Annotated in this window: 47 protein-coding genes, 2 tRNA genes and 3 rRNA genes (2 of these 52 running past the window's edge); 13 read left to right on the top strand and 39 right to left on the bottom strand. The window is 57.4% G+C overall.

Annotated features, from left to right (window positions below; all coding sequences use genetic code 11):
• From POR16_RS14710 to POR16_RS14655, 12 genes are all read right to left on the bottom strand, one after another.
• Positions 1 to 927, bottom strand: partial view of a polysaccharide biosynthesis/export family protein gene (locus POR16_RS14710; RefSeq protein ID WP_005890574.1) — the 5' portion only. It extends 162 nt beyond the left edge of the window; 927 of the gene's 1089 nt are visible here — the first part of the coding sequence; it begins with the start codon at positions 925 to 927; its stop codon lies beyond the left edge, outside the window.
• A 77-nt stretch (positions 928 to 1004) separates the two neighbouring features.
• Complete coding sequence (locus POR16_RS14705; protein ID WP_005890575.1) at positions 1005 to 2414, bottom strand: undecaprenyl-phosphate glucose phosphotransferase; 1410 nt, start codon at positions 2412 to 2414, stop codon at positions 1005 to 1007.
• Positions 2415 to 2425: 11 nt separating this feature from the next.
• Positions 2426 to 3652 (bottom strand): glycosyltransferase family 4 protein, encoded by a 1227-nt coding sequence (locus POR16_RS14700; protein WP_005890577.1) that lies wholly within the window; start codon positions 3650 to 3652, stop codon positions 2426 to 2428.
• Between the two features lie 70 nt (positions 3653 to 3722).
• Positions 3723 to 4838 carry a glycosyltransferase family 4 protein gene (locus POR16_RS14695; RefSeq protein ID WP_005890579.1) on the bottom strand — a complete coding sequence of 372 codons (1116 nt, stop codon included), beginning with the start codon at positions 4836 to 4838 and terminating at the stop codon, positions 3723 to 3725.
• A 95-nt stretch (positions 4839 to 4933) separates the two neighbouring features.
• Positions 4934 to 6157, bottom strand: coding sequence for a glycosyltransferase family 4 protein (locus POR16_RS14690; RefSeq protein WP_005890581.1), 1224 nt, complete (start codon positions 6155 to 6157; stop codon positions 4934 to 4936).
• On the bottom strand, positions 6154 to 7143 hold the full coding sequence (locus POR16_RS14685; protein ID WP_005890583.1) for a glycosyltransferase: 990 nt from the start codon (positions 7141 to 7143) through the stop codon (positions 6154 to 6156). Before POR16_RS14685 ends, POR16_RS14690 begins: the two co-directional genes overlap by 4 nt.
• A gap of 70 nt (positions 7144 to 7213) precedes the next feature.
• Positions 7214 to 7714: a transcription/translation regulatory transformer protein RfaH gene (rfaH, locus tag POR16_RS14680; RefSeq protein WP_005890586.1), complete on the bottom strand. Its 501-nt coding sequence runs from the start codon at positions 7712 to 7714 to the stop codon at positions 7214 to 7216.
• Positions 7715 to 7764: 50 nt separating this feature from the next.
• Positions 7765 to 9981 carry a polysaccharide biosynthesis tyrosine autokinase gene (locus POR16_RS14675; protein ID WP_005890588.1) on the bottom strand — a complete coding sequence of 739 codons (2217 nt, stop codon included), beginning with the start codon at positions 9979 to 9981 and terminating at the stop codon, positions 7765 to 7767.
• Positions 9982 to 10440: a low molecular weight protein-tyrosine-phosphatase gene (locus POR16_RS14670; RefSeq protein ID WP_005890590.1), complete on the bottom strand. Its 459-nt coding sequence runs from the start codon at positions 10438 to 10440 to the stop codon at positions 9982 to 9984.
• Positions 10430 to 11356, bottom strand: coding sequence for a glycosyltransferase family 2 protein (locus POR16_RS14665; protein ID WP_005890592.1), 927 nt, complete (start codon positions 11354 to 11356; stop codon positions 10430 to 10432). The genes POR16_RS14670 and POR16_RS14665 overlap by 11 nt, the downstream gene beginning before the upstream one ends.
• 3 nt (positions 11357 to 11359) lie before the next feature.
• Entirely contained in the window at positions 11360 to 12889 is a 1530-nt protein-coding gene (locus POR16_RS14660) for a lipopolysaccharide biosynthesis protein (protein WP_005890594.1), read from the bottom strand.
• Between the two features lie 2 nt (positions 12890 to 12891).
• Positions 12892 to 14013 carry a DegT/DnrJ/EryC1/StrS family aminotransferase gene (locus tag POR16_RS14655; RefSeq protein WP_005890595.1) on the bottom strand — a complete coding sequence of 374 codons (1122 nt, stop codon included), beginning with the start codon at positions 14011 to 14013 and terminating at the stop codon, positions 12892 to 12894.
• A gap of 726 nt (positions 14014 to 14739) precedes the next feature.
• Here POR16_RS14655 and POR16_RS14650 point away from each other — a divergent pair.
• Positions 14740 to 16548 carry an aminopeptidase P family protein gene (locus POR16_RS14650; protein WP_005890596.1) on the top strand — a complete coding sequence of 603 codons (1809 nt, stop codon included), beginning with the start codon at positions 14740 to 14742 and terminating at the stop codon, positions 16546 to 16548.
• A 24-nt stretch (positions 16549 to 16572) separates the two neighbouring features.
• Here POR16_RS14650 and POR16_RS14645 read toward each other — a convergent pair whose 3' ends face one another.
• Positions 16573 to 16887 (bottom strand): hypothetical protein, encoded by a 315-nt coding sequence (locus POR16_RS14645; protein WP_005890597.1) that lies wholly within the window; start codon positions 16885 to 16887, stop codon positions 16573 to 16575.
• A 165-nt stretch (positions 16888 to 17052) separates the two neighbouring features.
• The gene (rhtA, locus tag POR16_RS14640) at positions 17053 to 17940 is read right to left on the bottom strand and encodes a threonine/homoserine exporter RhtA (RefSeq protein ID WP_024670977.1); all 888 of its coding nucleotides are present in this window, start codon (positions 17938 to 17940) and stop codon (positions 17053 to 17055) included.
• A gap of 661 nt (positions 17941 to 18601) precedes the next feature.
• Between rhtA and POR16_RS14630 the strand changes: the two genes are divergently transcribed.
• The 5 genes from POR16_RS14630 (at position 18602) to rrf (ending at position 23841) form a co-directional block, all read left to right on the top strand.
• Positions 18602 to 20140, top strand: a 16S ribosomal RNA gene (locus POR16_RS14630).
• 83 nt (positions 20141 to 20223) lie between these two features.
• Positions 20224 to 20300, top strand: a tRNA-Ile gene (locus POR16_RS14625).
• 55 nt (positions 20301 to 20355) lie between these two features.
• Positions 20356 to 20431: transfer RNA gene (locus POR16_RS14620), tRNA-Ala, on the top strand.
• Positions 20432 to 20674: 243 nt separating this feature from the next.
• Positions 20675 to 23568, top strand: a 23S ribosomal RNA gene (locus POR16_RS14615).
• Positions 23569 to 23725: 157 nt separating this feature from the next.
• A 5S ribosomal RNA gene (gene rrf, locus POR16_RS14610) occupies positions 23726 to 23841 on the top strand.
• Together the 16S, 23S and 5S rRNA genes with 2 tRNA genes alongside form the textbook arrangement of a ribosomal RNA operon.
• A 190-nt stretch (positions 23842 to 24031) precedes the next feature.
• Here the strand turns inward: rrf and queD are convergent.
• Entirely contained in the window at positions 24032 to 24388 is a 357-nt protein-coding gene (gene queD, locus POR16_RS14605; RefSeq protein WP_005886646.1) for a 6-carboxytetrahydropterin synthase QueD, read from the bottom strand.
• A 209-nt stretch (positions 24389 to 24597) separates the two neighbouring features.
• On the opposite strand from queD, the gene POR16_RS14600 reads away from it, so the two are divergent.
• From POR16_RS14600 to POR16_RS14580, 5 genes are all read left to right on the top strand, one after another.
• Positions 24598 to 24906 (top strand): PepSY domain-containing protein, encoded by a 309-nt coding sequence (locus tag POR16_RS14600; protein WP_005886648.1) that lies wholly within the window; start codon positions 24598 to 24600, stop codon positions 24904 to 24906.
• On the top strand, positions 24906 to 25214 hold the full coding sequence (locus tag POR16_RS14595) for a PepSY domain-containing protein (RefSeq protein WP_005886650.1): 309 nt from the start codon (positions 24906 to 24908) through the stop codon (positions 25212 to 25214). Before POR16_RS14600 ends, POR16_RS14595 begins: the two co-directional genes overlap by 1 nt.
• Positions 25214 to 25882: a response regulator transcription factor gene (locus POR16_RS14590; protein WP_005886652.1), complete on the top strand. Its 669-nt coding sequence runs from the start codon at positions 25214 to 25216 to the stop codon at positions 25880 to 25882. Before POR16_RS14595 ends, POR16_RS14590 begins: the two co-directional genes overlap by 1 nt.
• Entirely contained in the window at positions 25879 to 27198 is a 1320-nt protein-coding gene (locus tag POR16_RS14585; RefSeq protein WP_005886654.1) for an ATP-binding protein, read from the top strand. The genes POR16_RS14590 and POR16_RS14585 overlap by 4 nt, the downstream gene beginning before the upstream one ends.
• Positions 27199 to 27353: 155 nt before the next feature.
• Positions 27354 to 28418 (top strand): AI-2E family transporter, encoded by a 1065-nt coding sequence (locus tag POR16_RS14580; RefSeq protein ID WP_005886656.1) that lies wholly within the window; start codon positions 27354 to 27356, stop codon positions 28416 to 28418.
• A gap of 53 nt (positions 28419 to 28471) precedes the next feature.
• On the opposite strand, the gene nuoN is transcribed toward POR16_RS14580, so the two are convergent.
• The 22 genes from nuoN to POR16_RS14470 form a co-directional block, all read right to left on the bottom strand.
• Complete coding sequence (gene nuoN / locus POR16_RS14575; protein WP_005886657.1) at positions 28472 to 29941, bottom strand: NADH-quinone oxidoreductase subunit NuoN; 1470 nt, start codon at positions 29939 to 29941, stop codon at positions 28472 to 28474.
• A gap of 7 nt (positions 29942 to 29948) precedes the next feature.
• Entirely contained in the window at positions 29949 to 31481 is a 1533-nt protein-coding gene (gene nuoM / locus POR16_RS14570; protein WP_005886659.1) for an NADH-quinone oxidoreductase subunit M, read from the bottom strand.
• A gap of 39 nt (positions 31482 to 31520) precedes the next feature.
• Positions 31521 to 33374 carry an NADH-quinone oxidoreductase subunit L gene (gene nuoL / locus POR16_RS14565; protein WP_122381263.1) on the bottom strand — a complete coding sequence of 618 codons (1854 nt, stop codon included), beginning with the start codon at positions 33372 to 33374 and terminating at the stop codon, positions 31521 to 31523.
• Positions 33371 to 33679 carry an NADH-quinone oxidoreductase subunit NuoK gene (nuoK, locus tag POR16_RS14560; protein ID WP_002554020.1) on the bottom strand — a complete coding sequence of 103 codons (309 nt, stop codon included), beginning with the start codon at positions 33677 to 33679 and terminating at the stop codon, positions 33371 to 33373. Before nuoK ends, nuoL begins: the two co-directional genes overlap by 4 nt.
• Positions 33676 to 34185 carry an NADH-quinone oxidoreductase subunit J gene (gene nuoJ / locus POR16_RS14555; RefSeq protein WP_005892646.1) on the bottom strand — a complete coding sequence of 170 codons (510 nt, stop codon included), beginning with the start codon at positions 34183 to 34185 and terminating at the stop codon, positions 33676 to 33678. The genes nuoK and nuoJ overlap by 4 nt, the downstream gene beginning before the upstream one ends.
• Positions 34186 to 34195: 10 nt before the next feature.
• A complete protein-coding gene (nuoI, locus tag POR16_RS14550; RefSeq protein ID WP_005892647.1) occupies positions 34196 to 34744 on the bottom strand; it encodes an NADH-quinone oxidoreductase subunit NuoI in 549 nt (182 codons plus the stop codon).
• Between the two features lie 11 nt (positions 34745 to 34755).
• A complete protein-coding gene (gene nuoH / locus POR16_RS14545) occupies positions 34756 to 35763 on the bottom strand; it encodes an NADH-quinone oxidoreductase subunit NuoH (protein ID WP_005892648.1) in 1008 nt (335 codons plus the stop codon).
• Complete coding sequence (gene nuoG, locus POR16_RS14540) at positions 35760 to 38477, bottom strand: NADH-quinone oxidoreductase subunit NuoG (RefSeq protein ID WP_122381262.1); 2718 nt, start codon at positions 38475 to 38477, stop codon at positions 35760 to 35762. The genes nuoH and nuoG overlap by 4 nt, the downstream gene beginning before the upstream one ends.
• Positions 38478 to 38612: 135 nt before the next feature.
• Positions 38613 to 39971 (bottom strand): NADH-quinone oxidoreductase subunit NuoF, encoded by a 1359-nt coding sequence (nuoF, locus tag POR16_RS14535; protein WP_024689667.1) that lies wholly within the window; start codon positions 39969 to 39971, stop codon positions 38613 to 38615.
• Positions 39968 to 40465, bottom strand: coding sequence for an NADH-quinone oxidoreductase subunit NuoE (nuoE, locus tag POR16_RS14530; protein WP_005892659.1), 498 nt, complete (start codon positions 40463 to 40465; stop codon positions 39968 to 39970). The genes nuoF and nuoE overlap by 4 nt, the downstream gene beginning before the upstream one ends.
• A gap of 2 nt (positions 40466 to 40467) precedes the next feature.
• Positions 40468 to 42249: an NADH-quinone oxidoreductase subunit C/D gene (nuoC, locus tag POR16_RS14525; protein WP_024670038.1), complete on the bottom strand. Its 1782-nt coding sequence runs from the start codon at positions 42247 to 42249 to the stop codon at positions 40468 to 40470.
• Between the two features lie 74 nt (positions 42250 to 42323).
• Positions 42324 to 42998: a NuoB/complex I 20 kDa subunit family protein gene (locus POR16_RS14520; RefSeq protein WP_002554012.1), complete on the bottom strand. Its 675-nt coding sequence runs from the start codon at positions 42996 to 42998 to the stop codon at positions 42324 to 42326.
• 10 nt (positions 42999 to 43008) lie between these two features.
• Positions 43009 to 43422 (bottom strand): NADH-quinone oxidoreductase subunit A, encoded by a 414-nt coding sequence (locus tag POR16_RS14515; RefSeq protein ID WP_005892671.1) that lies wholly within the window; start codon positions 43420 to 43422, stop codon positions 43009 to 43011.
• Between the two features lie 462 nt (positions 43423 to 43884).
• A complete protein-coding gene (gene aceA, locus POR16_RS14510) occupies positions 43885 to 45210 on the bottom strand; it encodes an isocitrate lyase (RefSeq protein WP_005892673.1) in 1326 nt (441 codons plus the stop codon).
• Between the two features lie 276 nt (positions 45211 to 45486).
• A complete protein-coding gene (locus POR16_RS14505; protein WP_005892676.1) occupies positions 45487 to 46224 on the bottom strand; it encodes a secretin N-terminal domain-containing protein in 738 nt (245 codons plus the stop codon).
• Between the two features lie 204 nt (positions 46225 to 46428).
• Positions 46429 to 46854 (bottom strand): GNAT family N-acetyltransferase, encoded by a 426-nt coding sequence (locus tag POR16_RS14500; RefSeq protein ID WP_005892679.1) that lies wholly within the window; start codon positions 46852 to 46854, stop codon positions 46429 to 46431.
• Positions 46847 to 48013, bottom strand: coding sequence for a ribosomal protein uL16 3-hydroxylase (locus POR16_RS14495; protein ID WP_005892681.1), 1167 nt, complete (start codon positions 48011 to 48013; stop codon positions 46847 to 46849). Before POR16_RS14495 ends, POR16_RS14500 begins: the two co-directional genes overlap by 8 nt.
• A 60-nt stretch (positions 48014 to 48073) precedes the next feature.
• Positions 48074 to 49444 carry an adenylosuccinate lyase gene (purB, locus tag POR16_RS14490; RefSeq protein WP_005892683.1) on the bottom strand — a complete coding sequence of 457 codons (1371 nt, stop codon included), beginning with the start codon at positions 49442 to 49444 and terminating at the stop codon, positions 48074 to 48076.
• A gap of 132 nt (positions 49445 to 49576) precedes the next feature.
• Positions 49577 to 50197, bottom strand: coding sequence for a high frequency lysogenization protein HflD (gene hflD / locus POR16_RS14485; protein ID WP_005892684.1), 621 nt, complete (start codon positions 50195 to 50197; stop codon positions 49577 to 49579).
• The gene (mnmA, locus tag POR16_RS14480; RefSeq protein WP_024670035.1) at positions 50197 to 51327 is read right to left on the bottom strand and encodes a tRNA 2-thiouridine(34) synthase MnmA; all 1131 of its coding nucleotides are present in this window, start codon (positions 51325 to 51327) and stop codon (positions 50197 to 50199) included. Before mnmA ends, hflD begins: the two co-directional genes overlap by 1 nt.
• 60 nt (positions 51328 to 51387) lie before the next feature.
• Positions 51388 to 51834: an NUDIX hydrolase gene (locus tag POR16_RS14475; protein WP_122381261.1), complete on the bottom strand. Its 447-nt coding sequence runs from the start codon at positions 51832 to 51834 to the stop codon at positions 51388 to 51390.
• A gap of 63 nt (positions 51835 to 51897) precedes the next feature.
• Entirely contained in the window at positions 51898 to 52803 is a 906-nt protein-coding gene (locus POR16_RS14470) for a LysR family transcriptional regulator (RefSeq protein ID WP_005892691.1), read from the bottom strand.
• Between the two features lie 302 nt (positions 52804 to 53105).
• Between POR16_RS14470 and POR16_RS14465 the strand changes: the two genes are divergently transcribed.
• Positions 53106 to 53987, top strand: a complete 882-nt coding sequence (locus POR16_RS14465) for an alpha/beta fold hydrolase (RefSeq protein WP_042932491.1) — start codon at positions 53106 to 53108, stop codon at positions 53985 to 53987.
• Positions 53988 to 54130: 143 nt separating this feature from the next.
• On the opposite strand, the gene POR16_RS14460 is transcribed toward POR16_RS14465, so the two are convergent.
• Positions 54131 to 56356 (bottom strand): NADP-dependent isocitrate dehydrogenase, encoded by a 2226-nt coding sequence (locus POR16_RS14460; protein ID WP_005892699.1) that lies wholly within the window; start codon positions 56354 to 56356, stop codon positions 54131 to 54133.
• Positions 56357 to 56951: 595 nt separating this feature from the next.
• Positions 56952 to 57242, bottom strand: a complete 291-nt coding sequence (gene cspD, locus POR16_RS14455) for a cold shock domain-containing protein CspD (protein ID WP_005892701.1) — start codon at positions 57240 to 57242, stop codon at positions 56952 to 56954.
• A 219-nt stretch (positions 57243 to 57461) separates the two neighbouring features.
• Between cspD and clpS the strand changes: the two genes are divergently transcribed.
• Positions 57462 to 57671 carry the 5' portion of an ATP-dependent Clp protease adapter ClpS gene (gene clpS / locus POR16_RS14450; RefSeq protein ID WP_004884680.1) on the top strand. The gene runs 153 nt beyond the window's last position, so only the first 210 of its 363 coding nucleotides appear in the window; its start codon is at positions 57462 to 57464; its stop codon lies beyond the right edge, outside the window.

The raw sequence follows: 57671 nt of genomic DNA, 5'->3' as shown, positions 1-57671 counted from the left end.
ATTGAGGTGGTAGACGGTCGAGGCGGCATCGGCGAAGTTTTCCGCACCGCGTATCACGTACACCGCATTACCGTCTGCACTGTCCGGGCTCAAGCCACCCGAGTTGCCCAGTGCCTCCAGCAGCGTCAGGCGTGTTGTTCCGAAAGAGATGACCTGAGGGTTGCGGACTTCGCCCAGCACGTAAATCTTGTTTCTCGAATTGCTGTTCAAATGCAGGTAATCGCCATCCTTGAGAAATATCCTGCTCAACTGCGAGCCTTCGCGGTTCAGCGAGTCAATGTCGATCAGGTAGTCCCGACCATCACGCCGCAGGGTCAACCCGGCCAGATTCGCGTCGGTCAGATCGACCCCTGCCACGCTGACTGCTTGCACCAGGCTCAATGGAATATTGGTGATCGGTTGCGGGCCGGGCACCTTGAATGAGCCTGACAGCAATATGCGCTGGCTGTTGTAGCGCAGCACCTTGGCGTCGACCTTGACCTCGGTGTACTGAGGCGCCAGGCCCATGCGCAGTTGCTCGCGGACCTCGCTGACGGTTTTGCCACTGGCGCGAATCCGCCCGATATAGGGGAAATAGAGTGTGCCGTCGTTCAGCACCTCACGGGTGTTCGCATCCAGTTGGTCCTGCGATCCCGGCGCTGTCAGCTCCGGGTGCTCGAACACGGTAACCAGCAGGGTATCGCCAGCCCCTATCACGTATTCCGGGGTCTTGTAGTCAAGCAGTTCCTGCGGCAGAGCCTTGGCGTCTGCGATGGCGCGTTGCTGTTGGTGTCGCAAACTGTTCGGGGTCATTTCGACCAGCTGCGCCCTGGGCTCTTCAGGGTCGTTGAGGGTGACGTCGTCCTGCGTCATATGCTGACCGGGGGCAAAGGCACAGCCCTGTAGCGTCAAGCTGGCGAGCAGTAAAGCAACTAACGTCCGATTCATATCCGGGTTCCTTTCATCATGGGGTGTGGCTCCTTGTGCGTACGAGGTCCGAGATTGATCGGGGGAGAAGGGAATAGTCAGAAGGCGTTCTTGTTGACGAACCCTCTGAGCAGCGTCAGCAGAATGATTTTGAGGTCCAGCCAGATCGACCAGTGCTCGATGTAGTCCAGATCGAATTCGACCCGCTTGCGCATCTTGTCCAGCGTGTCGGTTTCGCCACGCCATCCGTTGATCTGTGCCCAGCCGGTAATGCCGGGTTTGACCTTGTGGCGCAACATGTAGCCGCTGACCTGCTTGCGATACTGTTCGTTATGCGCAACGGCATGAGGACGGGGGCCGACGATGGACATTTCACCGAGCAGCACGTTGAAGAACTGCGGCAGTTCATCCAGTGAAGTGCGCCGCAGAAAGGCGCCCAATGGTGTGATTCGTACATCGTTGCGGGTGGCTTGAGTCACCACGTCACCGTTTTCCAGCACGCTCATGCTGCGAAACTTCCAGACCATGATCGACCTGCCGTCCAGCCCGTAACGCCGCTGGCGAAACAGTACCGGGCCGGACGAAGTGAGTTTGATAGCCGTGGCGATAAGCAGCAGCGGCAGGGCGATTATTGTCAGAATCAGACTGGACAGCAGAATGTCTTCGAAACGTTTGGCCAGGCTCCAGGCACCGTCCATGGGTGAATCGAAAATACTGATGCTGGTCAGGCCGTTGATGCTTTCACTGCGCGCGTGCAGCAGGTCGAACATGAACACGTCCGGGACGAGATACACCGATGCGGTGGTATCGCTCAGTCCGGTTATCAGCTCGCGCAACTGCGGTTCGGCACTGAAGGCGAGGGTGATGTACACCTTGTCGATCCGATTGGCGCGGGCGTCTAAGATCAACTGTTCCAGATCACCCAGTACCGGCAGGCGGCGTGTGCCGGCGTCCGGGTGCATTTGCTGCGGATGGGCGTCATAGAAACCCAGAAGTTTCAGGCCCATCCACGGTGCGAGAGAGATCGAGCGCGCCAGCCGTTCGCCCACCTGACCGGTCCCGACGATCGCCACCCGACGTGTATTGAAACCATTTCGCCGCAGTGTGTGCAGTGCAAGGCGAATCAACAGTCGATAGCCGCACAGCGCGCCAAGGACCAAGGCAAACCAGCTCATCTGCTCGTTATCCGGCATCTGCAGACGTTTTAGCAGCAGGTAGTTCAACGAGAGCAGAATGACAAAGCTCAGTGCCCAGTAATTGAAGACCTTGGTCAGTTCGCGCAGGATACGTTCGCCGCGCCACGAGCCATACAACTGGTGATATTCACTGAACCAGTGGAACAACAGCACTGCCAGGAGGATGCGAAACCAGGTCTCGGTGATGTTGATCGTCGTCAGCCCGGTTTGCCAGTAACCGATCGATACAATAACTGCCAGATCCAGCAGACGATGGGCGAGTGACAGTGCCGATTGATGGGCATGCAGAATGCCGCGAACGGACGTAGCCATCGACGGTTCCCTCACACGGATTTGATGGGAACGACGCGGCCCGGCAGGTCGCTGCCTGCTGGCCCGGTATAGGCGGTCCAATCTGGCTGAGGCAGGCGCGCCAGATGAAGCAGGTGGGCCGTCACCAGGCGGCTTTCGACGAACGCCTGGATTTCCTGCTCGAAGCGCAGCACCGAAAATCGCTCGGCATTGGCCTGGCAGGCCTCTGGTGTGATGCGTGCCTGCTCTGCTTCGAACTCGGTAACAGCGGCGATCAGCGAGGCGACGGTTTGTTGTCGATAAAACACGCCGGTCGGGTGCGGGTGATCGAGCCCGCGGACGGTTTCCAGCACGCCGCCCTTGCCGAACGCAATCACCGGTGTACCGCAGGCCTGAGCCTCGACCGGGCTGATACCGAAATCCTCCTCGGCGGCAAACACAAAGGCCTTGGCGCTGCGCATGTGTTGCAGCAGCACGGCAGCCGGCTGAAAGCCCAGCAGCGTGATGTTGGGCGAGTGGCAGGCAATGGCGCGGGCCTTGGCCAGGTCAGGCCCTTCGCCGATCATGATCAGGCGCTTCTCCGGCATAGCGGCGAACGCTTCGACGATCATCGGCATGCGTTTGTAAGGCACCATGCGTGAAGCGCTGAGGTAGAAATCCTGACGAGCGCCATGCGCGGTGAAGCCGAGCGTGTCCACTGGCGGATAGATGACCGTGGACTCTCTCCGGTAAGCCTTTTCGATGCGGGCGCTGACAAACCCGGAATTGGCAATGAACGCGTCTACACCGGTCGAGGTGCGCTGGTCCCACAGCCGGATATAGTGCAGGACAATGCGTGCCAGCCGGCTTTTGATGCCTTTGACCATCCCTGATTCCCGGAGGTACTGGTGCTGAAGGTCCCAGGCATAGCGGATGGGTGAATGCACATAACTTATATGCAGCTGCCCCGGACCGCTGAGCACGCCTTTGGCCACAGCATGGCTGCTGCTGATGATCAGGTCATAAGCGGACAGGTCCAGTTGTTCTATGGCCAGCGGCATCAACGGCAGGTAGCGTTGGTAGTATTTTCGGGCACCAGGCAGATTCTGGATAAACGTCGTTTTCGGCCTTTTGCCGCGCAGGTGCAGGCGGTCCTGATCGTTGAGAAAATCGATCACGGCAAACAGGTCCGCGTCAGGCCAGATATTGATCAGTGACGCGAGTACGCGTTCGGCGCCGGCGTAAGTCACCAGCCAGTCATGGACGATAGCAATTTTCATGGGCGTTCCTTGCTCAATGTGCTCACGCTGTCGCAGACGCGGCAATGTGTCCGGCAATACAGGTGTCGACTCAGGGCTCGTCTGAAGATGTGCGATGGTCATGCGATGTCTCGCCGTGCGCATCGACCACGGGTTCCAGCAGCGTGTCGATATGCCGGGAAAGGTGCTTCGCGGAAAGCTCCCAGGAAAAACGTTGTACGTTTTTCAGCCCCCGCAGACGCAGCGATTGACGTAACGGGGCGTCGACCAGCACGCGGCGCATTGCCGCCGCCATGTGGCTGACGTCCAGAGGATCGAAATACAGCGCGCTGTTCTGCAGCACTTCAGGAATCGAGGCGGCATTGGCAGCCAGCACCGGACAGCCGCAGGCCTGCGCTTCCAGCGGCGGAATGCCGAAACCCTCGTACAGCGACGGGAAGACGAAGGCGATTGCCCCCTGATACTGCTCGATCAGTTCGGCATCACTGAGCCGACCCAGAAAGCGGATGCGAGGTTCACGACAGGCCAGGCGCTGCAGGTCCGGATCGGCGAACACGCCGCTTGCCGCGCCGACGATATGCAGTTGCAGATCCGCGTGACCACGCAGGCTCAGAAACGCCTCGATCAGTCGATTGAAGTTTTTGTGCGCAGCGGGCGATGAGACTGCCAGCAAATATTTCGGCCGGTCAGGCACGACCGGACGCGGTATGAATTGATCGCTGACCGCTGCGGGTACGACCAGCACCTTGTCTTCGGCATATCCGTAGAAAGAGCTGATCTCTGTTTTGGAAAAAACGCTGCCGGTCAGCAGGGTTCTGGCCCGCGACAGCAGGACCGGGGTAATGGTCCGGTAGACCAGGCGAAACAGCCGGGTATAACTTTGCGGATAACGCACATAGTTGATGTCGTGATGAGTGGCTATCTGGTTGCCGTAGAACATAGGGCCGGTGTTGCTGATCGAGATCAGCAGCGGGCTGCCCCGGCGCTTCAGGTACAGCGGCAAATCGATCTGCTCCCATAAATGACCGGTGGTATAGCCGACACGCTGCGCATCCAGCGCACGGGCACACTCATGCAGTCTGATCGCGCGCGGGGCAACAAAAACCAGATCGTGGCGCAGGCGTTTCAACGCCCGGCACATCTGTTCTGCATAGCGCTGCACACCACTGATGTCCTGGGTGAGAAACCGTGAATTGATGAAAATCATCTCAAGCTTCCTGCTGGTGAGGGTGATTTGGCTGGAGTACGAGCGCCTTGCCCGGTGCCCATGAGGTCGAAGATGTCCATTGAGCAGGACTGAAACTACGTGCGTACGCTGCGCCAGGTGATGCGGTCCTGAAGCGTCTGAGCAAAAATGCTTTCGTATTGATCCAGCATGAGGTCCAGGTTCAATAGGGACGCGACACTGTTACGCGCCTGACTGCCCAGGCGTGCGAGAAGCTCGGGTTGCTGATGCAGTTTGAGCATCGCCAGGCCCAGCGAGTCAGGATCATCGGGGCTGCACAGCAGGCCGTTGAGAGGGTCCTGAATGATTTCCGTCAGCCCGCCCATGCGGCTGGCAATCACTGGGCGGGAGTGCGCACAGGCTTCCACAGCCACCAGGCCGAATGGCTCGTTCCACATCGAAGGGACGACCGCGACATCGATCTGACGGTAGAAAATATCGGGCTGCTGAAAGCCGACGAAACTGATCCGGGGTGATGTGACCCTGGCCCGCAAGCGTATCTCGTCAGCCAGTTGCCCACGCCCGGCGATCTTCAGGGTGGCGTCGAAGGGCAAATGCTGGAACTGATCGATCAGCCATCCCACCCCTTTGTTTTCCGACAGCGTGCCCAGATAGCCAAAGCGCAGTGGGGCTTTATCCGCCGGTGGTGTGCGCAACTCGTGCAGCGGGGGTGAAAACGGACTGGCGTTATGCACCACATAGCCTCGTGCGCCCTTGAAATAGCCCTGCGCTTGAAGGGTGTCGAGCATGAAACGGCTAACCCCCACGACTGTACTGACTTGCTCCGATTGTCGAGCGTGATGCTTGCGAAACTGCGAGCACACCCGGCACTGCCGCTGACAGCTCTGACCGTTTTTGAACATGGTGCTGCCCGGACACAGCAAGTAAAAATCGTGCAGGACCTGCACGACAGGGCAATCGGCTGCGCTGATTTCGTCCCATGCCGACACCGACCAGCCGGTCAGGTTATGGCAGACCACGAGCTCGGGCTGTTCAGCTGCCATCACTTGACCGACGTAGTCGCGCATGCCGCTGTTGTAGCGATCACGCCAATGCCAGCCCAACCGCGCCAGACGGCCAGGTCGTTGAGCGCTGAAATGCCAGTAACTGTTCAGCAGTCCGGCCCGATAGACCTTGACACGATTGACCTCCGCCAGTTGCAGGCCAGGCTTATCGGAGGTGGCCAGCACCGCCACCGTATGACCGCGCTGCTGCAACCCCTCGACGGTGCGCTGCAGGATGATTTCCGCTCCGCCGCCGATATCGGGCGCGTAAAGGCTACTGACAAAGAGGATTTTCATAGCGGGTATGACCTGTTCAGGCCCAATACGCCAGCTTCGCCCTCGCGTATGGCCTTTCTCAGCAGGTGCAGGCGCTGCATGGCGTTATGACGACGTGCGCACAGGCTCAGCATGCAGAGAAAGACCAGCCGGTTGAGTCGATGGCTCGGCGCGGAAGATGCCCAGACATACTTGTCGAACCATGCCTGATTGCGCGCTGCATAATAAGCGCGTAGATCCGATCCGCCCAGCAGGTAGTTTTCATAGACGTTGCGGGTGCGGGCCTTGATGTTCCACGAGTCCTCCAGGTCATCAAGCCGTGCGCCGGTTATCAGAAACAGCTTTCCGCCGCCTTGGGTGATCCGCCAAGTGTATTCGCTGTCATCCACGTACAGTTTGAGCGCATCCAGTGGCTGGCCGATCTTCATGTAGAGGCTGCGATGGGCCAGCAACCCGCCGTAAGTCGCGAAGGGAATTTGCACCATTTCTGGCAAGGGGCTGGCCGCCCTGGACTGCCTGAAAGGCAAGCGGCGCCATATCTTGTAGGGCAACTGGGCAATGTGAAAACCGAAGAAACTCGAGCGACGCTGAATGGCGTAACGCAGCGGAACCCCGGCGGCAACGTCGGCCTGGTGAGTCGGACGTGCGGTGTTGTCATTCCCGCCGCTTTGCGTCTTTTCGTGCAGGGCTCTGTGCAGTACTTCAATGGCATCAAGGGTCGGCGCGTTGTCATCGTCCATCAGCCAGATGTAGTCGTCCCCGGCGTCGAGCGCTGCCTTTATGCCAACCGAATAACCGTTGGCCGAACCGGTATTGTGCGCAAGCCGGATCACCTGAACCTTGTCCGGCCATTCTTCGCACAGCGTCTGTAACGGCGCGACAGAAGCATTGCTGACGATGATGACCCGACTGATCAGCGGGCTCTGAAGCGAGCGGCTGATCAGCGTGTGCAGATAGTCGAAACGGTCACCATAGGTGAGCGTCACCAGGGTGGTCTGACAGGGCATGGTGCGGTTCCGGTGCGGAGGGCGGATGATGAGCGCGTGAAGGCGGCAGTGTCTGTTGGCGTGGTGAGCCTCAGGCCCTGGCTTGTACCCGTGACAGACTGCTGATGGGCAGCACCACCTGATGCTGGCGTTGCAACATGCTGAGCAGAATGACCGCGCGTTCGCTGCCGTCCGCTGTCAGGAAAATCGCCTCGACTGCACTCAGGCTGCCGGTGTTGATCAGCACTATGTCGCCCCGGGTAAACCGGGTGTCCGCCGATGGCGCAGAAAGACGCTGGCGGATCTGCTCGATCAGCGCGTCCCGAACCGGCACCGGCTGACCGCCAAAGGTCACGATGCGTGAGACGCCACGAGTGGAACGGATCGGGTACCAGTTGTCATGCACCTGGTCCATGCGAATGAACAGGTAGCCGGGGAACAGCGCTTCCCTAGCGACGGTCCTTTTTGCAGTCGCCTGTAGTGGCCGGTAACACTCGAAGTGCTGGCGTTGCAGATGTTCTGCGGCGCGCGCTTCCTGACGTGGTTTGGTCTGGATCAGATACCAGCGAGCATCCTGATCAGCGAGAAGCATGGTCAATTCCTTTTATATGAAGCGGCTCGGGTGTCTGGGGGCGTTTCTGGCTAGCGGGGGGCAGGGTGGTAGTTGTAACCATAGGCGGCACAGTCGTAGTCGGAGGTCATGGCGTTGCGCACCACCGCATTGAAAATGGCCCCTTTGATCAACACTCCGTTCTGGCCCAGGCGACGCTTGCAGGCTTCGATCTCCTTGATCGTGGTCATGCCAAAACGCGCGACCAGCAGGCAGGTGCCTGCCTGACGCCCCACCAGTGTCGCGTCGGTCACCGCGAGGATGGGCGGTGTGTCGATCAGGATCAGGTCATAGCGTGGCGACAGCTCGGCCAGCATCTTGTGGAAATTGTCATGCATCAGCAGTTCCGAGGGGTTGGGCGCCGCGAACCCGCAGGAGATGAGATCCAGGTGGTGAATGCGCGTCGGGTTGATGACCTCGCTGCAGGGCAATCGGGCGGCCAGCGTGTCGGACAGGCCGTGCCTGGGTTGCAGACCGAAGATACGGTGCAGGTAACCCTTGCGCATGTCAGCATCGATAAGCAACACCCGCTTGCCGGTCTGGGCAATGATCGCCGCCAGATTGGCCGACACAAACGATTTGCCGGCGCCCGGCGTCGGGCTCGATATCATCAGCACGTTATTGCGCGCTTCAAGCATCGCGAAATGCAGGCTGGTACGCAGGCTGCGCAATGATTCGACAGCCAGCTCGTCGGGCGCCGCAATGCTCAACAGTTTCGGCTCAAGCGTTGCCCGACTGTTCTTGCCGGGCTTCTCCAGTCGATCCTGATGGCGCGAAAAGGCCAGCGACGCATAGACCGGCATGCCGAGGCTTTCGATGACTTCTGCGCTTTCAACACCACGATAGAACGCCTGACGTATGAAAATGATGGTCACCGCAACCAGGACACCGAACAGAGAGGCAATCAGTACGATCAGCTTCTTCATCGGCCTGACGGGCCTTTCTATGTTGCTGTCGGCATTGTCGATGATCCTTACGTTACCGATGCTGCCCGCTCGCAGAATGTCCTGCTCCTGGCTCTTGTTGAGCATCAGCGTGTAGGTCTGGCTGGTGACCTGCATGTCGCGCGTCAGACGCAGCAATTCCTGCTGGGTCATGGGCAGCGCTTCGATCTTCTTCAGCAGGGCCTGCCTCTGTTGTTCAAGCTGATTGATCTGGCTCATCAGACCGCGGTAGGTCGGGTGCTCGCGGGTGTATAGACGCTCCAGTTCGACGCGTTTGAGTTTCAGCTCGGAAAGCGTCGCGTCGAGACTGACCACCTGATCAAGCACTCCCTTGGTTTCGATGCTCAGGTCCACAGACTTGGCGCTGGTCTGAAAATTGTTCAGCGCGACCTCTGACTCTTCCAGTTGTTTGCGCACCGCAGGCAGTTGCGAGCGCAGAAACTCCAGACGCTGGGCCGCCTCGGCAGAACTGCGCTCGACGTTCTGGCGTACGTACAGATGGCTCACCTCTTCGAGAATTCGATTGGCCTTCTGCGCATCCGGGTCTTCGATGGACAGGTAAATGATCCCTGAGTCTCTGCCGGCCTCAGTGATCTTCAAACGGTTCTGATAGCTCAACGCGGTGCTGAAGGTGCGTTGTCTCGAGACCGTGAAATCAGTCCCGGGACGTGCTTGCAGCGCGGCGACCTGAATCGTGACCCCGCTGCCCTCGACGACGCGATTGGTCGCGCCGCGAAGCAGCAGACGGTGCTCATCGTCGTAGAGCGAGAACTGGCCGGGCTGGCCTGCAGTCAGAGTCAGGTTTTCGCCGAGCAGAGACTCCGGCACGTCGAGTTGAAAAACGTCGATTTTCTCGCCGCCCCACGCATAGCGGTTGAGGCCGAACAAGGGCTCTGCCAGCGTGCGCTGGCTTCCAGGGGTAAAGGTGCGATGCAGGTAAGGACCGATCACCGGAAAGAAGTCCGGGGTCTGCAGCACATTGAGTTTGAGGTCATCGACCACCTTGCCTAGCAATGCACGTGATTTGATCAGCTCGATCTCGGTGGTCGCCTGGGACACTGACGTCGGCCTGCCGCTGGCCTCTGGCGTGCCCTCGATGCCAATTTTTCTGGGCTCTATCTGGATCATGGCATTGGCCTGGTAGTAAGGCGTCGCCAGAATCGCGTAGGCCAGCCCGATCAGGAAGAACAGCCCGACGGTCCAGAGAATCAAGGCTTTGTGATCGAACAACATCCGCAGAACGGTTGCCAGATCGACCCGTGAATCCTGGTAGTGATCCAAAAGAGCATGGTTCATGACGGTCATTTATCGTGTCTCTTCTGACTGAAAATGAGGAAGCCAGTCGTCGATGCACCGCGAGAGCTGCGCATAGGTCTGTTCGAAGGCTGAAAGGGGTCGCCGATAGGGGTCGGCTACATCGGGATCGAGCGGGCCTTGCCACTGGCCAATCGAGAAAGTTCTGCCACGTACTGCGGGCGCGAACCTGAGCAGGTCGGGCATGTGCCGCCGTTCCATCACCAGGATCAGCTCTGCCTGGTGCAGCAGCTCGTGGTTGACCTGGCGTGCGGCATGGGGCTGCAGCGGCACACAATGGGCATCCAGCACGGCGCGGGCCGACGGGTCTATAGGTGAGCCTGACAGCGCGGCGATGCCTGCCGAATCAACACACACTGTGGTGGCCCCCAGGCGCTGGCGCATCATGGCCACCGCCATCGGGCTGCGGCAGACGTTGCCGACGCACAGCACCAGTACGCTACTGAACATGGCTGTCCGTCGGTGTCGGCAACAGACGCTTGAACAGGTTGCCGACGAGGTTGCCCGCCACTTTCCACAGGGTCTGAAGTTTGCGGCGAGGAGCAAGCGCTGCCAGCGCGAGGCAAACCGTCTGGACCAGAAAGTGCTCGTACAGTGGTTGATTGCCGATACGATTGTAGTAGTTGGCCAGGCTGAAGCAGGTCATCAGGTTCATGTGGATCTTGCGCTTATCGCTGCGCATGGAAAACACTCCGCCAGGGTGCAGTCGATACGCTGCGGGCTTGATCTCTCCCAGGAACTTGCCGCTGCCATAAGCGCCCAGCAGCGACCACCAGCACATGTCGTTCAGCGGTGCGCTGCGGACATTCAGCTCCGCAGGCAATGTGCTGAAGACATTGCGAAAACACGTGGTAAGGGTCGACAGCCGCCGTGCTTTCTGTAATTCCAGAGGCGTGGCGTCGGTGCGCAGGCGGCCTTTCAACTGCACGCCATACTGACCGTTCTCGTCGAAGGCGAACGCATCGTGGTAAGTGATGACGCAGCCAGGATGGCTTTCGAGAAAGTCCACTTGAGTTTGCAGTTTGAGCGGATCCGTCCAGTAGTCGTCTGCTTCGCAATAGGCTATATAGCGGCCGCGTGCGCTGGCAAAAAGCGCCGGAACACAGGGCTGGCCCAGGCTGTATTGGTTGGCTTTTTGGTAGAACGCTCGAATGATCGTCGGGTACCGCTCGGCGTATTGCGCGATGATGCGTGCGGTACTGTCGGTGGAGGCGTCGTCGTTGATCAGAATTTCGTAATCGAAGCGTGTCTGCTGCGAAAGGAAGCTGTCCAGCGCCTGAGCGATGAAGGCTTCCTGGTTGTAAGCCGGGCAGACAATGCTTAATAGCGGTGGCTGCGCAGTCGTTTTTTTATCGATGGTATCCATTGTTCAAGTACTCGGTTTGCTGAACAGAACATGGATTTTCGACCTTAGTGGCCTGTGACTTCCCGCCACTAGCGCGAGTGTGATCAGACCGCTGACGGCCATCGCCAAAAGCAGGCTGCCTCGACTCTGGCCTGCGATCAGGCGAAACACAGGCTCACTGATCGCCAACCCGACAGCGGTCATGATGGTGATGCGCACGATATCGCTCAGCCACTGCCGATGAATGCCTGGTGCCAGACATTGATGCACGATCAACGGCCAGATGGCGAAAGACGTCATGCGCAGAAAAAACCAGGCCAGCGCAGCGCCGTACACGCCCTGATAATGAATGGCCAGGCACATGACGGGCACCGTGATGGCGGTCGATACCAGGCTGTACCAGAGGTGCAGCTGCATCCGGCCATAGGCGTACTGCAGATAGAACTGAAAGGCGCTGGCGGCCATGATCGCGCTGCCCAGTGCATACCAGCCCAGCACCGGACGACTCCAGCGGGCGGCCATTTCGTCGCCGCTCCACGCGAAGATCAACGGCTCGGCATGCAAGGCAATGACGGCGGCCAGTGGAAAGAGAACGCTGCAGGCCATGCGATTAGCGCCGAGAAACAACGCGTGCATGTCGTCGCGTTTGCCTTCGGCCATCAACACCGTCATGCGCGGCAGCAGCGTCTGAATCAGTGGATTGGCCAGCATCAGAATGCCGGTGGTAATCAACGCAACAAGGGAAAAGTAGCCGTACTGGTCCAGCGGCAGCACGTTCGACAGTAGCGCCTTGTCCATCTGGGTCAGCACGACCCACAGCACCGCGCTCAGCGACAGGCTGCCGGCGAACGGCAGAATCGGTTTGACGAGTGGCCAGTCCAGACCGCTCAGCCAGCGTGGCGCGGGCATCTGATGCCAGGCTTTGCAGGCGAAGACCAGTGTCTCGATCAATCCCACTGCTGCCTGAAACTCAAAGAAGTGCCTTGGGTCCTGGGAGAACTGGCTGACCAGCAGCAGCCCGCCCAGATAGCGCAGCGTGGCGATCGACACATTGGCAGCGTTGAGCCAGCCATGCTGTTCGAGCCCCTGAAGACCACTTTTGTAAAGAGTCGAATACAGGCGCAGGGCAATGATCAACCCCATCAAGCCGATACAGTAGGACAGTGTGTCGGGCTGCAGCGTGTCTGCATTGAGCCAGCGCGTGGCGATCCATGTGCTGGCTGCAACGATGAGCAAACCACTGAGCACCGCCAGCGGCAGAAACAGCAGCTCAAACGAGCGCAACAGTAGACCAAGCTTTTGCTCGAGCGCGGGAATGCCCCGTTGATGAGCCACTGCGCGTACCAGACTTGGAGACAACCCAGCGTCCAGCAGTTGCAACCAGGCTTGCAGCAGTGTGAAGAAACCGATCAGGCCATAGGCTTCGGCGCCCAGATGGTTCAGGTAGAACGGCATGATCAGAATCCCGATCAGCAGCACATAAGCCTGACCACCGTAATTCAGTAACGTGTTACGAAAGATGGAGACATGAAGCGAGGAGGGGCCGTGGGTCATGATCAACTTGCCCGCGCAATGGCAGGCGCGCCATAACCGGAACCTTCCAGGCTGCAGGCTTCGATCAGCGTGCGAATGACCAGGTCCTGATCGCTTTTCTGCAGGCCCGGGTAGATAGGCAGGCACAGCACCCGCTCGCTCAAGGCCCGGGAGACGGCCTGTGCCGGTTGCGGTTGCAGATATTCAAGCGTGTCCAGCGATGGATAAAAGTAACGACGAGGGTTGATCTCGCGCAGGTTCAGCGCAGTGCGTACTTGCAACAGCTGTTGCTCGTCGCGCAAGGCCACGGGGTAGTAGCTGTTGTTCAGGCTGCTGTCGGTCTGGGGTTGCTGCAGATCGAGGTAGCTTTCCAGTGATGAGGTGTAGCGGCACGCGATCTCTGCGCGCTCCTCGAGAATGTTTTCAATGTTGTCCAGAACACACAGCCCCATCGCTGCGGAAAACTCATTGAGTTTGGCATTGATGCCAATGCCGTCGATCCGGTCCACTCCGGATATACCGAAGTTGCACAACAGATGGGCCTTCCTGGCCAGTTCGTCGTCATTCGTGATGATCGCGCCGCCTTCGATGGTATGAAACAGCTTGGTGGCATGGAAACTCAGGGTACTGATATCGCCATGGTTCAGCACCGACTGGCCCGCATGGCGCACGGCGAATGCGTACGCGCCGTCATACACCACTTTGAGCGAGTGTTTGCGAGCAATCTGTTGAATTGCTTCAACGGCGCAAGGATTGCCAAACACATGTGTGCCGACGATCGCGGTAGTGTCCTCGGCGATACTGTTGCTGATGTGTTGCGGAGAGATGTTCCAGGTGGCCGGATCGATATCGGCAAAAATCGGCCGGATGCCTTCCCATTGCAGCGAGCTGCTGGTGGCGACAAAGCTGAACGGCGTGGTCACGGCGCTACCTGTCAGGCCCAGGGCGCGATAGGCAACCTGCAAGGCCAGTGTGCCGTTGTTGGTCAGAATAATATGACGGACACCCAGGTAATCCTTGAGGCGGTCAGTCAGTTCCTTCGCCAGCGGGCCATGATTGGTCAGCCAGCCTCTGGCGTAAATCCCTTCGACGTAGCGTTTGAACTGATCGATATTCCCCAGGTAAGTCTTGGTCACATTAATCATCGAAGCCTCCATGTCTCTCTGAACCAGGTTGTTGCCAAACGAATGACCAGGCGCGTCTCGACTACAGCTTCACATTGCTTCAGGCAACGCTACCGCCATACCGAACGCGTTCAGTACTTTCAAAGGGGGGATTCAAGAGTCAACAGGCATCCGCCAGCGCAAGATGAGCACTGGGGAAATAACTAACTGCGTGGGACGGAACAGCAGCCAACTTCGACGTGGTTATCCTGGCGCCTGCTCTGCGGCATGTGCGTAATGATCAGGATGTGTGTCTGACAGCGCTATATATCGGTGGCAACAGGGTATCTGTCAAATTATTTCGTCAGTCTTCTGTTGTTTTCCAGAAAAAGACTTTCGGCTTATTCGCTAACTCGTTGATTGTTATGAGTGTCAAAAAAACAGCAGTTAAACGTTGCTTTTTACTGGCACCTTTTACGCGCCATTTCGAAGCAGTAAAGGTCGTCCAGGCAGGCTGGCCTGCATACCTGGTGCGAGCTTTATGTTCTATAGGGTTCTATTTGGTGTAATGCATGATTCTCCAGGGGGCTTGGTGGTTCCCGACTGGGTATGGGCCGCTTCATTCATGAGCAGGACATCGGACGCGCGGCCGGGTTGATCAGAGAATCCCTGCTTCGGCCAGCGTTTTGGGCGGTTGCTCAGTCTCGATGAGTGCTCCATTATCTGAACCAGCGAAAGCAGCCAATTTTCGGGTCAGCAGGAGAATCAATGAGCACGCAATCCTACGTCGGTTCAGCAGTGGCAGAACGTCTTGCGCAAACCCGCGCCTTGATGAGCCGGGAGCACATCGATGCCTATCTGGTGCCGTCGGCGGATCCGCACCTTTCCGAATACTTGCCCGGTTACTGGCAGGGCCGGCAATGGCTGTCAGGTTTTCACGGTTCAGTCGGTACGTTGATCATCACCCAGGATTTTGCGGGCATATGGGCTGACAGTCGTTACTGGGAGCAGGCAACCAAAGAGCTCGCAGGTAGCGGCATAGAGCTGGTCAAGCTGTTACCTGGCCAGCAAGGCCCGCTTGAATGGCTGGCTGATCAGGCCAAGGCTGAGACCGTGGTTGCCGTTGATGGCGCAGTTCTCGCTGTTGCTTCTTCTCGTACTCTGGCCAGCAAGCTCTACGAGCGCGGCGCTCGCCTGCGGACCGACATCGATCTGCTCATCGAACTGTGGGCGGACCGGCCGGTCTTGCCGACTCACCCGATTTACGAGCATCTGCCTCCGCAGGCTTCGCTGACTCGTGGCGAGAAGCTGACACGCGTCCGTCAGATCATGCTCGAGCGCAAGGCTGACTGGCACTTTATCGCCACGCTGGATGATATTGCCTGGCTGTTTAATCTGCGCGGCGCAGACGTGTCCTACAATCCGGTGTTCATCTCCTTCGCATTGATCGGTCCGCAAAGTGTGACGCTGTTTGTCGATGCCAGGAAGGTCCCGGAGGGCGTGCGTACCAGTCTCGAACGCGACGGTATCAACCTGCTGGATTACACGCGAATCGGCGCGGCCTTGCGTGAGTTGCCCAAAGACGCTCGACTGCTGGTGGATCCGGCGCGTGTGACATGTGGGTTGCTCGATTATCTGGACAGCGAAGTGATGCTGGTCGAGGGACTGAACCCGAGCACACTGCTGAAATCGCAGAAAACCGAGGTGGATGCGGATCATATTCGCCATGCAATGGAGCAGGACGGCGCGGCGCTCTGTGAATTCTTTGCCTGGCTGGATGGCGCGTTGGGGAAAGAGCCCGTCAGCGAGCTGACAATCGATGAAATGCTCACTCAGGCGCGGGAGCGTCGCCCGGATTATGTGTCGCCCAGCTTTGCGACCATTGCGGGTTTCAATGCCAACGGCGCGATGCCGCATTACCGCGCGACCGAAGCAGAGCATTCCCTGATCGAGGGGGATGGCTTGTTGCTGATAGATTCGGGCGGTCAGTACCTTGGCGGCACCACTGATATCACGCGCATGGTCGCAATAGGTACGCCGAGCGTCGAACAGAAGCAGGACTGCGCGCGAGTCCTCAAGGGGGTCATTGCGCTGTCGCGCACTCATTTTCCGAAGGGCATTCTGTCTCCGTTGCTGGACGCTATCGCTCGCGCGCCGATCTGGAGCGACGGCGTCAACTATGGCCACGGTACGGGGCATGGCGTAGGGTATTTTCTGAATGTTCACGAGGGGCCGCAGGTCATTGCCTATCAGGCGCCGGCGACACCTCAGACAGCCATGCTGCCTGGCATGATCACGTCCATCGAGCCCGGGACCTATCGCCCGGGTCGCTGGGGCGTACGTATCGAAAACCTGGTGATCAATCAGGTGGCTGCCACGACCGAGTTCGGCGATTTTCTGCGTTTTGAAACCCTGACGCTTTGCCCGATCGATACCCGCTGCATTGAGGTATCGATGCTGAACGAGGAAGAGCGCAACTGGCTGAATGACTACCACGCGCAGGTCCGAGGTCGATTGAGCCCATTGCTTGACGGTGCTGCACTTGCCTGGCTGCAGGCCCGCACAGTCGCAATCTGAGCAGGGCTGCCCGATGTCGCTGGTTCAGTCCTGCGGCACCGGGTTGTTCAGGGGCGTGTTCTTCTTACAGACGATAATCATGCTGCGGCTTGTGTAGCCCGCCGGGTTCAGACCAAAGGGGTAGTCTTCCGGTTCTTCGGTGACATCCCCTGACTTGGCTATGACCTTGAAGGTTCGTGATGCACAGGCATTCGTTGCCAGCTCATAACATTTCGCCCAGGAAGAGGTGAGACCCGAGCAGTTGATATGGATGCCGCGTTTGCCCGGCATTACCGGCTTGGAAGTAGCGGCACAACCTGCCACTGCTAACATGGCCAGTGCGATAAAAGTGTATTTCATTCCTTTCCTTAGCGGGCCATTACTGATCGCGATCCACCTGAATCGCTGCATCATGGATCGGTAAAAGCGTTGTCCGGTTTCTCGAAAATGTAGCAGTCAGGTGTAAACATGGCGCATGCGCGTGACAAATGCTAGTGCCATTGCGTTTCTCGTCTGCTGGCGCGTTCAATCTGCGGGCACCAACTGAGGTTTGGCATTTGCCGAGCTCAGGGTCGCCCCGATCGACGCAAAAATGATTGCGCCGATCGCCAGCCATTGAGTCAGTGAAAGATCCTCATGAAGGAATATCAGGCCTGACAGCGCTGCAAATACCGGTTCCAGGCTTGCCAGTGTGCCGAACGTGCGCGCCGACATGCGTGTCAGCGCGATCATCTCCAGACTGTAGGGGAGGGCGGTCGATAATATCGCGACGCCCAGCGCGGCGGGTATCAATGAAATATCCAGCAATGCACTGCCAGCGTGTATCACACCGATCGGTCCGATAAACAGTGCGGCAATCATGACGCCAAGCGCGGCGGTCTGAACACCATTGTCTGCGCCGGCCTTCTGGCCGAACACTATATAAGCTGCCCAGCAGACGCCTGCCCCGAGCGCGTAGCAAGCGCCCACCAGATCGACCGCAGCATCCGAGTTGCCCAAAGGGATCAACAGCAACAGGCCGATGACGGCAAGTGTCACCCATAGAAAGTCGATGGGTTTGCGCGATGACAGCAAGGCCACCGCCAGTGGGCCGGTGAATTCCAGTGCAACAGCTATTCCCAGAGGCACCGTCTGCAATGACATATAGAAGAGGAAATTCATGCAGCCCAGCGCAATGCCGTAGATCACGACAGTGCGCAACGACTTTGCAGTCAGGCTCGCTCGCCACGGACGAAGGATGACAAGCAGGATCAGGCTCGCGAATACCAGCCTGAGCGTCGTGGTTCCTTGAGCGCCTACAACCGGAAAAAGGCTCTTTGCCAATGATGCGCCGCTTTGAATCGACACCATGGCAATGATCAGTAGTCCCAAGGGAAAGAGGGCTGAGAGGATATTGTTGGATTTGTAAGGCATTTCGGTTCTGCGTCCTTGGGGTGCTGCGCTCTGGGGGCTGACATGATGAGGAATAAATGATATCTGAGCAATATATTGCTCAGGTGGCGCTTTCCTTTCTATATAGCTGGTCACAGGGCGTGTTGAAATGGGGAATTAGAGAGATTTGAGAATTAACGGTTGACGCCCTCTGTGATCTGTCTATAATTCGCCCCACTTCCGGCGCAGACGGAAACGAAAAAGCCTTGTAGATCAATAGGTTACAAGGCTTTGGAGTGAAGAGTCAGCGAGGAGTAGGTCGAGTCTGCAGTGATCGACAGCGGTGAGAAAAAAGAGTTTGACACGCGGTTGTAACGCTGTAGAATTCGCCTCCCGCTGAAGAGCAACTGAAGAGTTGATCGAAGCGCAAGTGGTTGAAGTTGCAAAGGAAACTTTGAAAGCTTCTGAAAATAACCGCTTGACAGATACAAGAGACGCTGTAGAATGCGCGCCTCGGTTGAGACGAAAGATCTTAACCACCCGCTCTTTAACAACTGAATCAAGCAATTCGTGTGGGTGCTTGTGGTGTCAGACTGAAGTCAACAGATTATCAGCAACCCAAGTTACTCCGCGAGAAATCAACGATGTAACCAACGATTGCTGAGCCAAGTTTAGGGTTTTCTCAAAACCCAGTTAGATGTTTGAACTGAAGAGTTTGATCATGGCTCAGATTGAACGCTGGCGGCAGGCCTAACACATGCAAGTCGAGCGGCAGCACGGGTACTTGTACCTGGTGGCGAGCGGCGGACGGGTGAGTAATGCCTAGGAATCTGCCTGGTAGTGGGGGATAACGTTCGGAAACGGACGCTAATACCGCATACGTCCTACGGGAGAAAGCAGGGGACCTTCGGGCCTTGCGCTATCAGATGAGCCTAGGTCGGATTAGCTAGTTGGTGAGGTAATGGCTCACCAAGGCGACGATCCGTAACTGGTCTGAGAGGATGATCAGTCACACTGGAACTGAGACACGGTCCAGACTCCTACGGGAGGCAGCAGTGGGGAATATTGGACAATGGGCGAAAGCCTGATCCAGCCATGCCGCGTGTGTGAAGAAGGTCTTCGGATTGTAAAGCACTTTAAGTTGGGAGGAAGGGCATTTACCTAATACGTAAGTGTTTTGACGTTACCGACAGAATAAGCACCGGCTAACTCTGTGCCAGCAGCCGCGGTAATACAGAGGGTGCAAGCGTTAATCGGAATTACTGGGCGTAAAGCGCGCGTAGGTGGTTTGTTAAGTTGAATGTGAAATCCCCGGGCTCAACCTGGGAACTGCATCCAAAACTGGCAGGCTAGAGTATGGTAGAGGGTGGTGGAATTTCCTGTGTAGCGGTGAAATGCGTAGATATAGGAAGGAACACCAGTGGCGAAGGCGACCACCTGGACTGATACTGACACTGAGGTGCGAAAGCGTGGGGAGCAAACAGGATTAGATACCCTGGTAGTCCACGCCGTAAACGATGTCAACTAGCCGTTGGGAGCCTTGAGCTCTTAGTGGCGCAGCTAACGCATTAAGTTGACCGCCTGGGGAGTACGGCCGCAAGGTTAAAACTCAAATGAATTGACGGGGGCCCGCACAAGCGGTGGAGCATGTGGTTTAATTCGAAGCAACGCGAAGAACCTTACCAGGCCTTGACATCCAATGAATCCTTTAGAGATAGAGGAGTGCCTTCGGGAGCATTGAGACAGGTGCTGCATGGCTGTCGTCAGCTCGTGTCGTGAGATGTTGGGTTAAGTCCCGTAACGAGCGCAACCCTTGTCCTTAGTTACCAGCACGTTAAGGTGGGCACTCTAAGGAGACTGCCGGTGACAAACCGGAGGAAGGTGGGGATGACGTCAAGTCATCATGGCCCTTACGGCCTGGGCTACACACGTGCTACAATGGTCGGTACAGAGGGTTGCCAAGCCGCGAGGTGGAGCTAATCTCACAAAACCGATCGTAGTCCGGATCGCAGTCTGCAACTCGACTGCGTGAAGTCGGAATCGCTAGTAATCGCGAATCAGAATGTCGCGGTGAATACGTTCCCGGGCCTTGTACACACCGCCCGTCACACCATGGGAGTGGGTTGCACCAGAAGTAGCTAGTCTAACCTTCGGGGGGACGGTTACCACGGTGTGATTCATGACTGGGGTGAAGTCGTAACAAGGTAGCCGTAGGGGAACCTGCGGCTGGATCACCTCCTTAATCGACGACTCAGCTGCACCATAAGCACCCACACGAATTGCTTGATTCATTGAAGAAGACGATTAGAAGCAGCGCCCGAGTTCGGGTCTGTAGCTCAGTTGGTTAGAGCGCACCCCTGATAAGGGTGAGGTCGGCAGTTCGAATCTGCCCAGACCCACCAGTTTACTGGTGAGATAGCTGGTCAGAGCAGACGCCTCCACGGTATGTAGAAATACGGGGCCATAGCTCAGCTGGGAGAGCGCCTGCCTTGCACGCAGGAGGTCAGCGGTTCGATCCCGCTTGGCTCCACCACTTACTGCTTCTGTTTGAAAGCTTAGAAATGAGCATTCCACCCCGAGAGATAGAAGGGTGCGTGAATGTTGATTTCTAGTCTTTGATTAGATCGTTCTTTAAAAATTTGGGTATGTGATAGAAAGAAATATAGACCGGGCACCTCTTTCACTGGTGCGTGTCCGGGCTAAGGTAAAGTTTGTGAAATGCAAACTTTCGGCGAATGTCGTCTTCACAGTATAACCAGATTGCTTGGGGTTATATGGTCAAGTGAAGAAGCGCATACGGTGGATGCCTTGGCAGTCAGAGGCGATGAAAGACGTGGTAGCCTGCGAAAAGCTTCGGGGAGTCGGCAAACAGACTGTGATCCGGAGATGTCTGAATGGGGGAACCCAGCCATCATAAGATGGTTATCTTACGCTGAATACATAGGCGTAAGAGGCGAACCAGGGGAACTGAAACATCTAAGTACCCTGAGGAAAAGAAATCAACCGAGATTCCCTTAGTAGTGGCGAGCGAACGGGGACCAGCCCTTAAGTTGCATTGAGATTAGCGGAACACTCTGGAAAGGGTGGCCATAGTGGGTGATAGCCCTGTACGCGAAAATCCCTTTGCAATGAAATCGAGTAGGACGGGGCACGAGAAACCTTGTCTGAATATGGGGGGACCATCCTCCAAGGCTAAATACTACTGACTGACCGATAGTGAACCAGTACCGTGAGGGAAAGGCGAAAAGAACCGCGGAGAGCGGAGTGAAATAGATCCTGAAACCGTATGCGTACAAGCAGTGGGAGCCCACATTGTTGGGTGACTGCGTACCTTTTGTATAATGGGTCAGCGACTTATTTTCAGTGGCGAGCTTAACCGAATAGGGGAGGCGTAGCGAAAGCGAGTCTTAATAGGGCGTCTAGTCGCTGGGAATAGACCCGAAACCGGGCGATCTATCCATGGGCAGGTTGAAGGTTGGGTAACACTAACTGGAGGACCGAACCGACTACCGTTGAAAAGTTAGCGGATGACCTGTGGATCGGAGTGAAAGGCTAATCAAGCTCGGAGATAGCTGGTTCTCCTCGAAAGCTATTTAGGTAGCGCCTCATGTATCACTGTAGGGGGTAGAGCACTGTTTCGGCTAGGGGGTCATCCCGACTTACCAAACCGATGCAAACTCCGAATACCTACAAGTGCCGAGCATGGGAGACACACGGCGGGTGCTAACGTCCGTCGTGAAAAGGGAAACAACCCAGACCGTCAGCTAAGGTCCCAAAGTCATGGTTAAGTGGGAAACGATGTGGGAAGGCTTAGACAGCTAGGAGGTTGGCTTAGAAGCAGCCACCCTTTAAAGAAAGCGTAATAGCTCACTAGTCGAGTCGGCCTGCGCGGAAGATGTAACGGGGCTCAAACCATGCACCGAAGCTACGGGTATCATCTTTTGATGATGCGGTAGAGGAGCGTTCTGTAAGCCTGTGAAGGTGAGTTGAGAAGCTTGCTGGAGGTATCAGAAGTGCGAATGCTGACATGAGTAACGACAATGGGTGTGAAAAACACCCACGCCGAAAGACCAAGGTTTCCTGCGCAACGTTAATCGACGCAGGGTTAGTCGGTCCCTAAGGCGAGGCTGAAAAGCGTAGTCGATGGAAAACAGGTTAATATTCCTGTACTTCTGGTTATTGCGATGGAGGGACGGAGAAGGCTAGGCCAGCCTGGCGTTGGTTGTCCAGGTTTAAGGTGGTAGGCTGAGATCTTAGGTAAATCCGGGATCTTAAGGCCGAGAGCTGATGACGAGTGTTCTTTTAGAACACGAAGTGGTTGATGCCATGCTTCCAAGAAAAGCTTCTAAGCTTCAGGTAACCAGGAACCGTACCCCAAACCGACACAGGTGGTTGGGTAGAGAATACCAAGGCGCTTGAGAGAACTCGGGTGAAGGAACTAGGCAAAATGGCACCGTAACTTCGGGAGAAGGTGCGCCGGTGAGGGTGAAGCATTTACTGCGTAAGCCCACGCCGGTCGAAGATACCAGGCCGCTGCGACTGTTTATTAAAAACACAGCACTCTGCAAACACGAAAGTGGACGTATAGGGTGTGACGCCTGCCCGGTGCCGGAAGGTTAATTGATGGGGTTAGCGCAAGCGAAGCTCTTGATCGAAGCCCCGGTAAACGGCGGCCGTAACTATAACGGTCCTAAGGTAGCGAAATTCCTTGTCGGGTAAGTTCCGACCTGCACGAATGGCGTAACGATGGCGGCGCTGTCTCCACCCGAGACTCAGTGAAATTGAAATCGCTGTGAAGATGCAGTGTATCCGCGGCTAGACGGAAAGACCCCGTGAACCTTTACTATAGCTTTGCACTGGACTTTGAATTTGCTTGTGTAGGATAGGTGGGAGGCTTTGAAGCGTGGACGCCAGTTCGCGTGGAGCCAACCTTGAAATACCACCCTGGCAACTTTGAGGTTCTAACTCAGGTCCGTTATCCGGATCGAGGACAGTGTATGGTGGGTAGTTTGACTGGGGCGGTCTCCTCCTAAAGAGTAACGGAGGAGTACGAAGGTGCGCTCAGACCGGTCGGAAATCGGTCGTAGAGTATAAAGGCAAAAGCGCGCTTGACTGCGAGACAGACACGTCGAGCAGGTACGAAAGTAGGTCTTAGTGATCCGGTGGTTCTGTATGGAAGGGCCATCGCTCAACGGATAAAAGGTACTCCGGGGATAACAGGCTGATACCGCCCAAGAGTTCATATCGACGGCGGTGTTTGGCACCTCGATGTCGGCTCATCACATCCTGGGGCTGAAGCCGGTCCCAAGGGTATGGCTGTTCGCCATTTAAAGTGGTACGCGAGCTGGGTTTAGAACGTCGTGAGACAGTTCGGTCCCTATCTGCCGTGGACGTTTGAGATTTGAGAGGGGCTGCTCCTAGTACGAGAGGACCGGAGTGGACGAACCTCTGGTGTTCCGGTTGTCACGCCAGTGGCATTGCCGGGTAGCTATGTTCGGAAAAGATAACCGCTGAAAGCATCTAAGCGGGAAACTTGCCTCAAGATGAGATCTCACTGGAACCTTGAGTTCCCTGAAGGGCCGTCGAAGACTACGACGTTGATAGGTTGGGTGTGTAAGCGCTGTGAGGCGTTGAGCTAACCAATACTAATTGCCCGTGAGGCTTGACCATATAACACCCAAGCAATTTGCGTCGAACGACCAGATTGCGGTGACTGTGAAGATGACACGAACCGAAAGTTTGCGTCACAAGCGACACCTGAATAACCGACTGTCACATACCCGATTTGCTGAAGCGCGCCGTATGGCACGACTCGGTACCCGAATTTCTTGACGACCATAGAGCATTGGAACCACCTGATCCCATCCCGAACTCAGCAGTGAAACGATGTATCGCCGATGGTAGTGTGGGGTTTCCCCATGTGAGAGTAGGTCATCGTCAAGATTGAATTCCAGAAACCCTCATCGCTCACGCGTTGAGGGTTTTTGTTTTTATGGCGTTCGTCAAATTTCACTCCGCGCCAGCCTTTGACTTTGTATGTATGAAGCTCAGTGGGAAAATCCTGGTAGTGCCCGTGCTCTAATTGCAGGCATAAAAAAACCACCGGCAAGGTGGTTTTTACGTTTGGTGCAGATCAATCTCCGCGATACTCACAGCCACTGGTGCAGGTCTCGTGAATGCGGATGGCCGAAAGCTCAGGTAGCAACGGTTTCAATTCATCCCAGATCCACTTCGCAAGATTTTCGCTGGTCGGGTTTTCCAAGCCTGGAATGTCATTCAGATAATGGTGGTCAAGGCGCTCGTAAAGCGGCTTGAAGATGGCTTTGATTTCGGAGAAATCTCGAATCCAGCCAGTATGCGGGTCTACCTTGCCGGCCAGGTGAATACCGACTCGAAATGAATGACCGTGCAGACGTCCGCATTTATGCCCCTCAGGAACGTTGGGGAGGAGATGTGCTGACTCAAACGTAAACTCTTTGAAGATTTCCACTGTGTATTGGCCCCGAAAAATGGCGATCGCAGACGCGATAAATGCAGGCGGCAAGTTTAACAGCAATGGTCCGAAACTCCATGCAACCAAAAAAATGACGACGCCTTAAAAAGTGATGGCACTCGGCCAGATCTATTCAGCTTGAGTTAAGTTGCGCCAGTTAAGGTGAGCACCATAAAAGCATCGACGGCTATGGACTCCCATTAATAATGAAAACGCTGACGAACCTTGCGTCGCTTATCACTCTTGCTCTGGTTTCTTCGGCCAGTCAGGCGCAAGGTGTTGATCCGCTTGAGGTGCTGCGTCTCAGTGATGCGGGCACGCTCCAGTCAAGCGAAAAGCTTGATGCCAAGGCCTTAAGCAAGCACCCAGGCGCGAGCATTATTGGCACTCAGATCAAGAACATCTACGGCAGGTACGTTTACAATGTCGAGCTGCGCGATGCGCAGGATATTGAGTGGGACCTCGAAATAGACGCCGCCACAGGCCAGGTCTACCGGAATCATCAGGACAACTAATGAATGTCGACAAGCATCTCTGTGCCATCCTTGGTTTGAGCCTGATCTGCTCCTTAGCGCTTGCCAGAGATTTGAATCAGGATGAAGCGCTCAGTTTGCGTCAGCGCGGAGTGATTCTGCCGCTTGAACAGTTCATCGAACGAGCGATGGGGCTGCACCCCGGTTCGCGTTTGCTGGAAGCCGAGCTTGAAGAGAAAAACAATAGGTACGTTTACGAGTTCGAGCTGCTGACTCCGCAGGGTGTTGTGCGAGAGCTCAAGTTCGATGCACGCGACAGCAGTCAGTTACTGAAAGACGAGGATGATTGATGCGCCTGCTACTGGTTGAAGACCATGTTCCCCTCGCCGACGAGCTGCTTGCTGCCTTGGGCAGGCAAGGTTACGCAGTCGATTGGCTGGCTGACGGACGTGATGCGGTGTATCAGGGGGCCAGTGAGCCGTACGACCTCATAGTTCTGGATCTGGGTTTGCCTGGGATGTCGGGGCTTGAGGTATTACAGCAATGGCGTGGCAAAGGTCTGGCGACTCCGGTACTGATCCTGACGGCGCGGGGCTCTTGGTCAGAGCGAATAGAAGGATTGAAGGCCGGTGCCGACGATTACCTGACCAAGCCTTTTCATCCTGAAGAGCTGCAACTGCGTATTCAGGCCCTGTTGCGTCGCTCGCATGGTCTGGCCAACCAGCCAACGCTTGAATCCGCAGGTCTTAATCTGGATGAAGGTCGGCAATGCGTCAGCCGCGATGGTGTTGATATCCAGCTTACGTCCGCAGAGTTTCGCCTTTTACGCTATTTCATGCTTCACCCTGGGCAGATTCTCTCCAAAAGCCATCTGTCCGAGCATTTGTATGACGGTGAAAACGAGCGTGACTCGAATGTCATCGAAGTCCACGTCAATCATCTGAGGCGCAAGCTGGGTCGTGCGGTCATAGAGACACGTCGCGGGCAAGGCTACCTTTACGGCGGAGCCGGAGGTTGAAGTCCATACAGCGACGTTTGAGCCTCGGCCTGATCGCTGTCATGGTGGTCGTTGGTCTGGTGATGGCGCAGACCAGTCTCTGGCTGTTTGAAGTGGGTCTGCAACGTTACCTGGAATCGGGCCTGCGTAACCAAAGCGAGAACCTTCTGGTAGCGTTGGTTCGCGGCCCCGCCGGACTGCAACTCGACGATCATCGCTTATCAGGGGCCTATCAGCGTCCTTTGTCCGGCCATTATTTTCGTATGGACCTGCCGCAAGGGCACTGGCGATCCCGGTCATTGTGGGATTTCGAGCTTCCTCAACCTGGTGTGGGTCTGCATGCCAATCTTGAGCTAGGCAAAACTGGACAGTCACTGTTGATGCTGACCAGCGAATATCGCAAGTTCGGCCAGCAGATTTCCATCACTGTCGCGCAGGACTACACCCCGGTAAGGGCAAGCTTTCGCCTCATGCAGCAGATCGGGCTAGGGCTCGGGCTCGCAGCGCTGATTCTTGTGCTTGTACTGCAGCGCATTACCGTGCGAAGGGCACTGCGTCCGCTGGAAACCGTTCGAGAGCAGATATCCCAGCTCCAGCAGGGCCAGCGTTCCCAGCTGGATAATCAGGTACCTCTTGAGCTCGAGCCTCTGGTCGCCCAGATCAACCACCTGCTTGCGCACACCGAGGACAGTCTGAAGCGTTCACGCAACGCGTTGGGGAATCTGGGGCACGCTCTGAAGACGCCGCTTGCCGTTCTCCTCAGCCTTGCCTTGAGCGGGGAGCTCGATGCCAATCCTGCGTTGCGCAAGACGCTCCAGGAGCAACTGGAAAACATCCGTCTGCGTCTTGAGCGTGAGCTCAATCGAGCACGCCTTTCCGGCGATGCGCTGCCGGGTGCTCGTTTTGATTGTGATGCAGAGTTGCCCGGGTTGTTTTCTACCCTGGGGATGATCCACGGTGCTCACCTGCAGTTGCTCAATGACGTCGAGCCAGGCATGTACCTGCCTTGGGATCGGGAGGATATTCTGGAGCTGCTGGGCAATCTGCTGGACAACGCCTGCAAGTGGGCCGACAGCGAAGTACGATTAGGTATCTTGCGTCAGAATCATGGCTTCTGCCTGTTGATCGACGACGATGGGCCCGGCATTCCCGAATCTCAGCGTGCAGAGGTATTCAGTCGTGGGGCTCGTCTGGACGAGCAGATCACGGGTCACGGGCTGGGGCTGGGCATCGTGCGCGACATCGTTGAAGCGTGGGGCGGTCAGCTGCAGTTGCTGGAGAGCCCTGCCGGGGGGCTTCGCGTACGTATCGAACTGCCTGAGCGCACGGCACCCTGAGCAGTCCACCTTGACTGGTCGGGCCGCAGCATAAAACCTTGTTGGAGGTTGTTGCCTTGCGATCATATTGCCTGCATGAGATGGCACTCGTACGTTCATGTGCTGACTAAGCTCTAGACCGCGCGCAAGGCGCGGTTTACTGACATGGACAGGACATGAACGAAACCACGTTGCAATACAAAACCCTTATTCTGCTATTGGTGCTGGTGAGCATTGCCTTCATCTGGATTCTGCTGCCGTTTTATGGTGCGGTGTTCTGGGCGGTTATTCTCGGAATCATTTTTGCGCCAGTACAGCGCAGGCTGCAGATCAAGTTTAACTGGTCACGCAATCTCACCTCCCTGTGTACCCTGACGATCTGTCTGGTGATTGCGATTCTTCCGGTGATCGTCATCAGCGCCTTGCTGGTTCAGGAAGGCACCACACTGTACAAAAACGTCGAAACCGGACAGCTGGATATTGCTGGCTACCTGGCCGAATTCAAGGACCTGCTGCCACACTCGATTCAGGCATTGCTCGACCGTCTGGGCATGGGCGATCTTGAAGGGCTGCGCGACAAGATCACCAAAGGTGCGATGCAGGGCAGTCAGTATCTTGCAACCCAGGCTTTCAGCTTCGGGCAGGGCACGTTCGATTTCGTGGTGAGCGTCTTCATCATGCTTTATCTGTTGTATTTCTTTCTGCGCGACGGGCAGGAACTGGTACGCAAGATACGCACTGCCTTCCCGCTGGGCGAACAACAGAAGCGTCGTTTGCAGCTCAAATTCACCCGAGTGGTACGTGCCACAGTGAAAGGCAACGTGGTGGTCGCGGTGACACAGGGCATGCTGGGAGGCTTCATCTTCTGGGCGCTGGATATTCCAAGCGCATTGCTCTGGGCCGTGATCATGGCCTTTCTGTCGCTTTTGCCGGCAGTCGGCGCGGGAATTGTCTGGGCTCCAGTAGCTGTCTACTTCCTGCTCAGCGGCATGATCTGGCAAGGCGTGATTCTGGGGTTGTTCGGTGTATTCGTCATCGGACTGGTGGACAACGTGTTGCGCCCGGTTCTGGTTGGCAAGGACACCAAGATGCCGGACTACCTGATCCTGATTTCTACTCTGGGCGGCATGTCGGTCTTTGGTCTGAATGGCTTTGTGATAGGGCCTCTGATCGCTGCGCTATTCATCTCCAGCTGGGGACTGTTCAGCGGAGCCAAAAAGACGGTAAAGCTGCCGGGCTAATTCTCGGAGGCAAAAAAAACCCTGCTCTAGCAGGGTTTTTTGTTTCCGGATGATCAGCCTGCGAAGTGCAAGCCGGCATTGACCACCAGGTCCAGCAGCGGTTGCGGGTAAACACCCAGTGCAAACGTCAGGATCGCCACAGCCAGCAGCATTACGCCACCTGTGCGCTGTGCCCAGTTGATTGCAGCGTCGTGACGCGGCATCTTGTTGTCGACCAGATACATGGTCACCATCACGCGCAGGTAGTAGAACAGACCGATAGCGCTACCGATTACCAGCGCCCCGACCAGCCACCACAGTTGCGACTCGACGCCGGTTGCCATGATGTAGAACTTGCCGATGAAACCGGCAGTGAGCGGGATGCCGGCCAGCGACAGCATCATCAGGGTCATGACTGCCGTCAGATAAGGACGACGCCAGAACAGACCACGGTATTCGAACATCGCATCGGCATCACGCCCGCTGTAAGGCGAGGACATCATGGTGATCACACCGAAGCTGCCCAGCGATGTCAGGACGTAGGTCGCCAGATAGACGCCAATGGCTTCGACTGCCATACCTTTGCTGGCTACCAGCGCGATCATCAGGTAACCGAAGTGTGCGATGGACGAGTAGCCCAGCAGACGCTTGAGGTTGGTCTGAGTCAATGCCAGCAGGTTACCGACCAGAATGGACGCTACTGCAATCACTGCCAGTACGTCATGCAGCACGCCGCTGCTCGCAGCCGGGGAAATCTGGAACAGACGCACCAGCACTGCGAACACGGCGACCTTGCTCGCTGTGGCCAGAAACGCAGCGACAGGGGCGGGTGCGCCTTCGTAAACGTCCGGGGTCCACAGGTGGAAAGGTACCAGCGACAGTTTGAAGGCAAGCCCCACAACCATCATGCCCAGGCCCAGGCTGGCGATCGGGCTGGGCATGCCTGTAGCTGCAATAGCCTTGCCGATGCCTTCAAAGCTCAGAGAACCCGCTTCTGCGTATAACAACGCCATGCCGAACAGCAGGAAAGCCGACCCGGCTGCCGATAGCACCATGTACTTGATGCCGCCTTCCAGCGAGCGCTTGTTGAAGAAGGCATAAGCCACCAGGCCATAGACCGGCACCGACAGCAGCTCCAGGCCGATGAACAGGCCAGCCAGATGCTGAGCACTGACCAGCACCAGGCCGCCGGCAGCTGCCAGCAGGATCAGCAGGTAAAGTTCTTCGCGGTTGCCCGGATAGCCTGCCTTGCCGTCGCCCAGATAAGCGTGCGCCATCGTTACGCAAGCCAGAGTAGAGGCGAGGATGATCGCCATATACAGACAGGCAAAGTTGTCGATGTGCAGCAGCGGTGTCACCACCAGCGGGGCAACTTTCAGTGCCGGGTAAATCGACAGCAGCGCCAGGTTGAGGCCTGCTACCGACAGCAGGAACGTTTGTGAGTGATTGCGGCGCCATGCAATCGCCAACATCACCACTACAACGGTGAGGCTGGTGATCAGCAGTGGCGCAAGCGCAATAAAGTGTTGAATCGTCAGGTCCATAGCGCTCTTACCGGGCCGAAGCGAGTTGAGTGAAGGCAGTGCCTAGCCATTGCTGCACGCCGTGCATGGTTGCTGCCGAGGTATCGAGGAACGGCTGCGGGAAAACCCCGAGCACGATCAGCAACACGGCAAGGCCCAGCACCATGATCATTTCCCGTCCGTCCATGCCTTTCAGAACCTCGTCGGATTTCGACGGGCCGAAGTAGGCGCGGTGGATCATGATCAGCGAGTAGACAGAACCAAACACCAGGCCGGAAGTGGCAATTGCCGTGATCCATGGCGAACTGGCGAAACTGCCCAGCAGGATCAGGAACTCACCGACGAAGTTACCAGTGCCGGGCAGACCCAGAGAGGCAGCCGCGAAGAACAGACTGATCGCCGGTATGTAAGCGATGCGTGACCACAGGCCACCCATTTCTCGCATATCCCGAGTGTGCATACGTTCGTACAACTGGCCACTGAGAATGAACAGGGCAGCAGCTGACAGACCATGCGCAATCATCTGTATCAGCACGCCTTGCAACGCCTGCTGGCTGCCCGAGTAGATACCGATCAGCACGAAGCCCATGTGCGACACACTGGAAAATGCGATGAGACGCTTGATATCGGTCTGGGCGAAAGCCAGGAATGCGCCGTAGAAGATACCGACCAGACCCAGGCCCATCGCAATCGGCGCGAATTCGGCCGATGCATTGGGGAAAAGTGGCAGGGCGAAGCGCAGCAGGCCGTAGGCAGCGGTTTTCAGCAGGATACCGGCAAGGTCGACGGAACCGGCAGTCGGTGCCTGTGCATGCGCATCCGGCAGCCAGGAGTGCAGTGGCACCACCGGCAGCTTCACCGCGAAAGCAATGAAGAAGCCCAGCATCAGGATGTACTCGGTACCTGGCGCCAGCTTGGTCTTCAACAGGTCGGCGTAGGCAAAGGTGATCACGCCGGTCTGGTTGAAATGCACCAGCACCAGACCAAGGATCGCCACCAGCATGATCAGACCGCTGGCCTGGGTGAAGATGAAGAACTTGGTCGCTGCGTAGATCCGGGTCTTCTTGCCGTCTGATGAGCTATGGCCCCACAGTGCGATGAGGAAATACATCGGCACCAGCATCATTTCCCAGAAGAAGAAGAACATGAACAGGTCGATGGCCAGGAACACGCCGACGACACCACCCAGAATCCACATCAGGTTAAGGTGGAAGAAGCCCACCTTGCGCTGGATTTCCTTCCACGAGCACAGCACCGACAGAACGCCGAGCAGGCCGGTCAACAGAATCATCAGCAGCGAAAGGCCGTCGAGTGCCAGGTGCACGTCGATGCCGAAGCGGGTGATCCACGGGTGGTGGAATTCCAGGGTCCAGGTCGGATCGGCACCAGGCACCGGCGCGTAGCCGAAGTTGCCGGTTGCCCACAGCCAGAGGCCGAGAACCAGTTCGAGGGTCATTGTCAGTAGCGCGATCCAGCGCGGCAGGGTAGAGCCGAAGCGCTCACCCAGCCAGCACAGCAGGCCGCCGATAAAGGGGATCAGGATTAGCCAAGGCAGAATCATGACGGGCTCAATTCCTTTCGCAAATTCGCAAGGTTCATGTCAGACCGCAACCAGAACGACGGCACCGAGTACCAGAACGGCACCTACGGCGATCGAGGCAGCATACCAACGCAACTGGCCGGTCTCGGTACGGCTCATGGTGTCATGACCGCCTTTGACCAGACGTGGGATCAAGCCGATGGTGCGGTCGAATGGATCGCTACGCAGCACATGGCTGATCGCCAGATAAGGTTTGACGAACAGCTTGTCGTAGATCCAGTCGAAGCCCCAGGCGGCGAACCACCAGGCCGAGAGGAAGCGACCCGGACCACTATTGGCGATAGCCGTTGCCAGGCGACGTTTGCCGAGAAACAGCAGCGCTGCCAGCAGAATACCGGCCAGGGCAATGGCCCCCGAGGCGATTTCCAGGCTGTGCTTGGCTTCGCCACCGGCATGCCCGACGCTTTGCGGCAGAACACCGGCCAGCGGCGGGGTGATCATCGCGCCGACGAATGTCGACAGTACGATCAGCACCGACAGTGGCAACCAGTGAGTAATGCCGTGACCTGCGTGCGCTTCAGTCTTGGCCTCACCATGAAACGCGATGAAGATCAGGCGGAAGGTGTACAGCGAGGTCATGAACGCGCCGACCAGACCGGCATACAGCAGACCATTGTTACCGCTGGCGAACGCTTCCCAGAGGATTTCGTCCTTGGAGTAGAAACCGGCAGTCAACAGCGGCAAGGCAGACAACGCAGCACCGCCGACGATGAAGCTGGCATAGGCCAGAGGCAGTTTCTTCCACAGGCCGCCCATCTTGAAGATGTTCTGTTCGTGGTGGCAGGCAACGATGACCGCACCCGACGCAAGGAACAGCAGCGCCTTGAAGAAGGCGTGAGTCATCAGATGGAAGATCGCGCCTTCCCAGGCACCTACACCCAACGCCAGAAACATGTAGCCGATCTGGCTCATGGTCGAGTAGGCGAGAATGCGTTTGATGTCGGTCTGCACGAGTGCTGCAAAACCGGCCAGTACCAGCGTGACGCCACCGACCAGACCTACCAGATGCAGGATGTCGGGTGCCAGTGCAAACAGGCCATGAGTCCGCGCGATCAGGTAGACACCTGCCGTTACCATTGTGGCCGCGTGGATCAATGCAGAAACCGGAGTAGGGCCGGCCATTGCGTCTGCCAGCCAGGTCTGCAGTGGCAGCTGCGCGGATTTACCGACGGCACCGCCAAGCAGCATCAGCGTCGCCAGCACGATCCAGAAATCGCCAACCTTGAAGTGCTCAGGCGCCTTGATCAGCAGCTCCTGCACGTTGAGCGTACCCAACTGCTGGAACAGGATGAACATGCCGATGGCCATGAACACGTCGCCGATACGGGTGACGATAAAGGCCTTGAGTGCTGCGTTGCCGTTGTTGCGGTTGCTGTAGTAGAAACCGATCAACAGGTAGCTGCACAGGCCTACACCTTCCCAGCCAAAGTAAATGAACAGCAGGTTATCGCCCAGTATGAGGAACAGCATGCTGGCGATGAACAGGTTGGTGTACGAGAAAAAGCGTGAGTAACCGGCTTCGCCGCGCATGTACCAGGAGGCGAACAGGTGGATCAGGAAACCGACGCCCACCACGACACCGAGCATCGTGACGGAGAGACCGTCCAGATACAGCGCGAAGTTGGGCTGGAAGCCATCGACGTCCATCCAGCGCCACAGCACCTGAGTGTAGTGACCGCCTTCTGGTGGTGCGACATTGAACTGCCAGATGATCCAGGCCGTCACGACAGCCGACAGGCCAATGGAACCCACGCCGATCAGCGCTGCGAGATTTTCCGAGATGCGTCCTCGAGAGAACGACAGCAGCAGAAAGCCGATGAGGGGAAATACGAAAGTCAGAAAGAGAAGGTTCATCCGCGCATCTCGCTGGCAGCATCGATATCGAGAGTGTGGAAGCGGCGATACAGTTGCATCAGGATCGCCAGGCCAATACTGGCCTCGGCTGCCGCAAGGCTGATCACCAGAATGAACATGACCTGTCCATCCGGTTGCGCCCAGCGGCTGCCGGCAACTACAAACGCCAGAGCAGAAGCGTTCATCATGATTTCCAGGCTCATCAACACGAAGAGAATGTTACGGCGCACCATCAGGCCGACCAGACCCAGGCAGAACAGGACCCCGGCGACCGCCAGACCGTGCTCAAGAGGAATAGCATTCATTGGCTTGGCTCCTTGGCCTCGTTGCGGCCCAGATGGAATGCCGTGATGGCTGCGGCAAGCAGCAGCATCGAGGCGAGTTCCACCACCAGCAGATAGGGCCCGAACAGGCTGATGCCGACCGCTTTGGCGTCGACCGTGGTGTGACCGATGGCAGCACCGGTCTGGTTGGCGAAGAGGACGTACAGCAACTCGGCAAGCAACAGCGTGCCGAGAATCACCGGGCCTATCCAGATGCCGGGTTTGAGCCAGGCTCGTTCCTGCTGAACCGAAGCCGGACCCAGGTTCAGCATCATCACCACAAACACAAACAGAACCATGATCGCGCCCGCATAGGCGATAACTTCCAGTACCCCGGCAAACGGCGCGCCAAGGCTGAAAAATGTCATCGCAACAGCGATCAGCGAGATGATCAGGTAGAGCAGGGCATGCACCGGATTCGTGTTGGTGATCACCCGCAGGGTGGACACAACAGCGATACCGGATGCGAAATAGAAAGCGAATTCCATCTTTACTTCCTTAAGGCAGCAAGCTCTTGACGTTGATCGGCTCGGCTTCATTCTGTGCGGAGCCCTTGGGCTTGCCGCCGATCGCCATACCGGCAACGCGATAGAAGTTGTAGTCGGGGTTCTTGCCGGGACCGGAGATCAGCAGATCTTCTTTCTCGTACACCAGATCCTGACGTTTGAAGTCGGCCATCTCGAAGTCCGGCGTGAGCTGGATTGCGGTGGTAGGGCAGGCTTCCTCACACAGGCCGCAGAAAATGCAGCGTGAGAAGTTGATGCGGAAAAAATCCGGGTACCAGCGTCCGTCCTCTGTTTCTGCCTTCTGCAACGAGATACAGCCAACCGGGCATGCCACGGCGCACAGGTTGCACGCCACACAGCGTTCTTCTCCGTCCGGGTCGCGGGTCAGCACGATGCGGCCACGGTAGCGAGGTGGCAGATACACTTGCTCCTCTGGGTATTGCAGGGTGTCGCGTTTGCGGAAGCCGTGACCGAACACCATCACCATGCTGCGCAACTGGGTACCAGTACCCTTAACGATGTCACCAATATATTTGAACATGGGTCAAATCCTCACTGAACCGAGCCTGCCGGTGTGTTCAACAACACGATCGCAGCAGTCACCAGCAAATTGATCAGGGTCAGCGGCAGACAGAACTTCCAGCTGAAATCCATGACCTGGTCATACCGCGGGCGCGGGATGGAAGCGCGCAGCAGAATGAACAGCATGATGAAGAACGCGGTTTTCAAGGCGAACCAGAAGAACGCAAGCGATGGCAGGATATCGAACGGACCGTGCCAGCCACCGAAGAACAGCGTGACCAGCAGCGCCGAGATCAGGATGATCCCGATGTATTCACCCACGAAGAACATGCCCCATTTCATGCCTGCATATTCAATGTGGTAGCCGTCAGCCAGTTCCTGCTCGGCTTCCGGCTGGTCAAACGGGTGACGGTGAGTGACCGCAACGCCTGCGATGAAGAACGTACAGAAGCCGAAGAACTGCGGAATGATGAACCACAGGTTCTGCGCCTGATATTCGACGATGTCGCGCATGTTGAACGAGCCGACCTGAACCACGATGCCCATCAGCGCCAGGCCCATGAACACTTCGTAGGATACAGTTTGCGCCGAAGCACGCAGGCTGCCCAACAGGGCGAACTTGTTGTTGCTCGACCAGCCCGCAAACAAGACGGCATACACCGACAGACCGGCCATAGCGAAGAAGAACAGCAGGCCGATGTTCAGGTCCGCCACGCCCCAGTTAGGTGTGATCGGAATCACAGCGAAGGCGATCAACAAGGCGCTCATGGCCACGACCGGTGCCAAGGTGAATATCACCTTGTCGGCGAACGGTGGTGTCCAGTCTTCCTTGAAGAACATCTTCAGCATGTCGGCTGCGATCTGGAACATGCCGAACGGGCCAACGCGGTTCGGGCCGTAGCGGTCCTGCCACCAACCCAGCAGACGACGTTCCACAAAGCTCAGCAGCGCGCCGCAGACCACAACGGCCAGCAGCACGACAATGGCCTTGACCGCAGCAAGTATTGCGTCAATCACATCAGGGGTGAACCAGGTCATTGCGCTGCCTCCTGCAGACCGTCAACGGATTTGCCGAAGATAGCTGGTGGAATGCCTGGCAAACCGGCCGGCAATGCCACCAGGCCGGCGCCCAGTTCTTCATTGATACGTAGCGGCAGTGTCAGCGACTGTCCTGCAACGCTCAGCGAAAGCAGGGCACCTTCGTTGACGCCCAGACGATCGGCTTCGGACTTGGCCAGTGCCACGTATGGCTGGGGAATGCGCTCTTGAACCGGTGCAGCCAGTGACGAGGTCTCGTCGCTGCCGAACAGGTGGAAGAACGGCACGACCTGCCAGGTACCGCGCTCCGGGGAAAACGCGCGTGGAACACCGGAGAACCACGACAGACCATCGCCATGGCTTTCGATCAGGCGGGTGCCTGGGTCGCCGGCGCGCAAATGACCGCCAACTTCGTCCTGGAACTTGTTCCAGGCTTGCGGCGAGTTCCAGCCCGGCGACCAGGCGAATGGCACCTGCTGACGAGGTTCAGCAGAACCCGAGTAGCCTTCCATGGAGAAGGAGAAGGCGGTATCGATGTCTTGCGAGGTACGAGGCTCATGCACACTGATGTTCGCGCGCATCGCTGTACGACCGCTGTAGCGCAGCGGTTCGCGAGCCAGCTTCAGGCCTTTGATGCGGAACGAGGCAGACGGTGCAGCATTGACGATACCGGCGAGTTGCGCAGAGCTGCCAGCACAGGCTTCGGTGACGTGATCAAGCTGAGTCCAGTCAACCGGCTTGTTCAGCAAGGTCGCGCGCAGGGCATGCATCCAGCGCCAGCCTTCGTGAACCAGAATGGCAGGGTCCAGATAGGTCGGGTCGAACACTTGGAAGAAGCGCTGAGCGCGGCCCTCCTGGCTGACCAGTGTGCCATCGCCTTCGGCAAAGCTGGCTGCTGGCAGAACCAGATGTGCGCGATCAACAGTCGGTGTTTTCTGATGGTCAGCAACGATCACCACTTTCGCAGCGCTCAGCGCAGCGTCGACGATTTTGGCGTCCACACGGCGATACAGATCGTTTTCCAGAACCACAATGGCGTCGGCCTGACCGGAAATCACTGCCTGCAGTGCAGCATCGACAGACTCACCGCCGAACATCGCCAGGCCCATGCTGTTGGCTTCTGGCACGATCAGGCTGATTGAGCCCTGTTTGTCGCGTAGCTTCAGAGCCTTGGCAATGTTTGCCGCTGCTTCGATCAACGCTGTCGAACCCAGCGAACTGCCGGAAATGATCAGCGGGCGCCTGGCCGCGAGGAGGGCGTCGGCAATGCGTTGCGCCAGTTCCAGCGCTTCGCTGTCCAGACCTTCAACGGCCGGTGCGCTGGCGTCCAGTGTGTGGGCAACAGCGAAGCCGATGCGCGCGAGGTCATCCGGTGCGGCGTGTACGCATTCTTCTGCGATGTCGTCGAGTCGGGTTTCAGCCAGGCTGGCGATGAACAGCGGGTTCAGTTCATGCTGACCGATGTTCTTCACGGCAGCGTCGAGCCATGGCTGGACTTTCATCGCTGCCGCCATGTCTTCGGCCTTGCCTTTGACGGCCTGACGCAGGCCCAGCGCCATGCGCGCTGCGGTCTGGGTCAGGTCTTCGCCAAGGACGAAAATGGCGTCGTGATCTTCGATGTCCCGCAGGGTAGGAATCGGCAGCGGGCTGTCGTTCAGCACCTTGAGGATCAGGCGTATACGTTCCAGCTCGCCGGCTTCGATACCACTGTAGAAGTGTTCGGCCCCGACCAGTTCGCGCAGGGCATAGTTGCTTTCCAGACTGGCACGAGGCGAGCCGATGCCGACAATATTGCGACCGCGCAACAGGTCAGCGGCCTTGTCCAGTGCCTGATCCAGGCTCAGCTTGACCTGACCATCAGCCAGCAATGGCTGACGTGGACGGTCTGTGCGGTTGACATAGCCGTAGCCAAAACGACCGCGGTCACACAGGAAGTACTGGTTGACCGAACCGTTATAGCGGTTTTCGATGCGGCGCAGCTCACCGTAACGCTCGCCTGGGCTGATGTTGCAACCGCTGGAGCAGCCGTGGCAGATGCTCGGCGAGAACTGCATGTCCCATTTGCGGTTGTAGCGCTCGGAGTGAGTCTTGTCGGTAAACACACCGGTCGGGCAGACTTCGGTGAGGTTGCCGGAGAACTCGCTTTCCAGCGTGCCGTCTTCGACGCGGCCGAAGTACACGTTGTCGTGAGCGCCGTAAACGCCCAGGTCGGTGCCGCCAGCGTAGTCTTTATAGAAGCGCACGCATCGATAACAGGCGATGCAGCGGTTCATCTCATGCGCGATGAACGGCCCCAGCTCCTGATTCTGGTGGGTGCGTTTGGTGAAGCGATAACGGCGCTCGTTATGGCCGGTCATCACCGTCATGTCCTGCAGGTGGCAGTGACCGCCTTCCTCACAGACAGGGCAGTCGTGCGGATGGTTGGTCATCAGCCATTCGACGACACTGGCCCGAAAGGCCTTGGATTCATCGTCTTCGATGGAGATCCAGGTGTTGTCGGTGGCTGGTGTCATGCAGGACATGACGATACGACCACGGGTGTCGTTTTCGTCGGTGTACTGCTTGACCGCGCACTGGCGACAGGCGCCAACGCTGCCAAGGGCGGGGTGCCAGCAGAAATAAGGGATGTCGAGGCCCAGCGACAGACATGCCTGTAACAGGTTGTCTGCACCATCGACTTCGAGCGCTTTGCCGTCTACGTGAATAGTAGCCATGGTTCAAAGGTCTTCGTTGGCCCGTTGTCAGCGGGCGTGGCTAATGGAATCTCGGTAGTACCCGTATCGTTCAGCCCGCAGGCGTCAGCAGGTACGAGGACGGCAGCCCGAACAGCCGCCGACCGTTGTGTCTTGTTATGCGCCGACCACAGTCGGACTTTTACCCGGAACAAGTGTGGACGCGCTGGCGGGCGCTATGCCTGCTTCGAACTCCGAGCGGAAGTACTTGATTGCACTGCCAAGCGGCTCGACGGCACCTGGTGCGTGAGCGCAGAACGTCTTGCCAGGGCCAAGGAAATTGACCAGTCCCAGCAGGGTTTCGATATCCCCCGGCTGACCCTGGCCCATTTCGATGGCGCGAAGCATCTTCACGCTCCACGGCAGGCCGTCACGGCAAGGGGTGCAGAAACCACAGGATTCCTGGGCAAAGAACTCTTCCATGTTGCGCAGCAGCGACACCATGTTGACCGAATCGTCTACAGCCATCGCCAGTCCGGTGCCCATTCGGGTGCCGACCTTGGCAATACCGCCAGCGTACATCTGCGCATCCAGATGCTCTGGCAGCAGGAAGCCGGTTCCCGCGCCGCCTGGCTGCCAGCACTTGAGCTTGAAACCGTCGCGCATGCCACCGGCATAGTCTTCGAACAGTTCGCGAGCCTGCACGCCGAAAGGCAACTCCCACAAACCGGGGTTCTTGACCTTGCCGGAGAAGCCCATCAGCTTGGTGCCGTGGTCTTCACTGCCTTCGCGGGCAAGCGACTTGTACCAGTCGTTGCCGTTATTGACGATGGCTGGCACGTTGCACAGCGTCTCGACATTGTTCACGCAGGTCGGCTTGCCCCAGACGCCTACAGCGGCGGGGAAGGGTGGCTTGGAGCGCGGGTTGGCACGGCGGCCTTCGAGCGAGTTGATCAGAGCGGTTTCTTCACCGCAGATATAACGACCGGCGCCGGTATGCACGAACAGCTCGAAGTCGAAACCAGTGCCCAGGATGTTTTTGCCCAGCAGACCGGCAGCCTTGGCTTCAGCCACGGCACGGTTCAAGTGCTTCGCAGCCGTTACATATTCGCCTCGCAGGAATATGTAGCCGCGATAGGCCTTGAGCGCGCGTGCGCTGATCAGCATGCCCTCGATCAGCAGATGGGGCAATTGCTCCATCAGCATGCGGTCTTTCCAGGTGTTGGGCTCCATTTCATCCGCATTGCACAGCAGGTAGCGGATGTTCATGGATTCGTCTTTGGGCATCAGGCCCCATTTCACGCCAGTCGGGAAACCCGCACCGCCGCGACCTTTGAGGCCGGAGTCCTTGACCGACTGAACGATATCGTCAGGCGCCTGCTGGGTCAGCGCCTTGCGCGCCGCTGCATACCCGTCTTTGGTCTGATATTCGTCGAGCCAGACCGGCTCGCCGTCATCGCGCAAACGCCAGGTCAGCGGGTGGGTTTCAGCCGTACGCGTAATGCGGTTGGCTGGGCCGAAGGAAGTGATGGTCATAGGTAACCCTCCAGCATCTCGGCAACGCCAGCAGGCTGTACATCGCCGAAAGTGTCGTCATCGACCATCACGGCCGGGGCCTTGTCGCAGTTACCGAGGCAGCATACCGGCAGCAAGGTGAAGCGGCCGTCAGCAGTAGTTTGCCCAAGGCCGATACCCAGCGAAGTTTTGATTTCGTCCACCACGTTCTCGTGACCACCGATGAAGCACACCATGCTGTTGCAGACACGAATGATGTGACGTCCGACCGGCTGGCGGAATATCTGGCTGTAGAAGGTCGCAACACCTTCGACGTCGCTCGCCGGGATACCCAGCAGATCGCCGATCGCATAGATGGCGCCGTCCGGCACCCAGCCACGTTCCTTTTGAACGATTTTCAGGGCTTCGATGGACGCCGCGCGCGGGTCTTCGTAGTGATGCATCTCATGCTCGATGGCCGAGCGCTCGGTTTCGCTCAGAGCGAAACGGTCAGTCTGGATTAGCGGGCTATTCATGCTTAGCGGTCCACGTCGGCCATAACGAAATCGATACTACCCAGGTACGCGATCAAGTCCGCGACCATGCTGCCTTGGATCACCGAAGGGATCTGCTGCAGATGCGGGAAACTTGGTGTGCGGATCCGGGTACGGTAGCTCATTGTGCCGCCGTCGCTCGTCAGGTAATAACTGTTGATACCCTTGGTCGCTTCGATCATCTGGAAGGACTCGTTGGCCGGCATGACCGGGCCCCACGAAACCTGCAGGAAGTGCGTGATCAGGGTTTCGATGTGCTGCAGGGTGCGCTCTTTCGGTGGCGGCGTGGTCAGCGGGTGATCCGCCTTGTACGGGCCTTCCGGCATGTTGCGCATGCACTGGTCGATGATCTTGATGCTCTGACGCATCTCTTCGACACGCACCATGCAGCGATCATAGGCATCGCCGTTCGCGGCCAGCGGTACTTCGAACTCGAAGTTCTCGTAGCCGGAGTATGGGCGAGCCTTGCGCAGGTCGAAGTCGCAGCCGGTGGAGCGCAGGCCTGCACCGGTGACGCCCCATTCGAGGGCTTCCTTGGTGTTATAGGCGGCAACGCCGACGGTACGACCCTTGAGGATACTGTTCTGCAGCGCAGCCTTGGTGTATTCGTCGAGGCGCTTTGGCAGCCAGTCGACGAAGTCCTTGACCAGCTTTTCCCAGCCGCGTGGCAGGTCGTGAGCAACCCCGCCGATGCGATACCAGGCCGGATGCAGGCGGAAGCCGGTGATGGCCTCGATCACGGTGTAGGCTTTTTGGCGGTCGGTAAAGGTGAAGAACACCGGCGTCATGGCCCCCACGTCCTGAATATAGGTGCCCAGGAACAGCAAGTGGCTGGTGATACGGAAGAACTCGGCCATCATGATACGAATGACGTCGACTTTTTCCGGCACCTTGATGCCCGCCAGCTTCTCGACCGAAAGTACGTACGGCAGGTTGTTCATCACCCCGCCGAGGTAGTCGATCCGGTCGGTATACGGGATGAAGCTGTGCCAGGACTGACGTTCGGCCATTTTCTCGGCACCACGGTGGTGGTAGCCGATGTCTGGAACGCAGTCGACGATTTCTTCGCCGTCCAGCTGCAGAATGATTCGGAATGCGCCGTGAGCAGAAGGGTGGTTCGGCCCAAGGTTGAGGAACATGTAGTCCTCGTTCTGGCCGGAGCGCTTCATGCCCCAGTCTTCTGGACGGAAGCGCGCGGCTTCTTCTTCCAGTTGCTGTTTGGCGAGCGTCAGGCTGTAGGGGTCGAATTCGGTTGCGCGGGCAGGGAAGTCCTTGCGCAGCGGGTGACCTTCCCAGGTCGGCGGCATCATGATGCGGCTCAGGTGCGGGTGGCCCGGGAAGTCGATACCGAACATGTCCCAGACTTCGCGCTCGTACCAGTTGGCGTTCGGCCAGATGCTGGTGATGGTCGGCACGCTCAGGTCGCTTTCCGACAGCGCGACCTTGATCATCACATCGCTATTTCTTTCAATCGACAGCAGATGGTAGAAGACCGTGAAGTCAGCGCCGGGCAAGCCCCGGCGATTGGTGCGCAAACGCTCGTCCACGCCATGCAGGTCATAAAGCATGGAGTAGGGCTTGGGCACGTTGCGCAGGAACGTCAGAATTTCAAACAGGCGAGCGCGCTCTACCCATAACACAGGCATGCCGGTGCGAGTCGGCTGGGCTGTGAAAGCCTCGGCGCCAAAACGGTTATTCAGTTCAATGACGACATCTTGGTCGTCAGCCTTGTAAGGCGGGATGTACAGAGCGTTGTCTGCAGTCATAGGTCTCAATCACTTCGGTCAACGTACAGAATCAACCCCGGTTCCTGTCTTTTTTATAAGCAGAACGGGCTGTATCAGACTTCGTCGGGGCTGCGCAGGTTGGTCACCTGAATACGCTGTTCGCGGCGCTGTTCCTTTTGCGAAGGCATCTCGGCGCGGTACACGCCTTGATCGCCTACAACCCAGGAAAGTGGGCGACGCTCCTTGCCGATGGATTCCTGCAGCAGCATCAGGCCTTGCAGAAAAGCTTCGGGGCGGGGCGGGCAGCCGGGCACGTAGACATCCACGGGAAGGAATTTGTCCACCCCCTGGACCACTGAGTAGATGTCGTACATGCCACCGGAGTTGGCACACGAGCCCATGGAAATGACCCACTTGGGCTCGAGCATTTGCTCGTAGAGACGCTGGATGATCGGCGCCATCTTGATGAAGCAGGTACCGGCAATAACCATGAAGTCTGCCTGACGCGGCGATGCCCTTATGACTTCGGCGCCGAAGCGTGCGATGTCATGGGGAGCCGTGAAGGCAGTGGTCATTTCCACATAGCAGCACGACAGGCCGAAGTTGTAAGGCCAAAGGGAGTTCTTGCGACCCCAGTTGACCGCACCGTTCAGCACGTCTTCCAGCTTGCCCATGTAGATGTTTTTGTGGACTTGATCTTCTAACGGATCGGAGACGGTTTCCCGCTTGCCGATGGGGTACTGCTCGTTAGGAGCGTCCGGGTCGATCCTGGTGAGATTATATTGCATCGCCAAAGCCTCATTGTTTCAGCTTCGCTTGCCGATTACGGCGACCTTCAGGAGCCCAGTCAAGAGCGCCAACCCGCCATAGGTAGACAAGACCTGCCAACAGAATTGCTATGAAAACGAGAGCTTCGGCGAATCCGGTCCAGCCGCTTTCGCGGACGGACACAGACCAGGCAAAGAGAAAAAGGGCTTCGATGTCAAAGATCACGAAAAGCATCGCGACCAGATAGAATTTTGCGGAGAGCCGCAGACGCGCACTGCCGGTTGGCAGCATGCCGGATTCGAAAGGTTCGTTCTTGCTGCGGCCCCAGGCCTTGCTTCCGAGCAGGCTGGACAGACCGAGCATGAAGGCGCAAAGGCCGACAACACCCAAAAGGAAAATGGCGAAGCCCCAATTGTGGGCAATCAGACCTGTCGATTCGGGCATGCTGGCAGTCCTTGTTAGAGAGCAAAGGTCTCTGTGCTTGATAAAGAGTCGAGGCAGTGACGAAATGTCGCAGCGCGGTCAACGAATTGATTTTATGTGCAAACAGTTGGCAAGTAAATTTTCTACATCAAATTTATTTACCGAATCAATCACAGTCTGCCTTCTGACTGGGCTGCAGGCCCTGCCAGGCGGGCATTGACAGGTTTTTCGGCGATTATATTTCCAGAAGACAAAAAAGGGCGAAACGAAATTTGAATGATAATTGATATCATTTATGCGCTCCGTATAGTTTATGCCTAGTTAGTCAAGCGGTAGTTGTCAGCAATGACAGTTAGAAAGTGCGCCCTTTTTAGCATTTCTGAAAGAGCAGATGATTGTCCAAGGTCAATTCAGGCAATGCCTGACAGAAAAAACAGGCCGCCCCTACGGACGGCCTGTTTTTTCAACGCGTTGCGCGGTGGGTCAGTGGAATTGCTCTTCTTCTGTGGAGCCGGTAAGTGCGGTCACTGAAGACACGCCGCCCTGGATCACGGTGGTCATGTCGTCGAAATAACCGGTACCTACCTCCTGCTGGTGAGCCACAAAGGTGTAGCCCTTGGCGGCATCGGCGAACTCCTGTTCCTGCAGCTTCACATATGCCGTCATGTCGTTGCGCGCGTAGTCGTGCGCCAGGTTGAACATGCTGTGCCACATGTTGTGGATGCCCGCCAGGGTAATGAACTGGTGCTTGTAGCCCATGGCTGACAGTTCGCGCTGAAATTTGGCAATGGTCGCGTCGTCGAGGTTTTTCTTCCAGTTGAAGGAGGGCGAGCAGTTGTACGACAGCAACTGATCCGGGTACTCCTTCTTGATCGCTTCGGCAAAGCGACGTGCTTCGTCCAGATCCGGTTTCGCCGTTTCGCACCAGATCAGGTCTGCATAGGGCGCGTAAGCCAGGCCGCGTGAAATGGCTTGATCAAGACCCGCGCGAACTTTGTAGAACCCTTCATGCGTGCGCTGGCCGGTCACGAAAGGTTTGTCGTAAGGGTCACAGTCGGAAGTCAGCAGATCGGCGGCGTTGGCGTCGGTGCGGGCCAGAATAATCGTTGGCACCCCGGCAACGTCGGCGGCAAGGCGCGCAGCAACCAGCTTCTGGATGGCCTCCTGAGTTGGTACCAGCACTTTGCCGCCCATGTGGCCGCATTTCTTCACTGATGCGAGCTGATCCTCGAAGTGGACGCCAGCAGCGCCGGCCTCGATCATGCTCTTCATCAGTTCGTAGGCGTTGAGTACTCCACCAAAGCCGGCTTCCGCGTCGGCCACGATAGGCGCGAAGTAGTCGATGTAACCCTCATCCCCAGGCGCCTTGCCAGCCTTCCACTGGATCTGGTCGGCACGGCGAAACGCGTTGTTGATGCGTTTCACTACCGTGGGAACCGAGTCCACCGGGTACAGCGACTGATCCGGGTACATGGACTCGGCGGAGTTGTTGTCGGCGGCGACTTGCCAGCCGGACAGGTAGATGGCCTGAATCCCGGCCTTGACTTGCTGAACCGCCTGGCCGCCGGTCAGCGCACCCATGCAGTTTACGAAGTCCTTGTCAGGGCGAAATGAAGGTTTGGCACCTTGCGTCACCAGGTTCCACAACTTGTCGGCGCCCAGTCTTGCAAAGGTGTGTTCGGGTTGAACCGAGCCTCGCAGGCGGACCACATCAGTTGCAGAATAAGTGCGGGTCACGTTTTTCCAGCGCGGATTTTCAGCCCAGTCTTTTTCGAGAGCCGCTATTTGTTGTTCGCGTGTCAGTGCCATTTCATAAACCCCAGGAAGTAGGTCTCGGTTAAAGTCCTGCTCCGCCAAATGCCTCGTGTCTCATGGCACTGTAAATGGCTGCTCGCTGCTCGGCGCGTAACGATCAGGCCGCGTGTCACGTGGGCTCCAGGCAGCGGGAGCGAGGCAATCATGCCTTGGGGTCTGGAAGGGCGTCAAACGTTTTGTAGTGCTTTTTTTTAATCACTACATATTTGTAAGGTGAGACCGGATAGTCATTAAAAGGCCCGCAAGTGCTGGCTTTCACGCCAGCCCTTGTTACTCAAGCGTTTCGACCTTGACCCGCAATACCATGTCGTTTCGACCCTGCGTTGAATAGCGTTGTGCGATACCTCTCTGGTCAGCAACAGACTGGTCGCTATTGCTTGCAAGGGTGATCCATTCGCCTAGCCTCCCGCTGACCTGACTGTCGGTGCTTTGCACCTTGATGGCGTCGGGCTGTTCCTGGCTCATGCGGTCATGGTTGGTGCTGATATTGAGGTGCACAGTATCGCCGGTCACGCTGGCCGTGACGTAAAACCCCTGAGTCACATTGCGGTACTCGGTGTTGTTCTGCGAATAGCCGTAAGAGTCCGTAGAGGAGGAGGTCAGCGGAACGCTTTGTCCGACCTGAATCAGCGCCGGTGTGCCTTCGCTGGTCTGTACCTGTTGCACGCCGCCCTCGCGGCTGGCAGTGCCATACTCGATAACCTGAGAGCCGCCGCTGCTGCGCATGGCGGTGTCGCTGGTATCGACACTGATCAACAGGCGCTTTGGTGCAGTGTCCAGCTGCGAGATAAGTGCACGAAGCTCTTCGATCTTGCGCGAGTCGGCGTTGACTATCAGCTGGTTGCCATAAGCGCTGACGGTACCGTCTGACCCTATAAGGGATTTGGCCACCGGCAGCAGGTCTGCGCTGGTGCGATAGTTGAGCGGGACCACTTCAGTCGCCGCCAGCGCGCTGGCACTGAATGCGATGAGCAGTGTGACAAGCAAGGTGCGTAAAAGCATGTTCATTCTCCGCGATGGGCGCGTGACACGTGATGCACGCATGCATTACGCATGAGTGTGCCTCTGTGTCGGCCGTTATGGATGCAAACTGAATGGCCAGACGCAAAAACGCCCTGCCTTTTGTCAGTCTGGTATGAGTGATACCAGCCTTCGAAGGGCAGGGCGTCAATTATGTAGTGCTTTTAAAACCGCCTACATGATCCAGGTTCGTTACGCTTCCTGGCGAAGCATATCGACATGGGGCAAACCGGCTTCGAGAAATTCCTTGCTGGTTATCTGAAAGCCATAACGCTGGTAAAACTCCACCGCCTGTACCTGAGCGCTGAGTCTCAACGTGGTGAACCCGCGTTTCTCTGCCTCCAGAAGCACCGCCTCAAGCAACATTTCACCAACTCTAAGGCCACGCCAATCCTTGAGTACTGAAAGACGACCAATTTCACCGCCATTCAACAGGCGTGCTGTACCTATCGCGTAGTCACCTTCGTAGGCCAGAAAATGCACCGCATCGGCGTCTTCGGCATCCCACTCCAGCTCGGCGGGAACTGACTGCTCGACGATAAATACTGACTCGCGTATGCGTCGTATATCGGCGTTGTTTTTCTGCCATTGTGCGGCAGCTACGGTGACTTTATTCATCGGCAAATCCCAGGCTTCCTTGTTTTACGAGTTCGCAAAGCAGATTGCGTCCCTCGTCGTCGGCCAACCATTGGCCGAGGTTTTCGCTGTGCAGCGCGTCGGCAGCGCAGATAAGTTTGAGCAGTTCGCGCAGGCTGCCCGGTAGCAGGCGACTCTGCCCGCTGGCAAATAGTAGCAGATCGTCATCAACCTCCGACCAGGCCAGCCTTGCACTCGGGTTGCGTATGAGTACGGCTCCTTGCTCCAGGCTGTCGAGCAAGTCCTGTTCCTGCAGTTCCGGACCGGTTACCAGCTCCGGATAGCGCGGCTCAGTCATGAACTGACCGAACCAGGTCAGGAGCAGTCGTTCATCACTCATGTGCTCCGTGAGCAGCGCCTTGAGCCGATCAAGTGCGTCATGCTGGATCTGGTGAGGGTCGCTGACCGGCTGCGCATCGGCGTCGGTGTAGCGCTCTTCATCCGGAATGAACTGGCTGAGGAAGTCGGTAAAGTGGGTCAGGACCTCAGCGGCGCTGGGTGCGCGAAAGCCGACCGAGTAGGTCAGGCAGTCATCCACTGCAACGCCGCAGTGCGCCAGGCGCGGTGGCAGGTACAGCATGTCACCTGGCTCCAGCGTCCATTCTTCGGTCTTCTCGAATTCGGCAAGGATGCGCAGGTCCGCGTGCTGCAGCAGCGGGCTTTCGGCATCGCACATCTGGCCGATCTGCCAATGGCGCTTGCCATGACCCTGAAGCAGGAACACGTCGTAGTTGTCGAAATGCGGACCCACGCTGCCGCCGGGCGCCGCATAGCTGATCATCACATCGTCAATACGCCAGCTTGGCAGAAAACGGAAATTTTCCAGCAGCTCGCTGACTTCCGGGACGAATTGATCCACCGCCTGTACCAGCAGGGTCCAGTCGCGCTCGGGCAGTTTGCTGAACTCGTCTTCGGCGAACGGGCCGCGACGCAGCTCCCAAGGGCGCTCGCCGTTTTCGATGACCAGCCGTGACTCGACTTCTTCTTCCAGGGCAAGGCCGGCAAGCTCGTCTGCATCGATCGGGCTTTCGAAGTCCGGCAAGGCCTGGCGGATCAGCAACGGTTTTTTCTGCCAGTAATCGCGCAGGAAAACCCGAGCGCTGATGCCGCCGAGAAGTTGAAGAGGGATGTCAGGATTCATGTGTAAGCCCTTGAAATGAAAACGCCCGGCACAGCCGGGCGTGTGCAATAGTTATGCGTGTCAGATGCGCTTGGCCTGAGCGGCTGCGTTACCGATGTAATTGGCAGGCGTCAGCTTCTTCAGCTCGGCCTTCGCCTCGGCAGGCATGTCCAGACCATCGATAAAAGTCTGCAGCGCTTGCGGGCCGATGCCCTTGCCGCGGGTCAGTTCTTTCAGTTTTTCATACGGGTTTTCGATGTTGTATCGACGCATCACGGTCTGGATAGGCTCGGCCAGAACTTCCCAGCAGGCGTCCAGGTCAGCAGCGATGCGTTGCTCGTTGAGCTCCAGTTTGCTGATGCCCTTGAGGCTGGCCTCGTAGGCAATGACGCTATGGGCAAAGCCTACACCCAGGTTGCGCAGCACGGTGGAGTCGGTCAGGTCGCGCTGCCAGCGAGACACTGGCAGTTTGCTCGCCAGATGCTGAAACAGCGCGTTGGCGATACCCAGATTGCCTTCGGAGTTTTCGAAGTCGATCGGGTTGACCTTGTGCGGCATGGTTGATGAGCCGATTTCGCCAGCGATGGTGCGCTGCTTGAAATAGCCCAGAGAGATGTAGCCCCAGATATCACGATCGAAGTCGATCAGGATGGTGTTGAAGCGCGCAATCGCGTCGAACAGCTCGGCAATGTAGTCATGCGGCTCAATCTGCGTGGTGTAGGGGTTGAAGCCCAGGCCCAGTTCGTCTTCGATGAAGGCGCGTGCGTTGGCTTCCCAGTCGATGTCTGCGTAGGCAGAGAGGTGGGCGTTGTAGTTACCGACCGCACCGTTGATCTTGCCCAGCAGTGGAACTGCCGCAACCTGCTTGATCTGGCGCTCCAGACGGTAAACGACGTTGGCCAGCTCCTTGCCCAGGGTGGTCGGGGAGGCGGGCTGGCCGTGAGTGCGCGACAGCATCGGTACGTCGGCGAAACGTATTGCCAGTTCGCGGATGGCGTCGGCAATCTGGCGCATCAGCGGCAGCATGACGTTGTCGCGGCCTTCACGCAGCATCAGCGCATGGGACAGGTTATTGATGTCTTCGCTGGTGCAGGCAAAGTGAATGAACTCGCTGACCTTCTCCAGCTCGGGCAGCTTTGCGGCCTGCTCCTTGAGCAGGTATTCCACAGCCTTGACGTCGTGGTTGGTGGTGCGCTCGATTTCCTTGACGCGCTCGGCGTGCTCCACGGAGAAGTCTTGAGCCAGCGTGTCGAGGATGGCGTTGGCCTGCGCAGAGAAAGCCGGCACTTCGGTGATCTGAGGGTGAGCCGCCAGGCGCTGAAGCCAGCGAACCTCGACCATCACGCGAAAACGGATCAGGCCGTATTCGCTGAAAATAGGGCGCAAGGCCTGGGTTTTGCCGGCGTAGCGGCCATCAACAGGGGAAACCGCGGTGAGCGAAGAAAGCTGCATGGGATGCTCTCGGACAGTCGGCGACGAAAAGGGGCGCGTATCATACATGAAAAGTCAGGCGGACCGGTGTCCGCCGACCAGCGTAGACAGCGTCGTGCCGGTGGTGGTGAAGGGCCATTGGTGCGCAGCGGATCAGCCGTGCAGCAATGGGTACAGTTCTTTCAATAACTTGCGACGGCTGAATACCAGCTGCCAGCGATGACCGCCAACTTGCCGCCACAGACGAGCGGAGCGGATGCCTGCCAGCAGAATGGCGCGAATCTTGGAGGCATTGTTTGGCTGCTGCAGGTTGCGCATGTCGCCCTGCACGTGGATACGTTGGCGCAATGTGCTCAGGGTGTCCTGGTACAGCGCGCCGGTCGCGGCTATCACGTTTTCATGCGCCACGCCGAAATGTTCGACCTGAGACTGAATCACCGGGATACGCTTGCCGATCACTTCGAGCAGATCATCACGCTTTGCCAGTTGCCGCTCGAGGCCGAGCATTGAAAGGGCATAGCGCAACGGTTCGCGTTGCAGTGTGGCGGGGTCGCGTTCCAGAGCGCTGGCCATGGCGCGATAACCTTCGTGCAGATTGAGGTCGTCACCGCCGTAGACGTCCAGCGTGTCTTTCGGGTTGACTACCAGCAGGCTGCCGAGCATGCAGCTCAGTGCCGCTTCGCTGATCTGTCCGGTCTTGGCGATTCGATCAACCAGCACGGCGGCCTGAAATACTCCGCCCAAGGCAATCAGTTGTTCCTGAATCGGGGTCATCAACGCTTGTCCTTGCTGGTCCAGGGTTCGGCGATTTCGATTACGCCGCCGCCCAGACATATGTCGCCATCGTAGAACACCACGGACTGACCGGGCGTCACTGCGCGTTGCGGGTCGTCAAAAATTGCCCGGTAGCCATCAGCGGTCTTTTCCAGCGTGCAAGGCTGATCGCCCTGACGATAACGAACTTTCGCAGTGAGCCTGCGCGGGGTGCTCAGGTCGACCGGATTGACCCAGTAGATTTCCGAAGAAACCAGTGCGCTTGAAAACAGCCACGGGTGGTCATTGCCCTGGCCGACGATCAATTCATTGGCGCCCAGGTCCTTGACCAGCACGTACCACGGATCATCGCTGGCGTCCTTGAGGCCGCCGATGCCCAGGCCCTGGCGCTGACCGATGGTGTGGTACATCAGGCCGTTGTGGCGCCCGATGACTTCGCCGGTGGTGGTCTTGATTTCGCCAGGCTGTGCTGGCAGGTATTGGCGAAGGAAATCGGTGAACCTGCGCTCGCCGATGAAGCAGATCCCGGTGGAGTCCTTCTTCTTCGCCGTGGCAAGGCCGTGTTTTTCAGCAATGGCCCGTACTTCCGGCTTTTCCAGTTCGCCCACCGGGAACAGCGTCCGGGCGATCTGTTCACCGCCGACGGCATGCAGGAAGTAGCTCTGATCCTTGTTCGGGTCCAGGCCTTTGAGCAGCTCGGTGCGGCCATCGATATCACGGCGGCGCACATAGTGGCCGGTGGCGATAAGGTCGGCACCCAGCATCAACGCATAGTCGAGAAACGCTTTGAACTTGATTTCCCGGTTGCAGAGGATATCCGGGTTGGGCGTGCGCCCGGCCTTGTACTCTTCCAGAAAGTGCTCGAAGACGTTGTCCCAGTACTCGGCAGCGAAGTTGGCCGTGTGCAGTTTGATGCCGATCTTGTCGCACACGGCCTGGGCATCTGCCAGGTCTTCGCGAGCGGTGCAGTATTCCGTTCCGTCGTCTTCTTCCCAGTTCTTCATGAACAAGCCTTCCACCTGATAACCCTGCTCCATGAGCAGTACGGCGGAAACGGAAGAGTCCACGCCACCGGACATGCCGACTATGACGCGCTTCATTTCTGAGTTCGAGGGGGCTGGATCATGCATGGGGATTAAACGGCTGACCTGTAAAAGGACGCGATTCTATCAGGCTGAAGGCGTCGAGTCTCACGCCTTGTCGCGCAGCAGGTCGAGACTGAAATGTTCGCCATTCAGGTAGTCGTCCAGGCAGCGCATTACCAGTTCGCTGCGCCAGCGTGTCTGTTGGGCCAGTAATTCGTCACGTGTCAGCCATGCAGGGCCGACAATCCCGTCGTCCAGCAAGTAGTCGGGGCGGTGACGCAGGGCCTTGGCAGCGAAGCAGATACGCTGGTAGGTCACGCCGTTGCTCGGTGCGGTGTACAGATAGATGCCCACCACGCTGGTCAATTCGACGTCCCAGCCGGTTTCTTCCAGGGTTTCGCGAACCGCCGCGTGCTGCAGGCTTTCATCAGGGTCCAGATGGCCTGCAGGCTGGTTGAGGACCGAACGGCCGCCTTTCATTTCTTCTACGAACAGGAAGCGGCCCTGATCTTCGACGATCGTGGCGACAGTAACGTGAGCTTGCCAGGTCATGATAATGGTCTCTTTAGTAAGGGTTAAGTCAGCCGTAACAGGTCACGCCGAACGCCTTGCGCGCTATTTTGGCTCGAACTGCAGATCATGCCTCAGGGTGCTGACGCAGAAGTCTACAAAAGCTCGTACCTTGGAAGAGCGCCGACGCCCCTCCAGGTAAACAACGTGAACCGGTTCTGGCATTATTTCGAAAGTGTCCAGAACACACTTGAGCCTGCCTTCCTGCAAGTGTTCGCGTATCTGATAATACGGCACCTGGGTCAGCCCCCAGCCCTGCAATGCTGCGCTGATCGCTGCCTGATAGGAGGTCAGGCTTAGCCTGGAGCCGACGTCCACTGAGTAATCCTTGCCATCAATCCGGAAAAGCCAGTGAGGCGAGCGTTCGGCGGTGGTTGTCGAGATTGTCGAATGTTGTCGCAAATCGTCGGGATGCTGCGGGGCTCCGTGCTTTTCGAGATAGGCAGGGGATGCGCAAACCATACGCCGCACGCTGCCTGTCGGGATGGCGGTAAGAGACGAATCGGGCAGGGTACCGATCCTGACCGCCACGTCGACGCCTTCATCGAGCATGGACACCACCCGATCGACCAGAATTGCGCGTATGTCCACCGCCGGAAACCGCTCGAGAAAGCCCGTCATTACGGGCACAACATGCAGCGCGCCGAACATCTGCGGTGCCGTGACCGTCAGCAGGCCGCCTGGAAGCGCATGCAAACCGCCTGCTGCGCTTTCGGCCTCATCGAGGTCGGCAAGCAGTCGGCGGCAATCAGCGGCGAAGCGCTGGCCCGCCTCGGTGAGCCGCATGTTGCGGGTGGTGCGTACCACCAGCAGGATGCCCAGACGACTCTCCAGGCTCGCGACAGCCCGGGTCACCGTGGCGGTCGACAGACCAAAGTGGCGGGCTACTCCGGCAAAACTGGTTTGCTCGGCAAGTCCGGCAAAAAGCGTCATTTCCTGAATACGGTCCATGTCCCGCCTGCTTGCCATGAGAGATGAGAAATCGTATCAGCATTTCATATTTTGAAATGGTGAATTGATTTTTATGGTGATTCTCAATGCTGGAAGCAACGATCAGGATGATGGCCCATTCGCTCAGCCAGTAAGACTTTCATATGAAAAACTTCGGTTCAGCCGACGCTGAAAATGCCGCACCCGGTGTCAGTCGTCGCAAGGTTTTACAAGCGTCAGCGTTAGGCGCTGCTTCTGTTGTCGGGGCATCTTTGGTGAGCGCCGCTTCTGCCAGCAAAAAATATCCATCCAGGGAAAATGCAATGAACACTGATGATGCCTCTCGCGTGACGTTTCACACTCAGCAGGTAGGGAACGTAAATGTGTTCTACCGCGAAGCAGGACCCAAGGACGCTCCAGTGTTGCTGTTGCTTCATGGTTTTCCGAGTTCCAGCCACATGTTTCGTGACCTGATGCCGTTGCTGGCAACTCAATACCGCCTTATTGCTCCTGATCTGCCCGGTTTCGGCAACACTCAGGCGCCGCCGCGTGGGAAGTTCGATTACAGCTTTGAAAACCTTTATAAAGTGATCGAGGGTTTTACCGAAGCGCTGGGGCTGAAGAAGTACGCGCTTTACGTATTCGACTATGGCGCACCGACCGGCTTTCGGCTCGCAGCAGCGAATCCGGAAAAAATCACTGCAATCATCAGTCAGAACGGCAACGCCTACCTCGAAGGCTTCAGTGATCAGTGGGGCCCTTGGCAGGCCTATTGGCGCGAACCTTCGGCGGCCAATCGTGAGGCATGCCGCGCGTCGTTATCGCCGCAAACCATACGTGACTGGCAGTACGGTACCGGGGCTGATCCTGAAAAGCTTTCGCCCGACGGCTACAATCTGGACATTCTGTACATGTCACGACCGGGCGCAGAAGAAATCCAGCTGGATCTTATTCTCGACTACCGCACCAATGTGGCGGCATACCCTTCATTTCAGTCTTACCTGCGCACGTATCAACCAGCGTTGCTGGCTGTCTGGGGCAAGCACGATCCCGCGTTCATACCGCCTGGAGCGCAGGCATTCCTCAAGGACGTTCCGGACGCCGAAGTGCATCTTCTGGATGCCGGTCATTTCGCGCTGGAGACGCATGCTCCGGAAGTTGCCGAATACATCCGCGACTTTCTTTCGCGAGCGCTGAAAGATTGAATCACCTGCGACAGCAGCCTCAACGGGTGGCTGTCGCAGGTATGGATTGAAATTTATCTGTGAATGCAAAAATCCCCGGCACCAGGCCAGGGATTTTTTTGTGCGACGCAGCGCATTTATGGATGCGCTACGCGGTTTGCCTCTTACAGCGCGGCGATGGCCGCGTTGAACGTAGCGCTTGGGCGCATGGCTTTGCTGGTCACATCCGCGTCAGGGAAGTAGTAGCCGCCAATATCAACTGGCTTGCCCTGAACGGCATTCAGCTCGGCAACGATTTTTTCTTCGTTGTCGGTCAGGGTCTTGGCCAGCGGCGTGAACTGCGCTTTCAAGTCCGCATCGTCATTCTGTGCGGCCAGTGCCTGAGCCCAGAACAGGGTCAGGTAGAAGTGGCTGCCGCGGTTGTCGATGCCACCTACTTTGCGCGATGGCGACTTGTTGCGATCCAGAAACTCGCCAGTGGCCTGGTCAAGAGTCTTGGACAGCACCAGTGCCTTCGGGTTGTTGTAGGCGTTGCCCAGGTGTTCCAGAGAGGCTGCCAGGGCCAGAAACTCGCCCAGCGAGTCCCAGCGCAGGAAGTTCTCTTCAACGAACTGTTGGACATGCTTGGGGGCCGAACCGCCAGCACCGGTCTCGAACAGGCCACCACCGTTCATCAGCGGAACGATCGACAGCATCTTCGCGCTGGTGCCCAGTTCCATGATCGGGAACAGGTCGGTGAGGTAGTCGCGCAGCACGTTACCGGTCACCGAAATGGTGTCCTTGCCAGCGCGAGTGCGCTCCAGGGTCAGCTTCATGGCGTCGACCGGAGAAAGAATCTGGATGTCCAGACCGGAAGTATCATGGTCGCCCAGGTACTTGCGCACTTTCTCGATCATTACGCTGTCGTGGGCGCGAGACGAGTCGAGCCAGAAGATCGCCGGCGTGTTGCTGGCGCGAGCGCGGTTGACGGCGAGCTTTACCCAGTCCTGGATCGGCGCGTCCTTGGCCTGGCACATGCGCCAGATATCGCCAGCTTCTACAGTCTGCTCCATCAGCAGCTTGCCCTGGCTGTCGGTGACACGAACCACGCCGTTGCTCTGGATGTGGAAGGTCTTGTCGTGGGAGCCGTACTCTTCGGCTTTCTGAGCCATCAGGCCAACGTTCGGCACGCTGCCCATGGTTGTCGGGTCGAAAGCGCCGTTCTTCTTGCAGTCGTCGATGACAGCTTGATAAATGGTGGCGTAGCAGCGATCCGGGATCACGGCCTTGGCATCGTGCAACTGACCGTCAGTGCCCCACATCTTGCCGGAGTCACGGATCATCGCCGGCATGGATGCATCGACGATCACGTCGCTTGGCACGTGCAGGTTGGTGATGCCCTTGTCGGAATTGACCATCGCCAGTTGAGGGCGGACCGCGTAGACCGCTTCGATGTCAGCCTTGATTTCAGCCTGCTTCTCGGCGGGCAGGGCGGTGATGCGCTCGTACAGGTCGCCGATGCCGTTGTTCAGGCTGAAGCCTATCTGCTTCAGAGTATCGGCGTGCTTGGTCAGCGCGTCCTTGTAGAACTCGTCGACGATCTGACCGAACATGATCGGATCGGAGATCTTCATCATGGTGGCTTTCAGATGCACCGAGAACAGCACGCCCTGCTTGCGGGCGTCTTCGATTTCAGCGGCGATGAAGCTGCGCAATGCCTTGGCGCTCATCACCGAGCAATCGACAATCTCGCCCGCCTTGACGGCGGTTTTTTCTTTCAGAACGGTGGTGGTGCCGTCCTGGGCGACGAGTTCGATCTTGACCGAATTGTCGGCTTCGATCTGGGCTGCCTTCTCGCTGCCGTAGAAGTCGCCGTTGCTCATGTGCGCAACGTGGGCTTTCGAATCAGCAGACCAGGCGCCCATCTTGTGCGGGTGCTTGCGCGCATAGTTCTTGACCGACAGCGGGGCGCGACGATCGGAGTTGCCTTCGCGCAGAACCGGGTTTACGGCGCTGCCCTTGGTTTTGTCATAGCGTGCGCGGGCTTCTTTTTCCGCGTCAGTGGAAGGGTTCTCAGGGTAGTCGGGAATCTTGTAGCCCTGGTCCTGCAGCTCCTTGATGGTCGCCTTCAATTGAGGAACCGAAGCGCTGATATTGGGCAGCTTGATAATGTTGGCTTCTGGAGTGGTCGCCAGTTTGCCCAGCTCGGCGAGATGATCCGGCACTTGCTGATCGGCGCCAAGGGACTCCGGGAAGCTGGAGAGAACACGGCCCGCCAAGGAGATGTCGCGTGTTTCCACGTCGATATCGGAGGTTGCCGTGAAAGCTTCGATGATAGGCAGCAGGGAGTAGGTGGCGAGGGCCGGAGCTTCGTCGGTGAAGGTGTAGATGATCTTCGAGCGGTTGGACATTCGTATTAACTCTCTGTTTTGCTGAACATGCACAAAATCTCGATTCGCGCAGGGTATGCACGTTTGCCCACGGTTCGGCCATGAGCCAGGTCGAGGTTTATTCGCGGTGATGTTGGGTGCGTCAGTCGAGCGTCAAGCTGTCGGGTCAGGTAGCGGCCCGACGCATTTGGAAGGCTGAGGGTCAGATTTCAGACGGGTCAGCCTTGATGACTCTGCGGTCACGGCGCGAGTATATCAAACCATTGGGGCAAGGCATTAATGCTATGCGTGCTATCGAAAAATGAATATCCGCCGTTGGTCGAACGAGCTGCCGACTGAAAAACGGACAAATCTGACCTGGCGGGAGCGAGCAAGGAGCTTGAGGATGGGCGAATGAGGTGAAAAGGCGATGGGTGATCTGGCAGGGGGGGGGTGGCGTCGTTAGTCAAAGGTCGGGCATCCGCGGTGCAATTCCCGCTAATTCGATACCCTGTCGAGTTGCGTCGGTCTAAAAGCCGTCACAATCTCATTGCGTACTGCTGCGCGTGCTGCGAGCTGGATCTGGCGATCCTGGATCCGCTGTGTGAACTATCTCGGCTGTCTCGACTGGTTGGCTTCACGCATGCGCGTGAATGTCTTCGTGTTCATGCTGAAGCGGGGCAAGCGTCTCTATTGCCATTGCCGGTTCGCCTGATCGGGCTGCCGACGCTGAGATATTTACCGCGTGATTCCCTTTCGGGCCTTGAATAATGTCGAAGCTGACCGGTTGACCAGCTTTCAGGGTCTTGTATCCTTCCATCTGGATAGCCGAATAGTGAGCGAACAGATCTTCATCAGGTTTGCCGTCTTCAAGTATGAAGCCGTAACCTTTTGCGTTATTGAACCACTTGACTTTTCCATTAAGCATTGTCATATCCCTCTGCAAAGGACTCCGTCAGGAGTATCATCCACTTCAATCCGCCTCACCAAAAATTTTGGTTGACTGCGCGGACCCTTTTTACCCAATGTGGGCTCTATTGTTTGTAACACCGTTTAGCTGATAGTCAAGGTCATGCGACATTCCATTCAAAAACCGTCCAGACTGCGACTAACGGCTCAATCCGCCCTCACACGAACATTTCTTTCCATGCATGCATTCAGCAAGATTCGACTAACATTCAATCAGGATGGTCCGCAGTCACACGAGGACGACTCGGCAGGCATCGCGGTGCAGGACGCCAAACCGACCCTGCAGGCGCCACCGATGTACAAGGTGGTTTTGTTCAACGATGACTACACCCCGATGGATTTCGTCGTAGAAGTGCTCGAGGTGTTTTTTAACCTGAATCGTGAGCTG

This window comes from Pseudomonas coronafaciens pv. oryzae str. 1_6, from assembly GCF_000156995.2.
Taxonomy (GTDB): domain Bacteria; phylum Pseudomonadota; class Gammaproteobacteria; order Pseudomonadales; family Pseudomonadaceae; genus Aquipseudomonas; species Aquipseudomonas tremae.
Note: the sequence above shows the minus strand (reverse complement) of the source record. Positions and strands in the feature narration are given on the sequence as shown.

Coding starts and splice junctions, on each gene's coding strand:
- POR16_RS14705 (WP_005890575.1), bottom strand. CDS start 2,414: ATGGCTACGTCCGTTCGCGGCATTCTGCATGCCCATCAATCGGCACTG.
- POR16_RS14700 (WP_005890577.1), bottom strand. CDS start 3,652: ATGAAAATTGCTATCGTCCATGACTGGCTGGTGACTTACGCCGGCGCC.
- POR16_RS14695 (WP_005890579.1), bottom strand. CDS start 4,838: ATGATTTTCATCAATTCACGGTTTCTCACCCAGGACATCAGTGGTGTG.
- POR16_RS14690 (WP_005890581.1), bottom strand. CDS start 6,157: ATGAAAATCCTCTTTGTCAGTAGCCTTTACGCGCCCGATATCGGCGGC.
- POR16_RS14685 (WP_005890583.1), bottom strand. CDS start 7,143: ATGCCCTGTCAGACCACCCTGGTGACGCTCACCTATGGTGACCGTTTC.
- rfaH (WP_005890586.1), bottom strand. CDS start 7,714: ATGCTTCTCGCTGATCAGGATGCTCGCTGGTATCTGATCCAGACCAAA.
- POR16_RS14675 (WP_005890588.1), bottom strand. CDS start 9,981: ATGACCGTCATGAACCATGCTCTTTTGGATCACTACCAGGATTCACGG.
- POR16_RS14670 (WP_005890590.1), bottom strand. CDS start 10,440: ATGTTCAGTAGCGTACTGGTGCTGTGCGTCGGCAACGTCTGCCGCAGC.
- POR16_RS14665 (WP_005890592.1), bottom strand. CDS start 11,356: ATGGATACCATCGATAAAAAAACGACTGCGCAGCCACCGCTATTAAGC.
- POR16_RS14660 (WP_005890594.1), bottom strand. CDS start 12,889: ATGACCCACGGCCCCTCCTCGCTTCATGTCTCCATCTTTCGTAACACG.
- POR16_RS14655 (WP_005890595.1), bottom strand. CDS start 14,013: ATGATTAATGTGACCAAGACTTACCTGGGGAATATCGATCAGTTCAAA.
- POR16_RS14650 (WP_005890596.1), top strand. CDS start 14,740: ATGAGCACGCAATCCTACGTCGGTTCAGCAGTGGCAGAACGTCTTGCG.
- POR16_RS14645 (WP_005890597.1), bottom strand. CDS start 16,887: ATGAAATACACTTTTATCGCACTGGCCATGTTAGCAGTGGCAGGTTGT.
- rhtA (WP_024670977.1), bottom strand. CDS start 17,940: ATGCCTTACAAATCCAACAATATCCTCTCAGCCCTCTTTCCCTTGGGA.
- POR16_RS14600 (WP_005886648.1), top strand. CDS start 24,598: ATGAAAACGCTGACGAACCTTGCGTCGCTTATCACTCTTGCTCTGGTT.
- POR16_RS14595 (WP_005886650.1), top strand. CDS start 24,906: ATGAATGTCGACAAGCATCTCTGTGCCATCCTTGGTTTGAGCCTGATC.
- POR16_RS14590 (WP_005886652.1), top strand. CDS start 25,214: ATGCGCCTGCTACTGGTTGAAGACCATGTTCCCCTCGCCGACGAGCTG.
- POR16_RS14580 (WP_005886656.1), top strand. CDS start 27,354: ATGAACGAAACCACGTTGCAATACAAAACCCTTATTCTGCTATTGGTG.
- nuoN (WP_005886657.1), bottom strand. CDS start 29,941: ATGGACCTGACGATTCAACACTTTATTGCGCTTGCGCCACTGCTGATC.
- nuoM (WP_005886659.1), bottom strand. CDS start 31,481: ATGATTCTGCCTTGGCTAATCCTGATCCCCTTTATCGGCGGCCTGCTG.
- nuoL (WP_122381263.1), bottom strand. CDS start 33,374: ATGAACCTTCTCTTTCTGACTTTCGTATTTCCCCTCATCGGCTTTCTG.
- nuoK (WP_002554020.1), bottom strand. CDS start 33,679: ATGAATGCTATTCCTCTTGAGCACGGTCTGGCGGTCGCCGGGGTCCTG.
- nuoJ (WP_005892646.1), bottom strand. CDS start 34,185: ATGGAATTCGCTTTCTATTTCGCATCCGGTATCGCTGTTGTGTCCACC.
- nuoI (WP_005892647.1), bottom strand. CDS start 34,744: ATGTTCAAATATATTGGTGACATCGTTAAGGGTACTGGTACCCAGTTG.
- nuoH (WP_005892648.1), bottom strand. CDS start 35,763: ATGACCTGGTTCACCCCTGATGTGATTGACGCAATACTTGCTGCGGTC.
- nuoG (WP_122381262.1), bottom strand. CDS start 38,477: ATGGCTACTATTCACGTAGACGGCAAAGCGCTCGAAGTCGATGGTGCA.
- nuoF (WP_024689667.1), bottom strand. CDS start 39,971: ATGACCATCACTTCCTTCGGCCCAGCCAACCGCATTACGCGTACGGCT.
- nuoE (WP_005892659.1), bottom strand. CDS start 40,465: ATGAATAGCCCGCTAATCCAGACTGACCGTTTCGCTCTGAGCGAAACC.
- nuoC (WP_024670038.1), bottom strand. CDS start 42,249: ATGACTGCAGACAACGCTCTGTACATCCCGCCTTACAAGGCTGACGAC.
- POR16_RS14520 (WP_002554012.1), bottom strand. CDS start 42,998: ATGCAATATAATCTCACCAGGATCGACCCGGACGCTCCTAACGAGCAG.
- POR16_RS14515 (WP_005892671.1), bottom strand. CDS start 43,422: ATGCCCGAATCGACAGGTCTGATTGCCCACAATTGGGGCTTCGCCATT.
- aceA (WP_005892673.1), bottom strand. CDS start 45,210: ATGGCACTGACACGCGAACAACAAATAGCGGCTCTCGAAAAAGACTGG.
- POR16_RS14505 (WP_005892676.1), bottom strand. CDS start 46,224: ATGAACATGCTTTTACGCACCTTGCTTGTCACACTGCTCATCGCATTC.
- POR16_RS14500 (WP_005892679.1), bottom strand. CDS start 46,854: ATGAATAAAGTCACCGTAGCTGCCGCACAATGGCAGAAAAACAACGCC.
- POR16_RS14495 (WP_005892681.1), bottom strand. CDS start 48,013: ATGAATCCTGACATCCCTCTTCAACTTCTCGGCGGCATCAGCGCTCGG.
- purB (WP_005892683.1), bottom strand. CDS start 49,444: ATGCAGCTTTCTTCGCTCACCGCGGTTTCCCCTGTTGATGGCCGCTAC.
- hflD (WP_005892684.1), bottom strand. CDS start 50,197: ATGACCCCGATTCAGGAACAACTGATTGCCTTGGGCGGAGTATTTCAG.
- mnmA (WP_024670035.1), bottom strand. CDS start 51,327: ATGCATGATCCAGCCCCCTCGAACTCAGAAATGAAGCGCGTCATAGTC.
- POR16_RS14475 (WP_122381261.1), bottom strand. CDS start 51,834: ATGACCTGGCAAGCTCACGTTACTGTCGCCACGATCGTCGAAGATCAG.
- POR16_RS14470 (WP_005892691.1), bottom strand. CDS start 52,803: ATGGACCGTATTCAGGAAATGACGCTTTTTGCCGGACTTGCCGAGCAA.
- POR16_RS14465 (WP_042932491.1), top strand. CDS start 53,106: ATGAACACTGATGATGCCTCTCGCGTGACGTTTCACACTCAGCAGGTA.
- POR16_RS14460 (WP_005892699.1), bottom strand. CDS start 56,356: ATGTCCAACCGCTCGAAGATCATCTACACCTTCACCGACGAAGCTCCG.
- cspD (WP_005892701.1), bottom strand. CDS start 57,242: ATGCTTAATGGAAAAGTCAAGTGGTTCAATAACGCAAAAGGTTACGGC.